Source organism: Streptomyces sp. HUAS TT11, from assembly GCF_051553595.1.
GTDB lineage: Bacteria > Actinomycetota > Actinomycetes > Streptomycetales > Streptomycetaceae > Streptomyces.
Map to the genome: position 1 here is coordinate 3310388 of NZ_CP196184.1, position 56620 is coordinate 3367007.

At 71.5% G+C, this 56620-nt stretch carries 50 protein-coding genes (2 of these 50 cut by a window edge); 22 read left to right on the forward strand and 28 right to left on the reverse strand.

The features are described from left to right. The 5 genes in view from ACSHXN_RS14760 to ACSHXN_RS14780 are tightly spaced (at most 13 nt apart) and all read right to left on the reverse strand, a layout consistent with a single transcriptional unit that may run on beyond the window. A protein-coding gene (locus ACSHXN_RS14760; protein WP_438303230.1) for a styrene monooxygenase/indole monooxygenase family protein crosses the window boundary here: on the reverse strand, positions 1-687 show its 5' portion. It extends 549 nt beyond the left edge of the window; only the first 687 of its 1236 coding nucleotides appear in the window; its start codon is at positions 685-687; its stop codon lies beyond the left edge, outside the window. A gap of 13 nt (positions 688-700) precedes the next feature. Then, positions 701-1348, reverse strand: a complete 648-nt coding sequence (locus tag ACSHXN_RS14765) for a GTP-binding protein (RefSeq protein WP_355133392.1) — start codon at positions 1346-1348, stop codon at positions 701-703. After that, on the reverse strand, positions 1329-1733 hold the full coding sequence (locus tag ACSHXN_RS14770) for a DUF742 domain-containing protein (RefSeq protein ID WP_355133390.1): 405 nt from the start codon (positions 1731-1733) through the stop codon (positions 1329-1331). Before ACSHXN_RS14770 ends, ACSHXN_RS14765 begins: the two co-directional genes overlap by 20 nt. Then, entirely contained in the window at positions 1730-2233 is a 504-nt protein-coding gene (locus ACSHXN_RS14775) for a roadblock/LC7 domain-containing protein (RefSeq protein ID WP_355133388.1), read from the reverse strand. The genes ACSHXN_RS14770 and ACSHXN_RS14775 overlap by 4 nt, the downstream gene beginning before the upstream one ends. After that, a complete protein-coding gene (locus tag ACSHXN_RS14780) occupies positions 2230-5148 on the reverse strand; it encodes a sensor histidine kinase (RefSeq protein WP_356106880.1) in 2919 nt (972 codons plus the stop codon). Before ACSHXN_RS14780 ends, ACSHXN_RS14775 begins: the two co-directional genes overlap by 4 nt. A gap of 130 nt (positions 5149-5278) precedes the next feature. Here ACSHXN_RS14780 and ACSHXN_RS14785 point away from each other — a divergent pair, with 130 nt between their 5' ends. Continuing rightward, entirely contained in the window at positions 5279-5485 is a 207-nt protein-coding gene (locus ACSHXN_RS14785; RefSeq protein ID WP_356106877.1) for a hypothetical protein, read from the forward strand. A 22-nt stretch (positions 5486-5507) separates the two neighbouring features. Then, positions 5508-6296 (forward strand): protein phosphatase 2C domain-containing protein, encoded by a 789-nt coding sequence (locus ACSHXN_RS14790; protein WP_355133384.1) that lies wholly within the window; start codon positions 5508-5510, stop codon positions 6294-6296. A gap of 18 nt (positions 6297-6314) precedes the next feature. Here the strand turns inward: ACSHXN_RS14790 and ACSHXN_RS14795 are convergent, their stop codons facing one another. Next, on the reverse strand, positions 6315-6821 hold the full coding sequence (locus ACSHXN_RS14795; protein WP_355133382.1) for a MarR family winged helix-turn-helix transcriptional regulator: 507 nt from the start codon (positions 6819-6821) through the stop codon (positions 6315-6317). A 278-nt stretch (positions 6822-7099) separates the two neighbouring features. On the opposite strand from ACSHXN_RS14795, the gene ACSHXN_RS14800 reads away from it, so the two are divergent. Further along, complete coding sequence (locus ACSHXN_RS14800; protein WP_355133380.1) at positions 7100-7918, forward strand: lysozyme; 819 nt, start codon at positions 7100-7102, stop codon at positions 7916-7918. A gap of 99 nt (positions 7919-8017) precedes the next feature. On the opposite strand, the gene lon is transcribed toward ACSHXN_RS14800, so the two are convergent. Then, entirely contained in the window at positions 8018-10435 is a 2418-nt protein-coding gene (gene lon, locus ACSHXN_RS14805; RefSeq protein ID WP_355133378.1) for an endopeptidase La, read from the reverse strand. Between the two features lie 330 nt (positions 10436-10765). Between lon and ACSHXN_RS14810 the strand changes: the two genes are divergently transcribed. Then, a complete protein-coding gene (locus tag ACSHXN_RS14810; RefSeq protein ID WP_438306465.1) occupies positions 10766-11545 on the forward strand; it encodes a GNAT family N-acetyltransferase in 780 nt (259 codons plus the stop codon). On the opposite strand, the gene ACSHXN_RS14815 is transcribed toward ACSHXN_RS14810, so the two are convergent. Next, a complete protein-coding gene (locus tag ACSHXN_RS14815) occupies positions 11518-12354 on the reverse strand; it encodes a rhomboid-like protein (RefSeq protein WP_356106868.1) in 837 nt (278 codons plus the stop codon). The genes ACSHXN_RS14810 and ACSHXN_RS14815 overlap by 28 nt on opposite strands. 253 nt (positions 12355-12607) lie before the next feature. Here ACSHXN_RS14815 and ACSHXN_RS14820 point away from each other — a divergent pair, with 253 nt between their 5' ends. From ACSHXN_RS14820 to ACSHXN_RS14835, 4 genes are all read left to right on the forward strand, one after another. Beyond that, the gene (locus ACSHXN_RS14820; protein ID WP_438303231.1) at positions 12608-13294 is read left to right on the forward strand and encodes a spermidine synthase; all 687 of its coding nucleotides are present in this window, start codon (positions 12608-12610) and stop codon (positions 13292-13294) included. 112 nt (positions 13295-13406) lie between these two features. After that, a complete protein-coding gene (locus ACSHXN_RS14825; RefSeq protein ID WP_355133372.1) occupies positions 13407-14144 on the forward strand; it encodes a response regulator transcription factor in 738 nt (245 codons plus the stop codon). Then, entirely contained in the window at positions 14141-15247 is a 1107-nt protein-coding gene (locus ACSHXN_RS14830) for a HAMP domain-containing sensor histidine kinase (protein ID WP_355133370.1), read from the forward strand. The genes ACSHXN_RS14825 and ACSHXN_RS14830 overlap by 4 nt, the downstream gene beginning before the upstream one ends. Before the next feature lie 282 nt (positions 15248-15529). Next, positions 15530-19330 carry a multifunctional oxoglutarate decarboxylase/oxoglutarate dehydrogenase thiamine pyrophosphate-binding subunit/dihydrolipoyllysine-residue succinyltransferase subunit gene (locus ACSHXN_RS14835; RefSeq protein WP_383356230.1) on the forward strand — a complete coding sequence of 1267 codons (3801 nt, stop codon included), beginning with the start codon at positions 15530-15532 and terminating at the stop codon, positions 19328-19330. A gap of 186 nt (positions 19331-19516) precedes the next feature. On the opposite strand, the gene fxsT is transcribed toward ACSHXN_RS14835, so the two are convergent. The 8 genes from fxsT to ACSHXN_RS14875 form a co-directional block, all read right to left on the reverse strand. Continuing rightward, a complete protein-coding gene (gene fxsT, locus ACSHXN_RS14840; protein ID WP_355133366.1) occupies positions 19517-22489 on the reverse strand; it encodes an FxSxx-COOH system tetratricopeptide repeat protein in 2973 nt (990 codons plus the stop codon). 140 nt (positions 22490-22629) lie between these two features. Continuing rightward, the gene (locus ACSHXN_RS14845; RefSeq protein WP_356107072.1) at positions 22630-24159 is read right to left on the reverse strand and encodes an aKG-HExxH-type peptide beta-hydroxylase; all 1530 of its coding nucleotides are present in this window, start codon (positions 24157-24159) and stop codon (positions 22630-22632) included. Further along, positions 24159-25319, reverse strand: coding sequence for an FxsB family cyclophane-forming radical SAM/SPASM peptide maturase (locus ACSHXN_RS14850; RefSeq protein WP_356293684.1), 1161 nt, complete (start codon positions 25317-25319; stop codon positions 24159-24161). The genes ACSHXN_RS14845 and ACSHXN_RS14850 overlap by 1 nt, the downstream gene beginning before the upstream one ends. A gap of 242 nt (positions 25320-25561) precedes the next feature. Next, positions 25562-25771 (reverse strand): FxSxx-COOH cyclophane-containing RiPP peptide, encoded by a 210-nt coding sequence (gene fxsA, locus ACSHXN_RS14855; protein WP_355133362.1) that lies wholly within the window; start codon positions 25769-25771, stop codon positions 25562-25564. A 26-nt stretch (positions 25772-25797) separates the two neighbouring features. Next, positions 25798-29178: an SAV_2336 N-terminal domain-related protein gene (locus tag ACSHXN_RS14860; protein WP_355133360.1), complete on the reverse strand. Its 3381-nt coding sequence runs from the start codon at positions 29176-29178 to the stop codon at positions 25798-25800. 5 nt (positions 29179-29183) lie between these two features. Beyond that, a complete protein-coding gene (locus ACSHXN_RS14865; RefSeq protein WP_355133358.1) occupies positions 29184-30212 on the reverse strand; it encodes an AAA family ATPase in 1029 nt (342 codons plus the stop codon). Positions 30213-30320: 108 nt separating this feature from the next. Then, positions 30321-32531 carry a trypsin-like peptidase domain-containing protein gene (locus tag ACSHXN_RS14870; protein ID WP_355133356.1) on the reverse strand — a complete coding sequence of 737 codons (2211 nt, stop codon included), beginning with the start codon at positions 32529-32531 and terminating at the stop codon, positions 30321-30323. After that, positions 32528-33028 carry a CU044_2847 family protein gene (locus ACSHXN_RS14875; protein WP_355133354.1) on the reverse strand — a complete coding sequence of 167 codons (501 nt, stop codon included), beginning with the start codon at positions 33026-33028 and terminating at the stop codon, positions 32528-32530. The genes ACSHXN_RS14870 and ACSHXN_RS14875 overlap by 4 nt, the downstream gene beginning before the upstream one ends. Positions 33029-33196: 168 nt before the next feature. Here ACSHXN_RS14875 and ACSHXN_RS14880 point away from each other — a divergent pair, with 168 nt between their 5' ends. From ACSHXN_RS14880 to ACSHXN_RS14890, 3 genes are all read left to right on the forward strand, one after another. Further along, complete coding sequence (locus ACSHXN_RS14880) at positions 33197-33376, forward strand: DUF6104 family protein (RefSeq protein ID WP_200419274.1); 180 nt, start codon at positions 33197-33199, stop codon at positions 33374-33376. Positions 33377-34100: 724 nt separating this feature from the next. Continuing rightward, positions 34101-35030 carry a DUF4097 family beta strand repeat-containing protein gene (locus ACSHXN_RS14885; RefSeq protein ID WP_355133352.1) on the forward strand — a complete coding sequence of 310 codons (930 nt, stop codon included), beginning with the start codon at positions 34101-34103 and terminating at the stop codon, positions 35028-35030. A 1-nt stretch (position 35031) separates the two neighbouring features. Further along, on the forward strand, positions 35032-36060 hold the full coding sequence (locus ACSHXN_RS14890; protein WP_355133351.1) for a helix-turn-helix transcriptional regulator: 1029 nt from the start codon (positions 35032-35034) through the stop codon (positions 36058-36060). Positions 36061-36146: 86 nt separating this feature from the next. Here ACSHXN_RS14890 and ACSHXN_RS14895 read toward each other — a convergent pair whose 3' ends face one another. The 4 genes from ACSHXN_RS14895 to ACSHXN_RS14910 form a co-directional block, all read right to left on the reverse strand. Further along, entirely contained in the window at positions 36147-36710 is a 564-nt protein-coding gene (locus ACSHXN_RS14895; RefSeq protein WP_355133349.1) for a Clp protease N-terminal domain-containing protein, read from the reverse strand. Further along, positions 36710-36919 (reverse strand): helix-turn-helix domain-containing protein, encoded by a 210-nt coding sequence (locus ACSHXN_RS14900; protein ID WP_010984411.1) that lies wholly within the window; start codon positions 36917-36919, stop codon positions 36710-36712. The genes ACSHXN_RS14895 and ACSHXN_RS14900 overlap by 1 nt, the downstream gene beginning before the upstream one ends. 140 nt (positions 36920-37059) lie before the next feature. After that, positions 37060-38025, reverse strand: a complete 966-nt coding sequence (locus tag ACSHXN_RS14905) for a zinc-binding dehydrogenase (protein ID WP_356106843.1) — start codon at positions 38023-38025, stop codon at positions 37060-37062. A gap of 159 nt (positions 38026-38184) precedes the next feature. After that, entirely contained in the window at positions 38185-39408 is a 1224-nt protein-coding gene (locus ACSHXN_RS14910) for an NAD(P)-dependent malic enzyme (protein ID WP_355133345.1), read from the reverse strand. A 538-nt stretch (positions 39409-39946) separates the two neighbouring features. Between ACSHXN_RS14910 and ACSHXN_RS14915 the strand changes: the two genes are divergently transcribed. Genes ACSHXN_RS14915 through ACSHXN_RS14925 form a run of 3 tightly spaced genes read left to right on the forward strand, consistent with a single transcriptional unit; the run spans position 39947 to position 42665 of the window. Then, on the forward strand, positions 39947-40909 hold the full coding sequence (locus tag ACSHXN_RS14915) for an ABC transporter substrate-binding protein (protein WP_355133343.1): 963 nt from the start codon (positions 39947-39949) through the stop codon (positions 40907-40909). A 29-nt stretch (positions 40910-40938) separates the two neighbouring features. Further along, entirely contained in the window at positions 40939-41868 is a 930-nt protein-coding gene (locus ACSHXN_RS14920) for an amino acid ABC transporter permease (RefSeq protein WP_356106834.1), read from the forward strand. Further along, the gene (locus ACSHXN_RS14925; RefSeq protein WP_355133339.1) at positions 41865-42665 is read left to right on the forward strand and encodes an amino acid ABC transporter ATP-binding protein; all 801 of its coding nucleotides are present in this window, start codon (positions 41865-41867) and stop codon (positions 42663-42665) included. Before ACSHXN_RS14920 ends, ACSHXN_RS14925 begins: the two co-directional genes overlap by 4 nt. A gap of 158 nt (positions 42666-42823) precedes the next feature. Here ACSHXN_RS14925 and ACSHXN_RS14930 read toward each other — a convergent pair whose 3' ends face one another. Then, on the reverse strand, positions 42824-43588 hold the full coding sequence (locus ACSHXN_RS14930; RefSeq protein WP_356106831.1) for a class I SAM-dependent methyltransferase: 765 nt from the start codon (positions 43586-43588) through the stop codon (positions 42824-42826). Positions 43589-43687: 99 nt separating this feature from the next. Here ACSHXN_RS14930 and ACSHXN_RS14935 point away from each other — a divergent pair, with 99 nt between their 5' ends. After that, entirely contained in the window at positions 43688-44317 is a 630-nt protein-coding gene (locus ACSHXN_RS14935) for a CGNR zinc finger domain-containing protein (RefSeq protein ID WP_355133335.1), read from the forward strand. On the opposite strand, the gene sodX is transcribed toward ACSHXN_RS14935, so the two are convergent. Further along, complete coding sequence (gene sodX, locus ACSHXN_RS14940) at positions 44221-44655, reverse strand: nickel-type superoxide dismutase maturation protease (protein ID WP_355133556.1); 435 nt, start codon at positions 44653-44655, stop codon at positions 44221-44223. The genes ACSHXN_RS14935 and sodX overlap by 97 nt on opposite strands. 145 nt (positions 44656-44800) lie before the next feature. Between sodX and sodN the strand changes: the two genes are divergently transcribed. Next, positions 44801-45196: a superoxide dismutase, Ni gene (gene sodN, locus ACSHXN_RS14945; protein ID WP_355133333.1), complete on the forward strand. Its 396-nt coding sequence runs from the start codon at positions 44801-44803 to the stop codon at positions 45194-45196. A gap of 115 nt (positions 45197-45311) precedes the next feature. Here sodN and ACSHXN_RS14950 read toward each other — a convergent pair whose 3' ends face one another. Beyond that, a complete protein-coding gene (locus ACSHXN_RS14950; protein WP_383356204.1) occupies positions 45312-46061 on the reverse strand; it encodes a nucleotidyltransferase domain-containing protein in 750 nt (249 codons plus the stop codon). A gap of 385 nt (positions 46062-46446) precedes the next feature. On the opposite strand from ACSHXN_RS14950, the gene ACSHXN_RS14955 reads away from it, so the two are divergent. Then, entirely contained in the window at positions 46447-46839 is a 393-nt protein-coding gene (locus tag ACSHXN_RS14955; RefSeq protein ID WP_383356452.1) for a helix-turn-helix transcriptional regulator, read from the forward strand. A 64-nt stretch (positions 46840-46903) separates the two neighbouring features. Here ACSHXN_RS14955 and ACSHXN_RS14960 read toward each other — a convergent pair whose 3' ends face one another. The 4 genes from ACSHXN_RS14960 to ACSHXN_RS14975 form a co-directional block, all read right to left on the reverse strand. Beyond that, a complete protein-coding gene (locus ACSHXN_RS14960; protein WP_355133554.1) occupies positions 46904-47251 on the reverse strand; it encodes a DUF952 domain-containing protein in 348 nt (115 codons plus the stop codon). Positions 47252-47485: 234 nt separating this feature from the next. Beyond that, the gene (locus ACSHXN_RS14965; protein ID WP_438303232.1) at positions 47486-48082 is read right to left on the reverse strand and encodes a GNAT family N-acetyltransferase; all 597 of its coding nucleotides are present in this window, start codon (positions 48080-48082) and stop codon (positions 47486-47488) included. 230 nt (positions 48083-48312) lie between these two features. Continuing rightward, positions 48313-49437 carry a family 2 encapsulin nanocompartment cargo protein polyprenyl transferase gene (locus ACSHXN_RS14970; protein ID WP_438303233.1) on the reverse strand — a complete coding sequence of 375 codons (1125 nt, stop codon included), beginning with the start codon at positions 49435-49437 and terminating at the stop codon, positions 48313-48315. Positions 49438-49582: 145 nt separating this feature from the next. After that, complete coding sequence (locus tag ACSHXN_RS14975; RefSeq protein WP_355133323.1) at positions 49583-50989, reverse strand: family 2B encapsulin nanocompartment shell protein; 1407 nt, start codon at positions 50987-50989, stop codon at positions 49583-49585. Between the two features lie 324 nt (positions 50990-51313). Between ACSHXN_RS14975 and ACSHXN_RS14980 the strand changes: the two genes are divergently transcribed. Both ACSHXN_RS14980 and ACSHXN_RS14985 read left to right on the forward strand, forming a co-directional pair. Beyond that, a complete protein-coding gene (locus ACSHXN_RS14980) occupies positions 51314-51904 on the forward strand; it encodes an N-acetylmuramoyl-L-alanine amidase (RefSeq protein ID WP_355133321.1) in 591 nt (196 codons plus the stop codon). A 57-nt stretch (positions 51905-51961) separates the two neighbouring features. Continuing rightward, complete coding sequence (locus ACSHXN_RS14985) at positions 51962-52885, forward strand: 1-aminocyclopropane-1-carboxylate deaminase/D-cysteine desulfhydrase (RefSeq protein WP_356106814.1); 924 nt, start codon at positions 51962-51964, stop codon at positions 52883-52885. Positions 52886-52907: 22 nt separating this feature from the next. Here the strand turns inward: ACSHXN_RS14985 and ACSHXN_RS14990 are convergent, their stop codons facing one another. After that, positions 52908-54503, reverse strand: coding sequence for a Na+/H+ antiporter (locus tag ACSHXN_RS14990; RefSeq protein WP_355133317.1), 1596 nt, complete (start codon positions 54501-54503; stop codon positions 52908-52910). Positions 54504-54598: 95 nt separating this feature from the next. Here ACSHXN_RS14990 and ACSHXN_RS14995 point away from each other — a divergent pair, with 95 nt between their 5' ends. The 3 genes from ACSHXN_RS14995 to ACSHXN_RS15005 all read left to right on the forward strand — a co-directional run. Next, a complete protein-coding gene (locus tag ACSHXN_RS14995) occupies positions 54599-54859 on the forward strand; it encodes a UBP-type zinc finger domain-containing protein (RefSeq protein ID WP_355133315.1) in 261 nt (86 codons plus the stop codon). A 273-nt stretch (positions 54860-55132) separates the two neighbouring features. Next, positions 55133-55546 (forward strand): anti-sigma regulatory factor, encoded by a 414-nt coding sequence (locus ACSHXN_RS15000; RefSeq protein ID WP_331265293.1) that lies wholly within the window; start codon positions 55133-55135, stop codon positions 55544-55546. Further along, positions 55543-56620, forward strand: the 5' portion of a protein-coding gene (locus tag ACSHXN_RS15005) for an RNA polymerase sigma factor SigF (RefSeq protein WP_355133313.1). It continues 98 nt past the right edge of the window; the window shows 1078 of its 1176 coding nt (coding positions 1-1078); its start codon is at positions 55543-55545; its stop codon lies off the right edge, out of view. The genes ACSHXN_RS15000 and ACSHXN_RS15005 overlap by 4 nt, the downstream gene beginning before the upstream one ends.

A 56620-nucleotide genomic window follows, 5' to 3' on the forward strand; every position in this document is an offset into this window, starting at 1 on the left:
GAAGACGTCCAGCGGGCCACCGGGGATGCCCTCCCAGAAGAGGATGTCCGCACGACCGGAGTTCGTCAGGGTCGGCATGACGAAGAGCTCGCCCACGCCCGGCACGAGGTTGCAGCGGACCGCGTCGTAGTCCGGGTGCTCGGGGCGGGGGCCGAGCCCGTGCACATACGCGACCGCGAGGGCCCGCTGCGGCTCGCTGTACGGTGAACGGGAGGCGTCACGGCCGAACATCGACACCAGCTCGCCCTTGCCGGCCGACACCAGCACCAGGTCGTAGGTGCGCGAGAAGTAGTCGAGGTCGGAGACCGCCGCACCGTGGATGACCAGCTGACCGCCGCGCTGCGCGAAGATCTCCATCCAGCCGGCCATCTTCACACGCTGGTCGACGGACTGGGCGTACCCGTCGAGCCTGCCGACCCAGTCGATCACGCGCTGCGACTCCGGCCCGGCCACGGACACGCCGAGCCCCTCGATCTTCGGGGCCTGGTTCTCCCAGAAGTTCAGCTGCAGGTCGCGCTCGTGCTGCAGGGCCGTGTGGAACATGCACTGCGTCGACATGACCCGGCCGGAGCGGATCTCGTCCGCGGTCCGGTTGGACATCAGAGTGACCTCGTACCCGTGCGACTGGAGGCCGAGGGCAAGCTGGAGTCCGGACTGGCCGGCTCCGACGACGAGTATCTTCCGCATGCGGGTGGTGCTCCTATCGGGGCTGCTCGGGGGTGACGTCGAGCGCGTGGCCGACGAGGGCCAGGAGGGTCTCGATCACCGAGATCCGGCGGCGCGCGTCCATGATCATGACAGGTATGCGATCGGGGATCGTCAGCGCCTCACGGACGTCCTCCGGCTCGAACCGCTCGCTGCCGTCGAAGTGGTTGACCGCCACCATGTAGGGCAGGCCGCTGCTCTCGAAGTAGTCCAGAGCCGGGAAGCAGTCGGCGAGCCGCCGGGTGTCCGCCAGGACCACCGCACCGATCGCACCGCGCACCAGGTCGTCCCACATGAACCAGAACCGCTGCTGGCCCGGCGTGCCGAAGAGGTAGAGCACCAGGTCGTCGTCGAGCGTGATGCGGCCGAAGTCCATCGCCACCGTGGTGGTGAGCTTCTCGGGCGTGTCGGTGAGGTCGTCGGTCTCCTCACTCGCCTCGGTCATCAGCGCCTCCGTCTGCAGAGGTGTGATCTCCGAGACGGTGCTCACCAGCGTGGTCTTGCCGACGCCGAAGCCGCCGGCCACCACGATCTTCGTGGCGATCGGAGCGCGGGTGCGGTCCGTCTGCCAGGCCTGAAGTTGCTCCTCGCCGTCGAGGAGCGGGGAGACGCCCGGGGAGGCGTCAGAGACGACGGAGTCCACTCAGCACCCTTTCCAGCAGAGCGCGGTCAGGCTGTCCGGGGCCGTGACCGGTTCCGTACACACGGATCTTTCCCTGGTCCGCGAGATCGCTGAGGAGCACGCGGACCACCCCCAGCGGCATCCTCAGCAGCGCCGCGATCTCCGCCACCGTACGCATGCGGCGGCAGAGTTCGACGATGGCCCGCATCTCGGGCATCACGCGGGTGGCCAGTGAACCATTGGTCAGTTCACGTCGTTCCTCGGGGGCGTCCAACGCGGCGACGAAGGTCTCGACGAGCAGGACGTGTCCGAAGCGGGTGCGTCCGCCGGTGAGCGAATAGGGCCGCACCCGGGCCGGTTTGCGGTCGCCGCCGCGCACGGGAAGCTTCTTCGGTGTGCTGCTCATCGGGCGCTCCCTGCCGACTCGGCCTCGAAGGACTTGCGCAGCTCGCTGCGGAGTTCGGGGGTCAGGACGTGTCCGGCACGGCCCACGAAGAGCGCCATGTGGTAGGCCACCACGCTCATGTCGCAGTCCGCGGAGCCGTGCACGCCGAGCAGCGAACCGTCGCTGATGGACATCACGAACAGGCTGCCCTCGTCCATCGCGACCATCGTGTGCTTGACGCTGCCGAAGTCCATCAGCTTCGCGGCACCGATGGTGAGGCTGCCGACGCCGGAGACGACGGTGGCGAGGTCGGCCGAGGACCCCTTGGGGCCGGCGGGTTTCCCCTCCCGCGCCGCGCGGGCCTGCTCGTTCCGGCCGGGGTCGGAGGAGAGCAGGAGCAGTCCGTCGGAGGAGACCACCGCGACCGACAGCAGCCCCGGCACCTCCTCGACGAGGTTCGTCAGCAGCCAGTGCAGGTTGCGTGCCTCACTGCTCAGTCCGAAGGTACTGGGCGCGGTCAACTGCTTGCCTCCTCGACGGTGCCCCCCGATGCTTCTACGTCCTGTGCCGTGCCGGGTTCAGCCGTGTGCGTGGGCCGTTGCACCGGCCCCCTCGTCTCGCCGGTCCTCTCGGAGGCCTCCGCCTCGCTGTGGCGGTAGCCCTCCTTGGCGCCGCGGTGGAAACCGCCGAGCCTGCGGCGCAGGGCCTCGGCGTCCACACCGCCGGCACGCTGCCGCTCGGCCGGGGCGGGCGCGGAGATCTTCGGGGTGCGCTTGGGAAGGCCCTTGGCCGTGACCCGGGGAGTCTCGGGATCCTCCCGGGGCTCCTGCGGCGCCGGACCGTGCCGAGGCGCTCCCTCGTCGGTGGCGCGGGCGTGGGCGTCGGGCCCTATGGCGTACGGGTCGGCCGTGGCCTGGGCCGGGATGCCGGCGGTGGGGCCGGAAACCGGTTCGTCCCCCCGGGGCGAGGGGAGCAGCAGCTCCATCGTGGTCTCGGGGCCGGTCTCCGCGAACGGCTCGGGGGCGCTCGAGGCGGGCTTCCACGCGGGCTCGGCCTCCGGTACGGATCCGGCCTTCCGCGCGGGCTCTTCCGCCGCCTCGGCGCCATGCCGCGGCAGGGCCTGCTCGTCCCGTGGGGACTCCGGCGCGAGGGGGCTCTCCGCACGCGCGCGTACGGCCTGTTCCGCCGCGGCGATCAGCGGATCCTCGTCCCCTTCGGGATCCCGGACCGTCATCCGCGTACGGCTGCTGAGGACGTTCGAGTTGGCTTCGGCATCGGCGCCGGGCAGGGACGGGTGGTGCGCGCCCCCCGTCGCGGGGCCCGCGACGGGCACTGCGGCCGCAGGGGTCGCGGCCAGCAGGGGCTTGGGCAGGACGACGACCGCCGCGACACCGCCCTGCTTCTGCTCGCGCAGCCGGACGCGGACGCCGTGCCGGTGGGCGAGACGGGCCACCACGTACAGGCCGAGCCCGAGGCCGCCCTCCCCGCTCTCCTGGTCGTAGGCGTCGTCCGGCTCGAAGTCTGCGAGCCGCTCGTTGAGCCGGCCCATCCGCTCGCCGCTCATGCCGATGCCCTCGTCCTGGACGGAGAGCATCACCTCGCCGCTCTCCAGGAGCCAGCCGGAGACCTCGACGGGGACGTCGGGCGGCGAGAACGAGGTGGCGTTCTCCAGGAGTTCGGCGACCAGGTGCGAGAGGTCGTCGGCGGCGAACCCCGCGATGTGCGCGTGCGGCGGGAGCGCGGCGATCCGGACCCGCTCGTACCGCTCGATCTCGCTGACGGCGGCGCGTACGACGTCGACGAGCGGCACGGGTCCGGCGTGCTGCTGGACGTGCTCGGTGCCGGCCAGGACGAGGAGGTTCTCGCTGTGGCGGCGCATCACCGTGGCGAAGTGGTCGAGCTTGAAGAGCGTGGAGAGCCGCTCGGGGTCCTGCTCGCGCTCCTCCAGCCCCTCGATGACCGTGAGCTGCCGCTCGACCAGGCCGAGGGTGCGCAGGGCGAGATTGACGAAGGTGCCGTGGATGCTGTGCCGGACCTGCTCGAGGTACGCGGAGGCCTCGGTGAGCTCGGTGCGCAGCTTGGAGCGTTCGTCGGCCATGCTCTGGCGCTGGCCGACCAGGTGCTTGCGGTCGGACTCCAGGGTGGTCAGGCGCTCCTGGAGGGCGACGGCGTGCGCGTGCAGGGCGTTGACCGAGCGGACGACCTGGGCGAACTCGTCGTTGCGCCCGGTGAACTTCACCGGTTCCTCGGCCGCCGGGTCTGCGGCCACCCTGGCCGAGCCGATGCGGAGGACCGCCAGGGGCCGGGTGAGGCTGCGGGCCATGGCCGTGGCGACACCGACGGCGACGAGCATGAGCGCGCCGAGCAGCGCGATACGGATCTCCAGCGCGGTGACGGCGTCGTCGCGCAGCTGGGCGAGGTCCTTGCTGCGGTTCTCGTACAGCGAGGACTCGATGCCGCGCATCAGGTCGACTCGGGCGGACAGGGCCGCCTCGACCTTCTTGGCGCTGAGGCCGAGGTCGTCGTCGGAGAGGGTGGGCTGGTCGGTGAGCGCCTTGAGGTACTTCTCGGCGGAGGTGACCTCGGGGCCGGTGACCGTGGAGTCGTAGGAGTTCCGGGCCTTCTCGGTCCCGTTGTCGTGGAAGTCGGCGACGGCCGCGTCGGAGCGGACGGCGGCCTGCTGGGCGGCGGCCGTGAGTGCGTCCCGCTGTTTTATGTCGGCGTCCGAGGAACTCGTCCTGGTGATCGGCAGACCCGTGATCGGGTCGATGACCGTCTCAGTGGTGCGCGGGATGTTCAGGGCCGCGACCAGCAGGCCCCGGGCCGCGGCCGACTGCTGCACGGCGCCGTCGAGCTGGGCGAGCGCGTAGGCGCCGGAGCCTCCGTGGGACGACGTCTTCTCGGCCAGCTGTTCGGCGAGGGTGTGCAGTTCCGTGATGGCTGCGGAGTACGCCCGGTGCGCGTCGAGCGCGCCGCTCTTCCCGACGAGCGCGGCCCGGCGCACGGCGCCCACGTCGTCGAGGTCCTTGCGGAGCGCCGCCGGGATGTCCGGGTCGGCCCGCAGATCCTCGATCTCCCGGTCGACCCGGGTGCTCTGCTGTTCCGCGGGCGCCCCGGACTTGGGACGTCCGGCGGCCACCCACGTGGTGACCCCGTCGCGCTCGTCGGCCAGCGCATGGGCCAGCGTGAGGGCGTCCTGCGTCTGCTCGGCGAGCGTCACCAGATTCTGGGCGTCGTTGAGCCGGCCGGACGCGCCGATGACGCTCGGCGCCCCGGCCGCCGCGATGGCGGCGGCCACCACGGCCACCGCGACGATGAGCCGATTGCGCACATGGGCGGGACGGCCGCTGCCCGTGGAGTCGGACGAAGTGTCCCGTTCGGGGGTCGTCTGCCTGCCTGTGCGCCGAGGCCGCTTCTTCTGCACCGGTGCTCGCATTCCTGACTCGTTTACCCATGGGCTCGGGTGACGGCCCGTCAGCTGGGGCGTCGACCCGGTACGACGGCTTCCGACCCTCCCAGTGCCGGTGGACAGAGGTCCTGCTTCGCCTGACCCGCCACCCGAAGGAGTGAACATCGGCGACGAGTTGGCGGGCAAGTTCCTCACGCCCGTGCACAGGATCTGCCCGGCGGGCCGGTTGGACGTCGGCGGCTCACTTTGGCAATATTCGCCACCGCGCTTCACCGGAGTCGATCATTACATGCCAAACCAGGCGCCTGACCTGGTCGGTCGCACCGATTCGGCAACCGTTGCCAGCCTCTTGTGGACCATGTGAAGGGCTCGTGCAGACTGGCCGAATGCGTACCGACCTCATTTCCGAGCCCGGCGATCCGGCCCGCTCCAACGAGGACTTCGCCGCACTCGCGCTACCGGCTTCCGGTCAGGGCGGTGCACTGGTCGTACTCGACGGGGTCACTCCTCCACAGGGTGACGACGGCTGTCTTCATTCCGTCCCCTGGTTCTGCTCACGACTCGGCGGAGCACTGACCGAACTGTCCGTTTCCCGCCGGGATCTGACGCTGACCGAGATCCTTTCGCAGGCGATCCTGCGCACCGCCGACGCCCACGCGGCCACCTGTGACCTTTCTCACCCGCGCACCCCTCAGGCAACCGTGGTCCTCGCCCGCTGGTCCGCGTCCGCGGTGGAGTATCTGGTCCTCTCCGACTCGGCGCTTCTGGCCGAGACGACCGACGGCACGGTCACCGCCCTTCTGGACGACCGGCTGGCCCGGGTCCCGCGCGGCAGTCTGGCGACGGAGGCAATCGCGGACGCCACGGTCCGCAACAAGGAGGGGGGCTTCTTCACCGCGGCGGCGGACCCGTCGGTGGCGGTCCGCGCGGTCACCGGCGAACTGCCGCGCGCGGCGGTGCGCACGCTCACGGCCCTCACCGACGGAGCGACCCGCTGGACGGAGAAGTTCCGCCGGGGCGACTGGCCGGATCTGCTGGCACTGGTGCGCAAGGAGGGGGCCGCGGCGCTCGTGGAGGGGGTACGCGCGCTGGAGGCCGGCGATCGCGAGGAGCGGGCGTATCTGGGCCGCAGCAAGACGCACGACGACGCGACGGTGGTGCACGTGGAGCTGTGAGGGCCGCCGGCCCGCGGCCTACTTCTCCATGCTCCGGTTCAACTGGTTGAGCAGACGGGCCAGTTCCGCCACCTCGCGCCGGTCCCAGTGGGACAGCTCCCGAACGTAGCGCGCGCGGCGGGCGTCGCGCACGTTGCCGACCCGGCCGCGTCCCTCCTCGGTGAGGTGGACCAGCCACGCCCGGCCGTCCGCCGGGTCCGGCTCGCGGGCGACCAGGCCCAGTTCCTCCAGGGCCCGCAGCTGTCGGGACATGGTGGCCTTGCCCACGCCGATATAGGCCGCGAGCTCCGTCGCGCGCTGCCGGCCGTACTCCTCCAGGCGGACCAGGAGGCCGTACGCCGCGGGCTCGAGGTCCGGGTGCACCTCGCGGGCCATCTCGCCCTGGTTGGCCCGGGCCCGCCGCAGGAACACCGTGAGTTCGCGCTCCAGTGAGAGGAACTCCCGGTCCGCTCCGGTGTGGTCCACACCGCTTCCCGACGCGCCGGGTTCGACCGGACGTCCCTCGCCGTTTCCGCGCTCGTGCACGTCAGCTCCCCTGCCCCGGTTTCCCGTTCCTGAAAGTTTCTGCCAAACGTCGCCATTGCCGCAGCTCCGCCAGTATTTCGCAGGCGTAGACCAACGGCGTCCTCCGCCCCCCTTCCCAGCCCGGTGCCCGCATGCGTAGCTTCCTTACCAGATCCTTCCTGGCATGCCCACGCCATCACCGACGGGCCGACGACGCCCCGCGGCCCCGCACTCCCCGGCACGGCGCATGTCCGAGCGCATCCCCCACCGAGCTCCACCGAGCCTTTCGGAGGCACGTCATGCTCGTGCACAGATCCGGATCGGTCCGGCGCCCGCGCCGCCTGTTCGCGGCCGGACTCCTGCTCGCCGCGTTCTCCCTGATGTTCACCCAGCCGGCCGAGGCCGGCACACCCGCCCGTGGCACCGCGCACATGGGTATGGGCGTCCTGGCGCACGACGGCGGGGGCAGCGCCTCCCGCAGCGCCGCCGCCGTCCAGACCGAAGGCGTGGACGTCTCCGGCTACCAGGGCAATGTCGCCTGGTCGACGCTGTGGAGCAGCGGCGTCCGCTGGGCCTATACGAAGGCGACGGAAGGGACGTACTACACGAACCCCTACTTCGCCCAGCAGTACAACGGTTCGTACGGCGTCGGCATGATCCGCGGCGCCTACCACTTCGCCACTCCGGACACCACGAGCGGCGCCACCCAGGCCAACTACTTCGTCGACCACGGCGGCGGCTGGTCACGGGACGGCAAGACGCTGCCGGGCACGCTCGACATCGAGTGGAACCCGTACGGCGACGCCTGCTACGGCAAGTCGGCGAGCGCCATGGTCGGCTGGATCGCCGACTTCCTGAACACCTACAAGGCGCGCACCGGCCGGGACGCCGTCATCTACACGGCCACCAGCTGGTGGACGCAGTGCACCGGCAACTACGGCGGCTTCGCCGCCGCCAACCCGCTGTGGATCGCGCGGTACGCCTCCGCCCCGGGCACGCTCCCGGCCGGCTGGGGCTACTACACGATGTGGCAGTACACCTCGACCGGCCCGACGGTCGGGGACCACGACAGGTTCAACGGGGCCCTGGACCGGGTGCAGGCGCTCGCCAACGGCTGAGTTCACCTGCGGCACGGCGAAGGCCCGGACTCCCTCACGGGACCCGGGCCTTCGCGTCGTCCGGTGGCGTCCGTCACGCCGCCACCGGAGTCCGCGGCGTCACGCCGCCACCGGTACCTCCGGCGCCGCGCTGCTGGTGGCCGGCGCGAGCGCCAGCTCCAGCACCTGGCGGACGTCGGTGACGGCATGGACGTCCAGCTTCTCCAGCACCTCGGCCGGGACGTCGTCCAGGTCGGGCTCGTTGCGCTTGGGGATGACGACGGTGCTCACCCCGGCCCGGTGTGCGGCGAGCAGCTTCTGCTTCACCCCGCCGATGGGCAGCACACGGCCGGTAAGCGAGACCTCGCCCGTCATCGCCACGTCCGTACGCACCAGGCGGCCGGACAGCAGCGAGGCGAGTGCGGTCGTCATCGTGACGCCCGCGCTCGGGCCGTCCTTGGGGACCGCGCCCGCCGGGAAGTGAATGTGCACGCCCCGGTCCTTCAGATCGCCGACCGGCAGTTCCAGTTCGGCGCCGTGGGAGCGCAGGAAGCTCAGCGCGATCTGCGCCGACTCCTTCATCACGTCGCCGAGCTGACCGGTCAGGGTCAGGCCCGCCGCGCCCGTCTCCGGGTCGGCCAGCGACGCCTCCACGTACAGGACGTCGCCGCCGGCGCCGGTGACCGCGAGTCCGGTCGCCACACCGGGGACGGCAGTCCGCCGCTCGGCCGGGTCCTGGGCGGACTCGGGCACGTGGTGCGGACGCCCGATCAGGGCGCGCAGGTCCTCGTCCCGGACGGTGAGCGGAAGTTCCGTCTCGTCCAGTTCGTGCTGGGCCGCGACCTTGCGCAGCAGACGGGCGATCGAGCGCTCCAGGTTCCGGACGCCCGCCTCCCTGGTGTACTCGCCGGCGAGCTTGCGCAGGGCGCCCTCGTCGAGCGTGACCTCGTCCCTGTGCAGACCCGCACGCTCCAGCTGGCGCGGGAGCAGGTGGTCGCGGGCGATGACGACCTTCTCGTCCTCGGTGTAGCCGTCGAGGCGGACCAGCTCCATACGGTCGAGCAGGGCCTCCGGGATGGCTTCCAGGACATTGGCCGTCGCGAGGAACACCACGTCGGACAGGTCGAGTTCGACCTCGAGGTAGTGGTCGCGGAAGGTGTGGTTCTGCGCCGGGTCCAGGACCTCGAGCAGGGCTGCGGCCGGGTCGCCCCGGAAGTCCGAGCCCACCTTGTCGATCTCGTCGAGCAGGACGACCGGGTTCATCGAACCGGCCTCCTTGACGGCGCGGACGATCCGGCCCGGCAGGGCGCCCACGTACGTGCGCCGGTGACCGCGGATCTCCGCCTCGTCACGCACGCCGCCGAGCGCGACCCGCACGAACTTGCGCCCCATGGCGTGCGCCACCGACTCGCCGAGGCTCGTCTTGCCCACACCCGGCGGGCCGACGAGGGCGAGAACGGCACCTCCGCGCCGTCCGCCGACGACTCCCAGACCCCGGTCGGCGCGCCGCTTGCGCACCGCCAGGTACTCGGTGATGCGCTCCTTCACGTCCTCCAGGCCCGCGTGCTCGGCGTCCAGGACGGCCTTGGCGCCGCGGATGTCGTACTCGTCCTCGGTGCGCTCGTTCCACGGCAGTTCGAGCACGGTGTCCAGCCAGGTCCGGATCCACGACCCCTCGGGCGACTGGTCGCTCGACCGCTCCAGCTTGTCGACCTCCTTCAGAGCGGCCTCACGGACCTTCTCCGGCAGGTCGGCGGCCTCGACACGGGCCCGGTAGTCGTCGGTCTCCTCGCCTTCCCCGGCCTCCCCGTTGAGCTCGCGCAGCTCCTTGCGCACGGCCTCCAGCTGGCGGCGCAGCAGGAACTCGCGCTGCTGCTTGTCGACGCCCTCCTGGACGTCCTTGGCGATGGACTCCGCGACATCCTGTTCGGCGAGGTGGTCGCGCAGTTGCTGCACGGCGAGCTTCAGCCGGGCGACCGGGTCGACGGTCTCCAGCAGCTCCACCTTCTGTTCGACGGTCAGGAAGGGCGAGTAGCCCGAGTTGTCGGCGAGCGCGGAGACGTCGTCGATCGCCTCGACACGGTCCACGACCTGCCAGGCGCCCCGCTTCTTCAGCCAGGTCGTGGCGAGAGCCTTGTATTCCTTGATCAGTTCGGTCGCGTGTCCCGGCAGCGGGTCGGGCGCGTTCTCGTCGATCCGCGTCCCCTCGACCCACAGCGCCCCACCCGGGCCGGTGGTTCCGGCGCCGATCCGCACGCGGCCGCGGCCGCGGATCAGTGCGCCCGGGTCACCGTCGGCCAGCCGGCCCACCTGCTCGACGGTGCCGAGCACACCGGTGTTCGCGTACGTCCCGTCGATGCGCGGCACCAGCAGAACCGTGGGCTTCCCGGGCTCGGACCGGGCGGCGGCCTGCGCGGCCTCCACGGCCGCGCGTACCTCGGAATCGCTCAGGTCCAGCGGAACCACCATCCCGGGCAGCACGACCTCACCGTCGAGCGGCAACACGGGCAGGGTGAGCGGTGTGGACGTCGAAGCCATGATCTCCCCTTCGGCAGTCAAGTTGAGCTATGCGGACTCAATGCTCCGGAGGATTCGATTGTTCCCACGGCGGCGTTCGCTGTGAGCGATCACGTCTGCCGACTCCGTGAACGGCACGTCAGAGCGGTGCCGCGCACCGCTCACGGCTCCGGTCGTGCGCTGTCCGCGGCGGGGTCCCTCCCCTGCAACGCCCGGGGGGCGGCGGGGCTTCCCGGCCCACGGGACCCGCACGGCCGGGCCGCCCGGTCCACCGCGGACGGTCGCGAGGCGGAAAGCAGTTGCCCCGGCACCGGCGGCCGGCCTTACGGTCTCCCCGTGACGGACACGGAGATGCTGCTCGCCAAGTACGACGACCAGATGCGCGGCGCCCCGCCCACCCTCGCGGCGGGCGTCGTCCACGAGCACGACGGACCGCTGCTGCGGATCGTCGGTCAGCATCGGGGCCTGGTCACCGGGCCGCGCGACCTCGGGGTGCGCGGGACGGAGCTGGACCGGCTGATCGCCCGGCAACGCGACTACTTCGCCGGACGCGGCGAGGCGCTGGAGTGGAAGACGCGCGGGCACGACACCCCGGCCGACGTCGTCGACCGGCTGCGCGCCGCGGGATTCGTGCCCGAGGACCGGGAGACGGTGCTCATCGGACGCACCGAGGAGCTGGCGGTACGGCAGCCCGCCCTCCCGCGGGGCGTCGCACTGCGGCGGGTCACGGCCGATGCGGACATGCGGCGCATCGCCGCGATGGAGTCGGCCGTCTGGGGCGGGGACTGGAGCTGGCTCGCGGACGATCTGATCGGGCGGGTCGCCGCCGACCCCGGTGAGATCGCGATCCACGTGGCGGAGGCGGACGGGGAGGTCGTCTCGGCGGCCTGGCTCGTGTTCCGCGGCGGAACGGAGTTCGCCGGCCTGTGGGGCGGCTCGACGCTGGCCGACTGGCGGGGCCAGGGCATCTACCGGTCCCTCGTCGCGGTCCGCGCCCGCCTCGCCGCCGACCGGGGCGTGCGCTACCTCCATGTGGACGCGTCCGACGACAGCGCCCCCATCCTGCTCCGTCTGGGCTTCCGCGCGGTGACCACGACGACGCCCTACGTGTGGACGCCGCCCGGATCCTGACCGCCTACGCCGGGGACGACGACGGTGCCCACCCGACCGCCGCCTCCGGGAGACCGGTCCCGGTCCCGTCGGCGTACGGCCGGCCAGGTCGCGATGCCGACGGCCAGCGCCAGCAGATGACCCCAGTCGCTCAGCGGGTCCGCATACGCGGCCAGATCGTGGAGCACCACCGTGATGGACATGACCAGCACCGTCCGTCGCGGCCACGGCCCGAGCAGTCCCGCCAGCGCGCCGAGGCTCGCGGCGACACCGAAGCTGATGCCGTAGTCGAGCCGGTGCAGGGAGCTGTCGGGCAGGCCGCCCGCGAGTACCGACAGACCGACCGGGATCTCGGTCGCGAGCGTGGCGAGCACATGGCCGAGCAGAAAGACGGCCGCCGTGCACATTCCGCCGATGCGCCGCTCCAGTGCCGTCAGCACCACGAGGAAGACGAGCGCGTACGACGACGTCAGCCCGCCCGCGATCCACAGCGCGCTGGCCACGAGCACCGGCACCGGCGCCCGCATCAGATGGGCGACGTCGGTGCTGGAGTGCTGATAAAGGGAGTGGACGAGCGACGGGTCGGCGTACTCGGCGAACAGCGACGTCCCCAGCAGGACGGCGGCGTATCCGAAGGTGAACGGCGTGCCCGTCGGCGTCGGCAGGAGCAGCCGGGGGCGCGGGCCCGCGGTGGGCACGGCACCCGGCGCGGGCGTGGTCACGGCGCCGCGCGGCCGCGCCGTGCGCTGGCGCGGCATGCCCTCCAGAAGCGGCGCGCCCGCCCCCGGGGCCGTGACCGGGCCGTCGGCCGGCGAGACCGTGGGTTCCAAGGTGCGGACTCCTTCCGTCACACACCACCCTTGGCGCCCCACGGGTCACTGTCCATGACCGACGCCGCCCGCGACGCGATTCACAGCGACTTCCCAGGCGATTCGCGCATCCGGGGCGACCGCGCAGAGGGCCGTTCGGCCGCGGCGGAGTCGCGTCCGGTCCCCCGCGACGACCCGCCGGTCCACCGCTTCCGGCGTGCCGCTCCCCGAAAATCCGTCGTCCGCGCCGCCTCCCGTCACCAGAATGTGGCTCATGCCTCATTCGTACGACACCCACGACATCCCGGAAGTCCTGGACCGGCGCGAGGGCCCCCACGGCGAGGTCGTGCTGCGGCGCCACGGCGAGCTGCTGCAGATCATCGCCAACGGCTGCTTCCTCATGGACACCTCCGACGGGCGCTCGGAACGGCTGCTCGTCGACGCCGCGTACGGCGCGCTCGACGGCCGCACCGAACCGAGCATGCTGATCGGAGGGCTCGGCGTCGGCTTCTCGCTCGCACACGCCGCGGCGGACCCGCGCTGGGGAGCGATCACCGTCGTCGAACGGGAGCGCGCCGTCATCGACTGGCATCTCGACGGCCCGCTGTCCGCGCTGACCGAGAAGGCGCTCGCCGACCCGCGCACCCGCATCGTCGAGGCCGACCTGCTTGCTTACGTCAATGAGACATCGGACACGTACGACGCCCTGTGCCTCGACATCGACAACGGCCCCGACTGGACGGTCACGGAGGACAATCACGGCCTGTACTCGTCCGCCGGACTGGCAGGCTGCGCACGGCTGTTGAGGCCCGGCGGGGTGCTCGCGGTATGGTCGGCGCAACCCTCACCGGAATTTGAAGGATCCCTCTGGAATGCCGGGTTCCAGCGGGTGCGTACCGAAGAGGTCCAGGTTGCCCGGGGCGTTCCCGACGCCGTGCATCTCGCTGTCAGACCTGGATAGCCGACCGGCGGTAACTCCCCGTACGCTGCATCCCTGACGCGGATCATTCAAGCGTCAAACGCAGTCATGGGATCACCCCACGGATTCCGGAAAGCAACCCCAGGGGCGGGCGATGGAGCAAACACACACCTCGCACAACGGCACGACGGCGAACCCGGGCGCTCAGCGGCGGGTTCTGGTGGTCGAGGACGACCCTACGATCGTCGACGCCATCGCCGTCCGCTTGCGCGCCGAGGGATTCCTCGTGCAAACGGCCGGCGACGGCCCGTCGGCGGTCGACACGGCCGAGGCATGGCAGCCCGACCTGCTGATCCTCGACATCATGCTGCCGGGCTTCGACGGCCTGGAGGTCTGCCGTCGGGTGCAGGCGCAGCGCCCGGTCCCGGTCCTGATGCTCACCGCGCGCGACGACGAGACGGACATGCTGGTCGGGCTCGGCGTCGGCGCCGACGACTACATGACCAAGCCGTTCTCGATGCGTGAGCTGGCGGCGCGCGTGCACGTGCTGCTGCGCCGGGTCGAGCGGGCCGCGCTGGCGGCCACCACACCGCGCAGCGGCATCCTGCGCCTCGGCGAACTGGAGATCGACCACGCCCAGCGGCGGGTCCGGGTGCGCAGCGAGGACGTCCACCTCACGCCCACCGAGTTCGACCTGCTCGTGTGCCTGGCGAACACGCCGCGCGCCGTCCTCTCGCGCGAGCAGCTGCTCGCCGAGGTGTGGGACTGGGCCGACGCGTCCGGCACCCGCACCGTGGACAGCCACATCAAGGCCCTGCGCCGGAAGATCGGCGCGGAGCGCATCCGTACCGTCCACGGTGTCGGCTACGCGCTGGAGACCCCCACGCCATGAGCGGCGGGCCGGCGTCACGGAGAGGCCCCGGGGAGCCCTGGGGCGGCGTACGTCCGTTCTCGATCAAGACCAAGCTGGGCGCGCTGGTCGTGATCTCGGTACTGATCACCACGGGTCTGCTGATGATCGCGGTGCGCACCGAGACCGAACTGCGTTTCATCACGGTGTTCTCGATGATCGCCACACTGCTGATCACCCAGTTCGTGGCCCATTCGCTCACCGCCCCGCTGGACGAGATGAACACCGTGGCCCGGTCCATCTCCCACGGGGACTACACCCGCCGGGTGCGCGACACCCGCCGGGACGAGCTCGGTGACCTGGCCCACACGATCAACCTGATGGCCGACGAGCTGGACTCCCAGGACCGTCAGCGCAAGGAACTCGTGGCGAATGTCTCGCACGAGCTGCGCACGCCCATCGCGGGTCTGCGCGCGGTCCTGGAGAACATCGTGGACGGCATATCGGCCGCCGATCCGGAGACGATGCGCACGGCGCTGAGGCAGACGGAGCGGCTCGGGCGCCTGGTGGAGACGCTGCTGGACCTCTCCCGTCTGGACAACGGCGTGGTCCCGCTGAAGAAGCGCCGCTTCGAGGTCTGGCCGTATCTGTCCGGCGTCCTCAAGGAGGCCCAGATGCTCTCCTCCGCGCGCGCCGGCATCGGCTCGGGCTCCGGCAGCCACACCAGGACGGACGTCCATCTGCACCTCGACGTCTCCCCGCCGGAGCTGACCGCGCACGCCGACCCGGAGCGCATCCACCAGGTCGTCGCCAACCTGATCGACAACGCGGTCAAGCACAGCCCGCCGCACGGCCGGGTCACGGTGAAGGCCCGGCGCGGACCGCAGCCCGAGTCGCTCGAGCTCGAGGTCCTGGACGAAGGCCCCGGCATACCGCGGTCGGAGTGGCACCGGGTCTTCGAGCGCTTCAACCGGGGCGCGGTGAGCCGGCCGCACGGGCCGGGCAGCGACGGCGGGACGGGCCTGGGCCTGGCCATCGCGCGCTGGGCGGTGGATCTGCACGGCGGCCGGATCGGCGTGGCCGAATCCTCTCGGGGCTGCCGGATCCAGATCACCCTTCCGGGAGAGACCCCTTCCCCAAGTTGACGTAAAGTTCGAGACGGAGCGCCAAGATCCATGTCCGTCTCCGTTGATGGACACGTGTGATCAGGCACAGGCCCGCGCAGGTCCCGCGCCGGGCCCCGGTCGTCGCACCCCTTTCTCACCGGAACCCCGCTTGTTTCCCGCCAATTGCAGCGCCGAAACACGCTTTCCGATGTGACTTACGCGACGATGAACCGGCTCGACCTGACCTTCACGGCCGGGGAGGCGTAGCCTTTATTCCCGCTGTCCAATCACCTTGTGAAGCGGAAGAGGGCGGTTGCCGCCGTGTCGCCACAGTCCCCCAGTAACTCGAGCATCTCGACCGACGACCAAGCCGGGAAGAACCCCGCTGCTGCGTTCGGTCCCAACGAGTGGCTCGTCGACGAGATCTATCAGCAGTACCTCCAGGACCCGAATTCGGTAGACCGTGCCTGGTGGGACTTCTTCGCCGACTACAAGCCGGGGGCGGCCGCCTCCACGGCTACGGCGGGTACCGCGGCCGCGGGGGCCGCGGGCACCACCACGGCCCCCCAGGCCGCGCCTGCCGCCCCGGCTGCCGCGCCCGCCGCGCCGCAGGCCCCGGCAGCTCCGGCCGCCGCGCCCGCGCAGCCGGCCGTTGCGCCCGCCCCGGCGAAGCCGGCGGCTCCCGCCGCCGCGAAGCCCGCCCCGGCGGCGGCCGTCGCGCCGAAGAAGGCCGAGCCCGTGGCCCAGGCGCCCGAGGGTCCCGAGCTGGTGACCCTGCGCGGCCCCTCCGCCGCCGTCGCGAAGAACATGAACGCCTCGCTGGAGATGCCCACGGCCACGTCCGTGCGCGCGGTCCCGGTGAAGCTGCTCTTCGACAACCGCATCGTCATCAACAACCACCTCAAGCGCGCCCGGGGCGGGAAGATCTCCTTCACGCACCTGATCGGCTACGCGATGGTGCAGGCCATCAAGGCCATGCCGGCGATGAACTGGTCCTTCGCGGAGAAGGACGGCAAGCCGACCCTCGTCAAGCCGGAGCACGTCAACCTCGGCCTCGCCATCGACCTGGTCAAGCCGAACGGCGACCGCCAGCTCGTCGTCGCGGCGATCAAGAAGGCCGAGACGCTGAACTTCTTCGAGTTCTGGCAGGCCTACGAGGACATCGTCCGCCGCGCCCGCGACGGCAAGCTGACGATGGAGGACTTCTCCGGCGTCACGGTCTCGCTCACCAACCCCGGCGGCCTCGGCACGGTCCACTCCGTGCCGCGTCTGATGCCCGGCCAGTCGGTGATCATGGGCGTCGGGTCCATGGACTACCCGGCGGAGTTCCAGGGCACCTCCCAGGACACCCTGAACAAGCTCGGCGTCTCCAAGGTCATGACGCTCACGTCGACCTACGACCACCGGGTGATCCAGGGCGCCGCCTCCGGCGAGTTCCTGCGCGTCGTCGCCAACCTGCTGCTGGGCGAGAACGGCTTCTTCGACGAGATCTTCGAGGCCCTGCGCATCCCCTACGAGCCGGTCCGCTGGCTCAAGGACATCGACGCCTCGCACGACGACGACGTCACCAAGGCCGCCCGCGTCTTCGAGCTGATCCACTCCTACCGGGTCCGCGGCCACGTCATGGCCGACACCGACCCGCTGGAGTACCGCCAGCGCAAGCACCCCGACCTGGACATCGTCGAGCACGGCCTCACCCTGTGGGACCTGGAGCGCGAGTTCGCCGTCGGCGGCTTCGCCGGCAAGTCGATGATGAAGCTGCGCGACATCCTCGGCGTGCTGCGCGACTCGTACTGCCGCACCACCGGCATCGAGTACATGCACATCCAGGACCCCAAGCAGCGCAAGTGGATCCAGGACCGTGTGGAGCGCCCGCACACCAAGCCGGAGCGCGAGGAGCAGCTGCGCATCCTGCGCCGTCTGAACGCTGCGGAGGCCTTCGAGACCTTCCTGCAGACCAAGTACGTCGGCCAGAAGCGCTTCTCCCTGGAGGGTGGCGAATCGGTCATCCCGCTGCTCGACGCGGTGATCGACAGCGCGGCCGAGTCCCGTCTGGACGAGGTCGTCATCGGCATGGCCCACCGCGGCCGCCTGAACGTCCTCGCGAACATCGTCGGCAAGTCCTACGCCCAGATCTTCCGCGAGTTCGAGGGCAACCTCGACCCGAAGTCGATGCACGGCTCCGGCGACGTGAAGTACCACCTGGGCGCCCACGGCACCTTCACCGGCCTGGACGGCGAGCAGATCAAGGTCTCCCTCGCCGCCAACCCGTCCCACCTGGAGACGGTCGACCCGGTCATCGAGGGCATCACCCGGGCCAAGCAGGACATCATCAACAAGGGCGGCACGGACTTCACGGTCCTGCCGGTGGCCATCCACGGCGACGCGGCCTTCGCGGGCCAGGGCGTGGTGGCCGAGACCCTGAACATGTCGCAGCTGCGCGGCTACCGCACCGGCGGCACGGTCCACATCGTCATCAACAACCAGGTCGGCTTCACCGCGGCCCCCGAGTCCTCGCGCTCCTCCATGTACGCGACGGACGTGGCCCGCATGATCGAGGCCCCGATCTTCCACGTGAACGGCGACGACCCGGAGGCCGTCGTGCGCGTCGCGCGTCTGGCCTTCGAGTTCCGCCAGGCGTTCAACAAGGACGTGGTGATCGACCTCATCTGCTACCGCCGCCGCGGGCACAACGAGTCGGACAACCCGGCCTTCACCCAGCCGCTGATGTACGACCTGATCGACAAGAAGCGCTCGGTGCGCAAGCTGTACACCGAGTCTCTGATCGGCCGGGGCGACATCACGCTGGAAGAGGCCGAGCAGGCGCTGCAGGACTACCAGGGCCAGCTGGAGAAGGTCTTCACCGAGGTCCGCGAGGCCACCTCGCAGCCGGCCGCGGCCCCGTCGCAGGAGCCGCAGGACGGTTTCCCGGTGCAGGTCGACACGGCCGTGTCCGCCGAGGTCGTCAAGCGCATCGCCGAGTCCCAGGTCAACATCCCCGACCACTTCACCGTCCACCCGCGTCTGCTGCCGCAGCTGCAGCGCCGGGCGGCCATGGTCGAGGACGGCACGATCGACTGGGGCATGGGCGAGACCCTGGCCATCGGCTCGCTGCTCCTCGAGGGCACCCCGGTCCGCCTCTCCGGCCAGGACTCCCGCCGCGGCACCTTCGGCCAGCGCCACGCGGTGCTGATCGACCGCGCGACGGGCGAGGACTACACCCCGCTGCAGTACCTGTCGGAGGACCAGGCGCGCTACAACGTCTACGACTCCCTCCTGTCCGAGTACGCGGTCATGGGCTTCGAGTACGGCTACTCGCTCGCCCGCCCGAACGCGCTCGTGATGTGGGAGGCGCAGTTCGGCGACTTCGTCAACGGCGCGCAGAGCGTCGTCGACGAGTACATCTCGGCCGCGGAGCAGAAGTGGGGCCAGACGTCGGGCGTCACGCTCCTGCTCCCCCACGGCTACGAAGGCCAGGGCCCGGACCACTCCTCGGCCCGTCCGGAGCGGTTCCTGCAGCTCTGCGCCCAGAACAACATGACGGTCGCGATGCCGACCCTGCCGTCGAACTACTTCCACCTCCTGCGGTGGCAGGTGCACAACCCGCACCACAAGCCGCTGGTGGTCTTCACCCCGAAGTCGATGCTGCGTCTCAAGGCCGCCGCGTCGAAGGCGGAGGAGTTCACGTCGGGCCACTTCCGCCCGGTCATCGGCGACAGCTCGGTCGACCCGGCCGCGGTCCGCAAGGTCGTCTTCACCTCCGGCAAGGTCTACTACGACCTCGAGGCGGAGCGTAAGAAGCGCGGTGTGACGGACACGGCGATCATCCGCCTCGAGCGCCTGTACCCGCTGCCGGGTGCCGAGCTCCAGGCCGAGATCAAGAAGTACCCGAACACCGAGAAGTACCTGTGGGTCCAGGAGGAGCCGGCGAACCAGGGCGCCTGGCCGTTCATCGCCCTGAACCTCATCGACCACCTCGACCTGGCGGTCGGCGCGGACATCCCGGCCGGCGAGCGCCTGCGCCGCATCTCGCGCCCGCACAGCTCGTCTCCCGCCGTGGGCTCGGCCAAGCGCCACCAGGCCGAGCAGGAGCAGCTGGTGAGCGAGGTCTTCGAGGCGTGAGCCACTGAGCGCGCCGCGGCATGACGAAGGGCCCGGTCCCGGGGATCACTCCCCGGGACCGGGCCCTTCGTCATGCCGCACCGGATGCGGGCCTCAGGTAGTCCAGGGCTCGAAGTCCAGGTGGCCCTGGAGGACCGGGCTCTTCCCCGGCACACGGGATCGTGCGTACCGGAGGGTGCACCGGATTCAGGTGATCTGCGGTTCGAAATCCCAGAACGGGCGGTTGCGCCTACGGGCCGAGACGGTGTGGACGTGCTGCGGGCCGAGCGTCGCGACCAGGTCCGACAACGCTTCCTGCTCCAGCTTCTCGGCCTGCTGGCGGTCGCGCAGCGAACGGAGATCGGCCGCCTGGGCGATACGGGCGGAGAGGGTCAGCGGATGTGTCCGGCCGAGCACCTCCGTGGCCCGGGCGGCGGTCGCCTTGCTCAGTTCGGCCGCCGCCTCGGGGTCCCCGACAAGGCTGCGCAGGGCCGAGGCGTTGATGGCGCAGCCAAGGGTCCAGGGATGGCTCTCCCCCACGGCCGCGGTCATGTCCGTCCACGCCTGCTCGCCGAGGGTGTAGGCGTGGTCCCGCTCCCCCACACTGCGCAGGACGAGAGCGTGGTTGGCGCGGGCTCCCACGACGAAGGGATGGCCTTCGGCGAGCATCACCTCGTAGCGGGCGACGGTGGTCTCGCTGAGTTCGCGGGCCTGGTCGATGTCGCCGTGTTCGCGGATGAAGCAGCTCTGACTCGTGGCGTAGCGGAGCGTGTCCGGGTTCGTCTCGCCCAGCACGCGCTCCGACCGCTCCAGCACATCGGCGAAGAGCCTCCCCGCCGGCTCGTGGTCCCCACTGCGGTAGTGGCAGAAGGCGAGGTTGTGCCGGCCCTTCAACGTGTAGGGGTTGTTCTCGCCCAGCACCAGGAGCAGCTCACGCACGTTCTTCGCCTGCACCGACTCGGCGTCCGCGTAGCGGCCCAGGAGGCGAAGGTCGAGGGCGTAGGACGTCTCCGAATAGAGGGTCCACGGATGCCGGGCCCTCAGCAGCGCCCGCCGTGCTTCCATCGTCCGGCGGTCCACCTCCAGGGCCTCTTCGAAACGACCGAGCAGGACGAGTGTGACAGCGACGTTGTTCTGAGCGTTGAGGGTGCGGGAGTCCTGCTCGCCCAGCAGCTCGCGGTACGCGGTCAGAAGCCACTGGGACAGTTCGAGTGCCTCGTCGTAGCGCCCCAGGCCGCGCAGGTCGGCGCCGAGGCCGCCCGCCGCACGGAGGTGGTCCAGGTCCTGCGGCCCGCGCTCCTCGCGCAGATGCTCGACCGCGATGCGCTCGATCGCTTCCGTGCGACCGTATTCACCGACGCTGCGCAGCAGGTTGGCGTAGTGATAGGTCAGTTCCCAGATCCGTGGGTGCGTCTCCCCCAGCAGGGAGCGCCAGGCCTCCAGGGCCCGCTCCCCGAGTTTGATGCCCGCGGCGTACTCGCCCGAGAAGAACATGTAGCGAAGGCAGTTGAAGACCAGACGCTGAATGTTGGGGTCGGTGCTGTTGAGCACGTCCGCGTACTTCAGGTGCGGGACGATCTCCGCGTACACCGGCCACAGCTCCGGGTCCGTCGGCCGGCGGGGATCCGCTGAAGCCAGCGCCTGGCGTACCACCTCGATGAACTCCTTGTGGTCCTCCGCCGGCATGTCCTTGCCGACGATCTGGTGCACCATGCGGTGCAGATACAGCGACTCACCGGAAGCCGCCGCGTCGTCGGAGGTCGTGTCGTGGGACTCCAGGCGGACCACAGAGTACTGGCGCAGTTGGTTGATTGCCTTGTTCCACAGGAGCGGGTCGTTGAGCAGCCCGGCCACCTGTTCGGGGAGTTCGTCGTGCGGCATCTCCTTGAGGAGACGTACGGGGATGAAGCCGGGTGCGAAGAACGTGCACAGGCGGAGCAGATCCACGGACTCCGGGACCGTCTCCCGCAGCTTGTTCAGCAGTATCGACCACGCCGTCTGGAAGGCGAGCGGGAAGTCCGCGGACACCTTGACCACGTCCTGGTCGATGCCGCCCTCCAAGAGGGCGATGTAGTCGTCGACCGACAGATCGGAGTCGTTGAGCCAGCCGGCCGTCTGGTCCAGCAGGAGCGGGAGGTCCTCCAGCGCCTCGGCGAGCTGGTCTGCATCGGCCTCGCTGAGTCGCGGCGCGCGACGGCGGATGAACGCCACGGACTCGTAGCGCTCGTACACGGGCACCTCCAGCAGCCTGCTGTTGTGCTCGGTCCACTCCGGGTTGCGTGTAGTGATCAGCACATGTCCCGGGCCGGTCGGCACGAGGTCCCAGATCTGGTCCGGCTCGTCCGCGCCGTCCAGGACCAGCAACCAGCGGGCGTACGGATCGCCTCGCCGCAACGAGTCGCGGACGGCCCGCAGACGCTCGCCGTACTCCTGACCCGTGGCGAGGCCCAGCTTCGGGGCCAGTTCGGCGAGATAGCGGCGGTAGCTGACTCTCTTCTCCGCGTTGACCCACCACACCACGTCGTACTCGGAGCCGAACCGGTACACGTACTCGGCGGCGAGCTGGGTCTTCCCCACGCCCGACATGCCGTGCAGCGCCACCACACCCGCGCCGGCATCGGCGCTCTGCAACAGGTGGTAGGCGTCGTTGAGCAGCGACTCCCGGCCGGTGAAGCGCGTGTTGCGCCGGGGGACACCACCCCAGATCTCGGGCATGGCCGCGGGGAAGCGCGGCCCGCGCCGGGCGCCGTTCGCCGAGTCGGGCAGCGGATCGGCAGAGACGTCCAGACGGTCCAGCAGGCGACGCTCCGCCTCGTCGGGACCCATGTTGGTCAGGTCGGCTGCGGCGAGTACGGCGGCGGCCGTGGGCACGGGGCTCGTGGTGACCGAGACGGCCGCGAACCGGGAAGGGTCGGGGGCCACCACGGTCCGGAGGGCCGCGTTCCACTCCTCGTAGGTGCGTGGGCCCAGCTGGAAGTACCACTCGCTGACGACGACGAGGATGCGGCCCTCGGCGAGCTTCAGGTCGCGCAGGCAGTCCTCGAGGGGGATCTCGGCCGGGGAGTCCCAGCGCAGATAGACGACGCGGAAACCGCGACGCTCGAGTCGGTCACCGATCCAGGCCGCCCAGGCCCGGTTGAACCCGGCGAAGCTGATCGTGACCGTACGAGCTCCAGACATGCAGCGGCCTCCCCGTGCGTCATAGTAGGACCTGGGTGCGGCGCCGCATAGGCACAAACGGATTCACGTCGTACTCGCGCTCCGCGGTGGGCATCCCTTCCCGCAAGCGCAGCGATCATCACCCCTTCCGGCAACGTAATTCATGCGTCCGGCGCATCAGATCCATCCCGTGCGACGCGTTCGTGCCTCTGCTGCCACAGCGTGCGTGCAGCTCGCACATAGGCGGCCGCTCGTGCCGCATGACCGCGCGGAGCGGGGCACTCGGACAGGCGCTCGTACGCCACGACCATCTCGTCCACGAACCGCCGCCCGCAGCGGGTGAGATGAGGCGACGCGACCAGTGACGGAAGGGCCGCGGCCACCTGTTCCCGGTAACGCGCGTACAGGCCCCACGACGTCTCCCTGTCGACCCTTCCGGGAGCGCTCTCTGCACAACGCCGGAAGTAGTCGGCGAGCGCCAAGTGGGAGTAAGTGCCCTGAAGCAGACCGTCGTACGGGCGGGCGTCCGGTCGCCAGGGCGCAAAATACCGCTCGTCCGGACCCGCGTGATGCAAGGTCACCATCTCGCTCACGGCGGCGAGTTTGGCGTGCTGCAACTCATGGACCAGGGTGGCGGCAAAGGTCGACGGAGTCGGCGGGATGCTGCTCAGCACGGCCCCGAACGCCTCACGTCTGGTGGCACTGCAACTTCCCTGGTCGCTGCCGGGGGGCGACGCCGGTGGCATCGCCAGTGGGACGAGGCACCGCAGCAGCACGACGGCTTCCGCGACCCGCTGATCTCCTCCGAGCCGCAGGGCCTCGGCCGTTCCCGCCCACGCCTGCACCCACTGCTTGCGCTCGGCGTCGGTCAGTGTCGTCGGACCGCTCAGCTCCTGGTGGCGCGGTCCGTTCTGCACCGCGCGGTACAGGTCGAGATCATCCAACGGCATGACCCCGGCACCCTCCACCAGCCCCGGCAACGCATACGCAGGCGTCCACGCGCGTGACCCCGACCACGCGCCGACCCCCGTCTCGGGGTACACCACGATGTCCGTGGCACCGGACTGACGTACGGTCAGGCGTCCGTCCCTGCACAGGACGTCCACCACCGTGTCGCCCCCTTCCACCGTGTGCAGCGCCCCGAGCGACGGCAGCGTGAGGACCCCGTTCCGGGCCGTCAGCCGTACGGCGAAGGAGAGACCGGCGCGCGCCGCGGCCGCGGCGGCGACGGTGCTGAAGTGGGCCAGGTCCCGCGCCAGCTCCCACGCGCGCTCCTGGGCCGAGGCACCGCTCTGCGCGTTCAGACCGCTCAGGCAGCGCTTGGCCCAGGGGCCGAGGAGCGGGTACAGAAGCCGGTCCCGGGCCGGCGAGCGGGGAAGGCCGGCCGAGTCGTGCGGAGGTCTCGCCGGGCCCGGGGGATGTTTCACTCCGCTCCCGGCGGCCGTCCGCTGCCCGTTTCCTGCCTGACCCACCCGGTCCGACTCCACCAGCAGTGCCCAGTCTGCACGCACCCGTGCCCGCATCGCGGTCGGGCAGACCGCCTCGTCGGCGCCGTCCACGGCGTCGAGCACCGCACGCAGCACCAGCAGTCGCCGGGTGTCCTGGTCGCGGACCAGATGTGCGAGCGTGTCGGGGCCGCCCTCGGTGCGGCCGAGTTCGGCAAGGGCCTGGTCGGAGACCTCCGGGAGGATCACGGGGTGCTCCCTTCGCATGGGACGGCGGGGACGGACGCCCGGGGTGCCGGTGCCGTGTCGAGGAGCCGCCCCGCCACATGGCGAATGAATCGCTGCAGGTCGGCGCAGTACACGGACGGGTTGGCGAAGCCGTTGCCGGCTCGGTAGCGGTGGGCGTAGTGGCCGCCGCCGCAGACGGTGAGCAGGGGGCAGGCCCGGCACTGCGCCGCGAGTGCGGCCGCGCCCGCCTGCCGGGCCGCCACGCCGGGATGGCGCAGCGCCTCCTCGAAATCGTGGCGGAAGACGTCCAGACCGGTTCGCGCCGCGCCCTCGTACGCCGACTTCAGCGAGTCCACCTGCTCGATGGATCCGTCCGTCTCCACCACCACCGCATCGAACGGTGCGAGGCCGAGGGACTCCGTGGCGGCCGGCAGCCCCAGCAGCAGTGCCAGGCACTCCTCGAAGAGCCGCACCCGGGTCTCCCGTCGCCCGGCGCCCCACCAGCGGTCGAAGACGGTGCACAGCCAGTCCCCGTAGGGCGCGCGTGAGCCATCCGGGTACGGCGGCGGGGTGGACCAGTTGCCGTGCGGCAGCAGCAGGTCCAGGGCCGGCGGGCGCAGGGCGAGCAGGGACTCGTACGTCTGGACCGGGTCCAGCGCCGGGTCCACCACCGTGAGGATGCCGGCGTACGCGTGCGGGAACCGGTCGGCGACCAGGCGGGCGCCGCGCGAGGCGGCGGGCCACGAAGGGCGGCCCGAGTGGTCGACACGCAGCGCGTTGTGGGCCGCGAGGCCCCCGTCGAGGCTGATACCGATGCGGATGCCGCTCCGGGCGAGGGCGGCCGCCCGTCGCTCGGTCAGGAGGGTGGCGTTGGTCTGCACGACGGGGTGGACGGTGCAGCCGGCCGGGACGCGGCTTCGTACGAGGTCGGTGAAGCGGACCAGGGTCTCGGCACCCGCGAGCAGCGGTTCACCGCCGTGCAGGACCAGTGAGACCGCCGTCAGGCCGTGGGCGCGGGCGTGCTCGGCGATGCGGTGCGCGGTGCGGTCCAGGACCTCGGGTGCCGCGGCGGCCGGGCGGTCGCGCCAGGTGCGGTCGGGTCCCTCGTACAGGTAGCAGTAGCGGCAGGCGAGGTTGCAGCGGCCGTGGACCTTCACGATGAACTGCCGGAAGGGCACACGTGCCCGAAGAGTTCCGGCATCCGGCGACACACCAGCACCCCCATGCCGTACGGCTCGCGCTCCGGCGGTACCTCCACCGCGGCACGGCCCCCTACCCGTGTCGGAGCACATGCCTGTACGCGGGTGGGGTCAAACACCTGGCGCCGGGAGTTGACCGATCAGCAATGGAACTCGACCGAAACTGATGGGTCATGGCCGTATTTGACAAACGCTTCTGATGGTTGCCACGGTTCCGCCCCTCAAAACGCGTTGTTGAACCCCCACAGCATCTCGCTGGGCTGCGCCCCCCGCTCCCGCAGTTCGTCCAGCACCTCGCTCAGCACCGGATGGCGAAGCGTCCTCAGCTCGTCCAGGTCCAGCTCCAGCAGATCCGGCAGCGGCTCCGGCACCGGTGCCGTCGGCGCTCCCGCTCCCGGCACCTCGGCTGCCGCCTCGTCCCTCGCCTCCATGGCCCGTCCCTCTCCGCTCGTCCCGCTCACTCCAACTCCGCCAGACGCTGGGCGGTCTGCCGTGCCGTCGGTTCGCCCGAACCCACGTGGTCCTCCGGCAGCCTCGACCACTCCGCCCGAGCGGCCCGGTACGCCTCACGGGCCGCGCGCGGACGAGCGGCCGCCTCGTAGGACATACCCCGCCAGTGCCGTGCCTGCGCCCCCAGTTCGACGGCCTCATGACGCCGGCGGTCCGTTTCCGCGTCCCCCTCCGCCGCCCTGGCCGCGTCCGAGGCCGCCCGGAACGCGTCGACGGCCTCGTCCAGCCGCGCGGGACGCCCAAGGCTCAGGTACGCCTCGAACTGCACCTGACCCGCCTCCAGCCAGCAGCGGGCGGCCAGCAGCGGATCGTCCGCCTCCGCCGCCGCGAGCCCGAAGAGGTGCTCGGCCTCGCGCAGATCGACCCGATCACCGCGGGCCCGGTAGCGGAGCATCAGCGCCCGGCCCAGCAGCAGCAGGCGGTGCCCGAGCTGCGGACTGCCCGCCGGGGTCTCCGCGCGGCAGTCCCGCAGCACCCGGATCGCCCGGGACAGCGGCTCCAGGGACCGGGAACCGGTCTCCAGCGCCGCCCGGCGCAACAGGACCTCGCCCCACTCGGCGAGCACGTCGGCATGCGTGGGCGCGTCCCGCGGCATGCGCTGGGCCGCCTGGGCGAAGTGGTCCGCGGCCCGCAGGAGTTCACGCGGGTCGCCGGTCTCGGCGTAGCGGGCGTCCCTGATGCGTCCGCCGCGCACCAGGAGGGAGGCGCGCAGGCCCTGCTCCCGGGTGAGGCCCAGCGCCTCGTCGACGCGTGCCTGGGCGTCGTCCAGGTCGCCGCCCGACCTGAGCAGTGCGTCCACCAGGTCGAGCAGGACGCGGACCCGGTCACGCGGGCTCTGCGCGGACCCGCCGTCGGCCTCGGGAACGTTGTCCAGTGCGCTGCGCAGCGACTGCGCGCCCTGTTCGGCGTAGAGGCGGGCCTGCTCGGGGTCGGTGGTGGCACCCGACAGGTGCAGCAGGACCCGGCCGTGGGCGAGCGGCAGTTCGGGCGGCCGGCGGCGGCGGTCGGGCCAGGCGTCCGCGAACGCCTCGAGCATGCCCACCGCACCCTGCAGCAGAGCGCTGTCACCGCCGAGCCGCCACTGCGACTCCAGTCCGCCGACGCGCTCCAGGGTGAGCCTGAGCGCCTCCTTCTCGTCCAGCTCGGGCGCCGCGCAGGCCACGGCGTACTCCCGGTCCGCGCGGCGCAGGAGTTCGACTGCGCCGTGCGCGTCACCGCGGCGCCTGCGGTCGGTGGCGGCGGCCCGCAGCACCCGGGCGAGCACGGCCCGTTCACGCAGGGCGCGGGGATGGCTCACCGCTCGCTCCGCGGCCGTCTCCGCCTCGCGCAGCAGTTCGGCCCCGCCCAGCACCTCCCACAGTCGCAGCGCGCAGTGTGCGTACTCGGCCCACAGTTCGGGGTCGGTGCCGATGCTCGGCTCGTGCTCCGTGGCCCCTCTCAGCAGCTGCACGGCGTCGATGAGGTCCTGCACCATGCCCTCCTGGTCGAACTGCCCGACCAGCGCCCGGGCGCGGACGACCGCCGAGTGCGTCGGACGTTCCGCGGCCTGGCCCGGGCCGCCCCGCCTGCCGTAGAGGGCCAGATCGCTCGGCAGCGGCATGAAGCGCTCCAGGACACGGGCGGCCACCTCGGCGAAGGGCTGGGGCACGAGGGTCGCGCCGCCGTTGTCCCCGTTCTCCTCCGGGTAGGCGGTACCGGCCGCGTAGGGGCGGCCCGTGCCGCCGTCGCCCAGTTGCGCGAGGGCGAGGGCCGGGAAGTTGGGACCGCCCTTGCCGAAGCGCTGCTCGATGTACTCGGAGCAGTGCTTGAGCACCAGCATGGCCTCGTCCCGGCCGAGCGGCGACAGCAGCGACTCCTGCACTCCGGGCGCGAACTCGTACCACTGGGCGCCGTCGCCGCCGTAGTCCTCCTTGGCACGCGAGAGCAGCCCGCTGAGCAGGACCTCGGCCAGTTCGGACGGCCCGGAGTCGGGCAGCATGGTCCGCTGCACCAACTGCATCACCGGCAGGCACAGCGGTGCCGCGGCGAGGTAGACGGCGAGCCGGCCCGCGGCCGGGGACGCGGTGGAGCGGAAGCGGCTGACCAGTTCCAGCGCGGAGGGACGGCGGCCCGGGCGGGCCGCGGGTGCCGCGGGCTGATCGGCGCGCACCCAGCCGACGGCGCCGGCCACCGGACCCGCGCCCGCCCCGGACAGCAGTCTCGCCCAGGCGCCGAGTGCCACCGGCTCGGGCGGCAGCACCGGCACCGGGAGGGCACCCCGCCGGGCCTCGGGCGACAGGCCCGCGGGGGTGCGGACGCGCAGCGCGGTGGCGCCGCCCAGTGTCTCGCCGCGGGTCAACTCGCCGTAGGTGACGGGCAGCCGGGTGCGGTTCCACATGCGTTGCGGCAGCGGCTGGAGCACCGCGACCGGGGCCTGCCGGGACAGCTGGTGCAGCAGCCGGTGGGCGTGGCCGCTGCGCCACAGCGGTCCCGCGCAGTCGCTGACCAGCAGTGTGATGCGGCGTCCCGTCGGATCGCTCAGCCGGTCGGCCGAGTGCAGCGGCGCGGCGTGCGGATCGGGACTGCGGCTCACCGCGGGCTCGCCGTCGGGGCCCTCGTGCAGATGGCTGACCTGGATGTCCCAGAAGGCCCCCAGCCGGCCGAAGACCTGCTCCAGTTCGGCGAACATCCGGTCCCAGACCCGCATCGACGACGAGGCGTCCATCACCAGCTGGAGTCGTGCGTCGGCCCGGGTCACCGCCCGGAAGACCGGGAGCACCAGACCACCGGCCCGGGCGCTCCGCTCCGCCGTGGCCGTCTCGTCGAGCACGGACCGCCGGGGCGGGGCGGCACTGCGGTAGCCCTGCAACGGGCGCAATGCGCGCTGGAGTTCGAGCGGGGCGGGAAACACGGGCGCCACGGGAACGCCCACGGGCAGCGCCGCGGCCCGCCCTCGTCCCCGTAAGCGCTCCCCGCCGTGCTGGGGAACCGTGTACAGCGCGACGCGCCGGTCGCCCTCCGGCTCGTGCGGCAACGGCCCGGGAGGTGCCGGGTCCGCGGAGGCCGCGTCGGTGACCGGCACGGCGCCCGGCTGCCGCTCGCCGCGCCCGGCCTCTCGCGGCCCGGAGCGGTCCGGCGGCGGGGACACGGCCTCACCGGACCCCGCCGGGCGCGCCCAGCGCGCCAGCCACAGGACATCGCACAGTTGCTCGCCGTCGGGATCAAGTCCCGCGTCCCGCAGCCCGGCCACGAGTTCGGCGATCGGATCACGGGCGGGCGTGACGGGGCCCCCGCCGCCGGGACCTTCGCCGGGGCGGACGGGACCGTGGCGCGCCGTCGCGTCGGGCATCGGCGTCACCTCGGCCGGTCGAGTCGCTGGATGAGCAGGTCGGCCAGGCGGTCACGGCTCGGCGGGGCGGCCGCGTCGGTGAGGTAGATCGCGTTCAGCAACTGGTCGGCCGCGACGAGTTCGCTGCGCGACCGCTCCAGGAAACGGGTGATCAGGTCGTCGCCCGCGCGGGCCGCCTCGTCGCCCAGATGGGCGCGTACGAACGTCGCGAGCCTTTTGTGGTCGGGCCGGCCGAGCTGCAGATGGATGCACCGGCGCATCAGCGGAGCCGGGAAGTCGCGCTCCCCGTTGCTGGTCAGGACCACGAAGGGGAACGCACGGCAGCGGACCCTTCCGTCGCGCACCCGCACCTTGGTGCCGTCGGCGGTGAGCACCTCGGCCTCACCGCCGGGCAACCGGTCCGCGATGCGCTCCAGTTCGGGGATGGCGAACTCCCCTTCCTCCAGCACGTTGAGCAGGTCGTTGGGCAGATCGATGTCGCTCTTGTCCAGCTCGTCGATCAGCAGCACACGCGGCACGTCGGAGGGCAGCAGGGCGGTGCCGAGCGGCCCGAGACGGACATAGCTGCCGATGCTCTCCACGGCCCCGGGCGAACCCGCCGCGGAACCGAATCCGCCCTGTGCCGCGATCTGCACGTCCTGGAGCCGGGCGATGGCGTCGTAGTGGTAGAGGCCGTCCTGGAGCGTGGAGCGGCTGACGATGGACCAGCGCAGGACGTTGCCGAGGCCCAGCTCGTAGGCGACGGAGTGCGCCAGGGTGCTCTTGCCCGCCCCCGGGCTGCCGGTGACGAGCAGAGGGCGGCGCAGATACAGCGCCGCATTGATCATCTCCAGTTCCTCGGCACCGGGCCGGTGCAGTTCTGCCAGGTGCCGGTGCGCCCCGAGCCTGCGGTCCTCGGACCCGTCGCCGCCGTTCTCCGAAGCCGCCTCGCGGCCCGTGAAGTCCCGCCACGGCGGAGGTGCGGGCAGCCTCTCGATCCCGTCGTGCGGTTCTCCGGCACCCCGGTAGATGAGCCACTCACTGGATTCGGTCATGATCCGGTCCTCGTCGTCACTCGTCCACGGCAGCCGTCGAACCTGATTCACCGTATCGATCCGCAGGAGCCCTGGTAAGGGCGCGGTACGGCCTTCGGCGCGGGCGCTTCACGGTGCCTCCAGCAGGTCGTCGCTTCCCGGCAGCGGCCGATGCGGATCGTCGTAGAGCAGCGCGATGCCGTCGGCCCAGTACGTCTCCGCACGGCCCGCACGCAGCCCCGCCCGCAACTCGTGCACCAGCTCCGGAAGCCGTTCCGCGCCGCCGGCGCCTGCCACCGTGTCACCCGCCCCTCGATGGAACTCGCCGCACACGGCGTCCCGTTGGCCCCGCCAGCGCCGCCACAGGGCCACACCGAAGCCGCCGTGCACGATGCGTGCGAGCGCCACCCCGTCGTCCTCGAACCGCTGGTCGCCGTAGCGGCACAGGATCGGCACCGCGCCGTGCGGCAGGCCCCGGAGCCGGCTCAGCGCCGGTACGGGTATCCGCAATCCGTCGTCGCAGTCCAGCAGTTCGGGCCGGGCGTCGTGCGCGTGGATCCACCGCCAGCGGGCCTCCCGCTCCCGACGCTCCTCCTCGGCATCGGCCGGATCCTTCTCGGGCGGCCCGTAGTCGTCGAGCAGCCGGTCGCGGTCGGCGCAGCGCACCACGACGGGGCGTTCGGCGCCGAGCGGCGCGTCCGCCGCCCTCAGCTGCCAGGTGTCCACGGCCAGTCCGAGCAGCGTGCGGGGCAGCGCCACCTGGAGCACGGCAGGCCGACCGGGCTGGTCGCACTGGCGGAACGCCTCCGCGAGGGGGTGCGCGAGAGGGCCCGGCAACGCCTCCAGGGACACCCGCTCGGCCTCGTCGAGGCGTACCACCTCGCCGTCGGGCCGGGCCACCGAGATCCGCCAGTCGCAGCGGTCCGGCTCCCAGCCCCGCTGGACGAGTTCCAGCAGGGCGCACGGGCGGGGGACACGGCCGAAGCCGTGCGCCTCCTCGAGTCCTCCGCGCGACGGGTCGTGGTACGGGGACGGGTCGGGCCCGGTCGGCAGGGGGTCCCGGGCCCCGGGCACGAGCTCCGGCGGGTCGTGCCGGCGGCGGGACGGGGGCAGCGGGGCCGGGCCCGTGCGGCGCCGCGGACGGAGGAGTTCGATGCGCCGCTGCGCCAGGCTGCGGCGGTACCGCAGGCCGAGGCCCTCGGAACTCTGCCGCACCCACTCCCACAGGGCCTGCTCCGCCTCCCCGGTACCGGGCGACTCGAAGGGGCGGTCGGCGGCCATGACCTGCATCGCGTAGTCGAGCACGAGTTCCAGCGCGCCGTCCTGGCGTGCCCCCTCGTAAAGGGCGCCGAGGCCGTCGCGCCAGCCGCGCGGAGCCGGCTGGGGGATCGCTCCCGGCAGGTCGGGCAGCGACTCGAGGATGTCGAGCAGACTGCGGGTGCTGGTCGGGGGCGGCAGATCCGCGAGCCGGCCCAGCAACTGGATCCGCTCGTCGGGGCTGAGCGCGCGCCCGGGCCGCGCCTGGAGCTCGCTCTGCACATCGGCCCAGGTGAGGTGGTCGGAGTCGGGGTGCCGCTGCCGGTCCCTGTGGTAACGGTCGTGGGCGTGGAAGACGGCCTGGTAGAGGTCGCCGTGCTCGCTGCGTATCCCGTCCCTGGGGACGGACAGCGCCCGTAACTGCTCGACGCCGGTGGACGTGCCGCCGCTTCCGCGGTCCGATCGCGACTTCAGGACCCCGATGACCTCGCCGCGTACCGGGTCGATGACCGGCCCGCCGGAGACACCCGGCGGAAGATCGTTCTGGCCGAGCCGCATCTGCACGCCGGAGGACCACCCGCCCAAGGTGCCCTGCACCGACAGCGGGCCGTCCAGGGCCTGGAGTCGACCGTCCATCACGGTCCATCCCGCATAGAGCACCCGGCCCTCGCCGTAGTACGCGGCGGGCCGCTCGGAGACATAGACGCAGTCGTGGTCGACCGGCTCGCGCAGTTGGACGAGCGCGAGGTCCGGGGCAGGCCAGTTGCCGCGCGGCGCGCCCTCCGCGTGCTCCGGGATCGTGGCCGCGACGGTCCCGGCGACCGCGGCGCCGCCGCGCCCCGGACCCGTCTCATAGACCACGGTCACCTCGTCCCCCTCCCCGGCCCGTGCCACGTGCGCGCAGGTCAGAACCCAGTTCGGCGCGACGAAGAAGCCGCTGCCGAGGAACGTGCCCGGCTCGTCGATGTCATACCCGACCCCCGCACGATGGATGCGCACGGTCGCGGCCATGACGAGTTCACGCAGCGCACGGCGGGCCGCATCGAGGCCGCTCGATGCGCCCCGGGCGTGCTCGTCCGTCATGCCCCGCCCCCGGCACCGGCGGCCGCGGGACCGCCGTGCGCCCGGGCGCCGCCGGACGCATCCGTGCGCGGGCCGGCGGCCGGGGAGGGCGGTGCGTTCCCCGGCGTGCCGGTCCCCGGGCCGGAGGCGCCGTCGGGCGGATCGGCGGCCGGGGGCCCGCCCTGCCAGGTGAGGGTGACCGTGATGCCCGCCTTGGCCTCGCCGTCGGCCAGCAGTCCGACCACCTTGCCCGCCTTCGCGGTCAGCTCGATCCCGAACTCGACACTGACCTCGTCGGGCCGTACCGCGCGCAGGGGTCCGGCAAGCGAACGCGCCACGCTGGTCACGACGGAATGCAGACTCTCGACCTGCGCCTCCACGCGGTCGGCGAATCCCGTGTCCGTGTACGACAGCTCGCCGGGCGGCACCGCGAGCTCCTCGGCCCCCGATATCCGGGCCCACACCGGCGTTCCGTCCGGCATCTCGATGCGCGCTATCCGCGTCGACTCGTCCGCCATGGCATCCCCCGTTCCCCCGGGCCCCCGTGATCCCGCCTGCCGGTGCGCAGGCTAGCGACACGGCGGTCGTCGCGCGAGAGCCCGGCTCGCCCCGCAGGGCCGCCGCACTCCCGCCTATCCTTTTCTTGTCCTCTCCTACCCCTCTACCGAACCGACGGAGCACCACCGATGTACTTCACCGACCGCGGCATCGAAGAACTCGAGAAACGGCGCGGCGAGGAAGAGATCACCTTCGAGTGGCTCGCCGAGCAGCTTCGTACGTTCGTCGATCTCAACCCTGACTTCGAGGTGCCGGTGGAACGGCTGGCGACCTGGCTCGCACGCCTGGACGACGAGGAAGACGAGTAGCGTCCGCCGACCGGGGGCACCGACCGGTGCCGACACCGCGGCCCGTTCCGGGCCGACCCGTCCGCCGGCCGCCCCGCTCCGAGGACGGCCCGTCCCGCGCCCGGCCCGCTCGGGGGCCCGCCGTCCGGATCCGGGCGGCGCGTCGCCCGCGCCTTCCTGCGCGACGACCTCGCCGATCGCCGGCGTCACGCGGGTCTCCGGCTCGCTGTCGCCGGACTCACCGCCGCCGGACGCGCCGTCGCGGGCTCGCGCCGCCCAGACCTCGATGAGCAGAGGCCCGTCGGCCACGGGCCTCTGCTCATCGGCCGCTCCCGCGCCGCCCTCGCCCCGTTCCCGCGCGGACGTGTCCCGTTCCCGCGCGGACGTGTCCGGTGGAGTTCGGTCATGCCTCGGTGGAGCTCGGCCCTGCCCCGGTGGATGGGAGTGCCCGTCCTCGGGTGGGTGCCGCCCTTGAAGGCGTGCCCGCCCTTGGATACGTGCCGTCCGTGGAGGTGCGCCCGCCCCCGGAGGAGGACCCGCCGTCGGAGGTGTGCCCCCGCACGGGACGGGAGCACCGCCTGAACACGCGCCCGAGTCGGGCCGTTTCGCCGGTTTCCCCCAGGGATTCCCCAGAACGGGTGTCTTGACTTTCCCGGTCCGCGATATATCGTGAATGACACAAGACGCGATATGGCGTGTCGTTCGCCGCGTGCGCCGTGCCCGCACGGCCGAGGAGGTCTGCACCATGTCCGAGTGGTCCGTCGCAGAGCCGAGGAAGCTCACCTTCGACGCCCCCGTGACGGCACTCCATGTGCGCATCGTCAACGGAACGGTGAACGTGGTGGGCACCGACGAAGGTTCCGCCCGCCTGGAGGTCTCGGAGATCGAGGGCCCCCCGCTGACGGTGACGCACAAGGACGGCGCCCTCACCGTGGCGTACGACGACCTTCCCTGGAAGGGCTTCCTCAAGTGGCTGGACTCCAAGGGCTGGCGCCGCAGCGCGGTGGTCTCCCTGACCGTTCCGGCGTCCACCCGCGTGGAGGTGGGCGTCGTCGGGGCCAACGCCATGGTCTCGGGCGTCGACGGCGGCACGGACGTCAAGGGAGTCACGGGCGACACGACACTCGTCGGCATGTCCGGAGCGGTCCGGGCCTCGACGGTGTCGGGAAGCGTGGAGGCCCAGGGGGTCGCCGGGGAGCTGCGGCTGAACTCGGTCTCCGGCGACCTGACCGTCATCGAGGGTGCCTGCCCGCTCGTCAAGGCCGACTCCGTGAGCGGCTCGATCATCCTGGACCTCGACCCCACGAGCGGCCCCACCGACGCCCGTCTGACGAATGTCTCGGGTGAGATCGCCGTCCGGCTCCCCCACCCGGCGGACGCCGAGGTCGAGGCGAACACCGCGAGCGGCACGGTCTCCAACGCCTTCGAGGACCTGCGCGTGACCGGTCAGTGGGGCGCCAAGAAGATCACGGGCCGTCTCGGCGGGGGAAGCGGCCGCCTGAAGGCGACCACGGTCTCCGGCTCCATCGCCCTGCTCCGCCGCCCGCCCTCGACGGACGGACCATGGGACGCCCCCGGCCCACGGGGCGCGTCCGCCGGCAGCGACACCGCCGCCCCGTCCGATCGCTCCCCCCAGGGCACGACCGGCGCACCGACCGAGCAGAAGGGGCTCTGACATGCCTCCCGTCTTCGCCCATGGACGACTGCGCCTCTACCTGCTGAAGCTCCTCGACGAGGCCCCGCGCCACGGATACGAGGTGATAAGGCTGCTGGAGGAGCGCTTCCAGGGGCTCTACGCACCCTCCGCCGGCACCGTCTATCCGCGGCTGGCCAAACTGGAGGCCGAGGGCCTGGTCACGCACACCACCGAAGGCGGCCGAAAGGTGTACGCCATCACGGACGCGGGCCGCGCCGAACTGGCCGACCGCAGCGATGAACTGGCCGACCTGGAGCTGGAGATCCGCGAGTCGGTCGCGGAGCTGGCGGCCGAGATCCGCGCCGACGTGCGGGGGGCGGCGGGCGATCTGCGCCGCGAAATGCGGGCCGCGGTCTCCGAGGCCCGGCGGGGGACCAAGGAGCACACGGGGGCACACCAGGACGGCAGCCCGTCCGAGACGGAGGCATGGCGCGTCGCCAAGGAGGAGATGCGCCGCGTCAAGCAGGAGTGGAAGGAACAGGCCCGGCGCGCCAAGGACGAGAGCCGGCGGGCCCGCGAGGACGCCCAGCAGGCCCGCCGCCAGGCCAAGGAGGCACAGGAGCGGGCGCGCGCCCAGGCCCAGGAGGAAGTGCAGCGCATCGCCCGCCGGGTCCAGGAGCAGGTGCAGGACCACTTCACGCGCGGCGACTGGCCGACCGGCGTCCGGGAAGGACTGACCGAACTGGCCAAGGAGTTCGGCGAGTTCGGCAAGGAGTACGGATTCGGACGCCCGGGTGGGACAGCGGACGCGCCGAAGACAGCGAGCCGGCCGGAGTACTCCAAGACCCCCGAGGACTTCCCCGGCACCTACGAACCCTCCTGGGCGCACGAGGACTTCACGGGCGATCCGGCCCGCGCCCTCGACCGCCTGCTGGACCGCTTCCGCGACGACATCCGTGACGCGGCCCGCGACAACGGAGTGACGGAGGAACAGCTCCGCGACGCGCGCCACCATCTGTCGACGGCCGCGGCCCATATAGGGGCGACGCTGCGGTCACGGAAGAGCTGACGGCGGTCGGCGCGGCGATCCGGCCGCGCCGACCGGGTCACCCGTCCCGCTACGACTCCACGGGGCGGGCGCTGACGTCAAGGGGCTCACCCGGCCTTGGTCTCCCCCCTCCCCCACAGCACGCGCTCGACGGACTCATGCGTCACCCCGTGGTCGGCGAGGACCTCGGCGGGGACGCCGGGGCGAGCGGTGAGGGCGAGGAGCAGATGCTCGTCGCCGATGTGCCGGTCGTCGTGGGCGAGGGCGGTGCGCAGAGACATGGTCAGCAGATCCTTGGCACCGCGGGTGAACGGACGCCGCCCGGACCGCCGGCCGCCACCCTGGCGCCCCGCCGCCAGCACGCCCTCACCGTGCGCCTCCTCGATCCGGGAGACGATCTCCGCCACGTCGACGCCCAGCCCGGCGAGGGCGTCCGTGTCGGCGCGGGACAGTCCGCCACGACGGCGCGCCTCGGCAAGGTCCCGTACCACTGCGTCGCGCCGCCCGGTGAGCCCGAGTGCGGCCAGGGCGAACGCGGCCCGGCTGCCCTCGCGATCGAGAAGGGCGAGCAGCACATGCGGCTCGTCGACCCGTTCCTCACCCGCCCGTTCAGCGTGCTCGATCGCCCCGATCACCACCGCACGAGCATCCTTGGTGAACCGCTCGAACATCACTGCCTCCCGTACTTCTTGTGCACGGCCTGCCTGCTGACTCCGAGTTCCGCGGCGATCTCCTGCCACGACCACCCCTGGTTGCGCGCGCTGCGCACCTGCACCGCCTCCAACTGCTCGAGCAGCCTGCGCAGCGCGGACACGGCCCGCAGTCCGATCCGCGGATCGCGGTCACCCGCGCGCTCGGCGAGATCCGTTGCTTCGGTCATGATGTCAACTTAGATTGACACCACCCCGCATGTCAACCCCGGTTGACATGCGGGGTGGTGTGGCCTCGTCGCGGGGCGCACACACGAACGGCGGGCCCGGAAGATTCCGGGCCCGCCGCGGACGGAAGGGTGGGTGTCGGTCAGTTCGCGGTCAGCACGATCTTTCCGAACTGGTTGCCGGACTCCAGCCGTTCGAAGCCCTCACGGGCCCGGTCCAGGGGAAGCACCTCGTCGATGACGGGGCGCACCCCGGTGGCGGCGCAGAAGGAGAGCAGGTCCTCCAGTTCGTCCTTGGAGCCCATGGTGGAGCCGACGACCTTCAGCTCCAGGAAGAAGATGCGGGTGAGTTCCGCGTGGGAGGGGCGGTCACCGCTGGTGGCACCCGAGATGACGACGGTGCCCCCGGGACGCAGGGACTTGACGGAGTGGGACCAGGTGGCGGCGCCGACGGTCTCGATGACGGCGTCCACCCGCTGCGGCAGCCGCGCCCCGGACTCCAGCGCCTCCACGGCGCCCAGTTCCAGAGCCCGCTTGCGCTTGGCCTCGTCACGGCTGGTGGCGAACATCCGCAGACCGGCCGCCTTGCCCAGCACGATCGCCGCGGTGGCGACTCCCCCGCCCGCACCCTGGACGAGGACGGAGTCGCCGGGGCGGACCCCCGCGTTGGTGAACAGCATGCGGTACGCCGTCAGCCACGCGGTGGGCAGGCAGGCGGCCTCCTCGAAGGAGAGCTCCCTGGGCTTCGGCAGCAGGTTCCACGTGGGGACGGAGACCTGCTCGGCGAAGGTGCCCTGGTAGCGCTCGGTGAGGATCGAGCGGGGCTCGTCCGGGCCGACACCGTGGCCCGTCTGGCCGATGACGGAGTGCAGGACGACCTCGTTGCCGTTCTCGTCCACACCGGCCGCGTCGCAGCCGAGGATCATCGGGAGCTTGTCCTCGGAGAGGCCGACGCCCCGCAGGGACCAGAGGTCGTGGTGGTTGAGGGAGGCGGCCTTGACGTTCACGGTCGTCCAGCCGGGCGTGCGCCCGGGGGCCGGGCGCTCCCCCAACTCGAGGCCCGTGAGGGGGTGGTCGCGGTCGATGCGGGCGGCGTAGGCAGCGAACATGACCTTGACGATAGGCTCCGGGATGGGCCTACGGAACCGGGGCTCGCTGTGACGCGTGTCCCGCTCGGCGGGTGCCGGAAGCGGCCCGCAGTGCGGCCGGCCCGGAGGACCGTGTCCACGGGGTGGGCGGGTCCTGGTGCACCCGCCCACCCCGTGGAGCTATCGGCGCGCGACTCCCTCGGCCCGCGCCGCGGCCGCGACCGCCGCCGTCACCGCCGGGGCCACGCGCTCGTCGAAGGGCGACGGGATCACATAGTCGGCCCTCACGTCGTCACCGACGACCGCCGCCAGCGCCTCGGCCGCGGCGATCTTCATCCCCTCCGTGATGCGGGACGCCCGCACCTGGAGGGCTCCGGCGAAGATGCCGGGGAACGCCAGCACGTTGTTGATCTGGTTCGGGAAGTCGGACCGCCCCGTCGCCACGACGGACGCGTACTTGTGCGCCACGTCCGGGTGCACCTCGGGGTTCGGGTTGGCCATCGCGAACACGAAGGCACCCTCGGCCATCGAGGCCACGGCCTCCTCCGGGACCGTGCCGCCGGAGACGCCGATGAAGACGTCGGCGCCCTCGAGGGCCCGCTCCAGCGAACCGGTCAGTCCGGCCTTGTTCGTGAATCCGGCGAGCTCCCGCTTGACCGGGGTCAGATCGTCCCGGTCCGGGGACACCACGCCCTTGCGGTCGGCGACCGCCACATCCCCGATCCCCGCCTCGATCAGCATCTTCGCGATGGCCACACCGGCCGCGCCCGCGCCCGAGATGACGGCGCGCAGCTCGCCTACGGAGCGCCCGGTCAGCTTCGCCGCGTTCCGCAGGGCCGCGAGCGTCACCACGGCCGTGCCGTGCTGGTCGTCGTGGAAGACCGGGATGTCCAGCCGCTCCTGGAGCTTGCGCTCGATCTCGAAGCAGCGCGGCGCCGAGATGTCCTCCAGGTTCACGCCCCCGAAGGAGGGCGCCAGCCGCGCCACGGTCTCGACGATCTCGTCCACGCCCGTGCAGTCGAGGGCGATCGGGACCGCGTCCACACCGCCGAACTGCTTGAACAGGATCGCCTTGCCCTCCATCACGGGGAGGGAGGCCTCGGGGCCGATGTCGCCGAGGCCGAGGACCGCCGTGCCGTCGGTCACCACGGCGACGACGGACGACTTCCATGTGTAGTCGTGGACCAGCTCCGGCTGCTCCGCGATGGCGGTGCACACCCGGGCCACGCCGGGCGTGTACGCGAGGGACAGGTCGTCCTTGTCGCGGACCGGGACGGTGGCCTGCACGGCCATCTTGCCCCCGCGGTGCAGCGCGAAAGCCGGATCGAACGAATCGTGGGGCTCGGCCCCGCCGTCCTGGTCCGTATTGCCGTCGCTGCGCGAATTGACGATCTCCGCTGCCACTGTGTCGTACCCCTTAGATGTTCATGGTGTGAGGGTGACCACTCCTGATTGAGGGGTGGGCGGGACCGCGTGCGACCCAGGTGGACTGATGCGTACAGGTACACACGCGACGGGCGCGCCGCACACGCGCCCTGAGCCCCGGATGAGGGGTGTAGGGAACCTTCTTACCGGACGCACGGTGTCCCGGACGAGTCCGTACCACCAAGGTCACACGCCGGTGAGATGACTCATGCCGGAATTTGTGGACAAGTTCATAAAACGCCTCCTCAAGATCGCACACGCAGAGGTGCGATCAACCGCAACCCGGGTCGCGCCGAAGATCTTCCGGCCGGAAGGAGGGATTCCCGGACGAGGTCCGGCCGTGATCGGCCGTTCCGGACGGTCGGGGGTTCACCCGTTATCCGATTTTGACATGGCGAGTCGCCTGAATACGCGAGACCGAATGGCAAGATGCCTCAATCACGCGAGGTCGCGACACCCAAAGGTGTGTGTTCTCGTCGACCCATCGGCACAACCCATCTCGCCGGAGGAAGCCACCATGACCGCAAGCTCGACCCGTCGTACGACCGCCACGCGCTCGCGGATAGCCGCGGTCGGCGCCCTCGCGGTCGCGGGCACCCTGCTGGTCGCCGGCTGCGGTGACCAGACGGACAAGAAGAGCGACAGCAGCTCCAGCACGGGCACGTCCTCGGCGCCGCTCGCGGCCAAGCTCCCGAAGGACATCAAGGACGCCGGCGTCATCAAGGTGGGCTCCGACATCGCGTATCCGCCGGTCGAGTACATGGAGGGCGGCAAGGCCGTCGGTATCGACCCCGACGTCGCGGACGCGCTCGGCAAGCAGCTGGGCGTGAAGTTCGAGTTCCAGAACGGCAAGTTCGCCCAGCTCATCGTGGGCCTGCAGGCCAAGCGGTTCAACGTGGTGATGTCCGCGATGAACGACACCAAGGACCGCCAGAACGGCATCGACTCGGACACCGGCAAGAAGGTCGGCAACGGCATCGACTTCGTCGACTACTTCACCGCGGGCACCTCGATCCTGGTCCAGAAGGGCAACCCGAAGGGCATCAAGTCCCTCGACGACCTGTGCGGCAAGGTCGTGGCCCTCCAGCAGGGCACCACGTCGGAGGGCATCGCCAAGGCGCAGAGCACGAAGTGTACGAAGGACGGCAAGCCGGCCATCAAGCTCCAGACCTTCGACACCGACCCCGAGGCGCTGCTCCGCCTCAAGCAGGGTGCGTCCGTCGCCGACCTGAACGACTTCCCCGTCGCGGCGTACAACGCGAAGACCTCCGGCGGCGGCAACGACTTCGAGGTTGTCGGCGAGCAGATCGAGGCCGGCCCCTACGGCATCGGCGTCAGCAAGGAGAACACCCAGCTGCGCGACGCGCTCCAGGCGGCCATGGCCGCGATCATCAAGGACGGCGAGTACCAGAAGATCCTCGAGAAGTGGAACGTCACGGACGGTGCGGTGACCGAGGCAAAGATCAACGGCGGCTCCTGAGCGTCACGCAACACTGAAGGGCAGTCACCGTGACTGACACTGTCGACAAGACTCCGGCGCCGACGGTGCCGCCGGAGCAGATCAAGGCCATTCCGGTGCGCCACTACGGGCGCTGGGTGGCGGGTGCGGCGGTCATCGCCATCCTGGTACTGATCGGGATGGCCTTCTCCAACGCCAAGATCAACTATGGCGTGATCCCGGACTACCTCACCGACGGCACGATCCTGTCCGGCGTGTGGCACACGCTGTACATCTCCGTGCTCGCCATGGTGCTGGGTCTCGTCCTGGGCGTGGTCCTCGCGGTGATGCGGATGTCGTCGAACCCGGTCACCAGTACCGTGGCCTGGTTCTACGTGTGGTTCTTCCGCGGCACTCCGGTCCTGGTCCAGCTGCTGCTCTGGTACAACATCTCGCTCGTGTTCCCCATCCTCAACCTGGGGTTCTACAAGGACGAGATGAACCAGGTGATGACCCCGTTCCTGGCGGCCCTGCTGGGCCTCGGCCTGAACGAGGCCGCTTATATGTCCGAGATCGTCCGGGCCGGCATCCAGTCGGTCGACGAGGGGCAGACGGAGGCGTCGCACGCTCTGGGCATGACCCAGGGCAGGACGCTGCGGCGTGTGGTCCTCCCGCAGGCCATGCGGGTGATCGTGCCGCCGACGGGCAACGAGTTCATCAACATGCTGAAGACATCGTCGCTGGCCTACGCGGTCCAGTTCAACGAACTCATCAAGCGGGCGCAGGACATCTCCAGTACCTCGCTCGCGGTCGTGGAGATGTTCTTCGTGGCCTCGATCTGGTACCTGATCCTCACCACGGTCTTCAGCATCGCCCAGTACTACATCGAACGCCGATACGCCCGCGGTTCGTCGCGCAACCTGCCGCCGACACCGCTCCAGCGCCTGCGGAAGAACCTCCGCCTGTTCGGTTCGTTCCGCCGCCCGGAGGTGGCCCGATGAGCAGTCTCGGCAAGGACATCGCCCCGGGCACGAGCGGCCACCCGATGGTCAGGGCCGAGGGGGTGCACAAGTCCTTCGGTCTTGCGCACATCCTCAAGGGCATCGACCTGGAGGTGAACCCGCGTGAGGTGTTCTGCCTGATCGGCCCGTCCGGCTCCGGCAAGTCCACTTTCCTGCGGTGCATCAACCACCTGGAGAAGATCAGCGCGGGCCGGCTGTACGTCGACAATGAACTGGTCGGCTACCGGCAGCGGGGCGACAAGCTCTACGAGCTCAAGGAGAGCGAGGTCGCGGCCCAGCGGCGGAACATCGGCATGGTGTTCCAGCGCTTCAACCTGTTCCCGCACATGACGGCGCTGGAGAACGTGATGGAAGCGCCGGTCCAGGTCAGGCGCGAGGCCAAGGCCGTGGCGCGGGAGCGCGCGGAACGGCTGCTGGACCGGGTGGGCCTCGGGGACCGGAAGGGGCACTACCCCGCCCAGCTCTCCGGCGGCCAGCAGCAGCGCGTCGCCATCGCCCGCGCGCTGGCGATGGAGCCGAAGCTGATGCTCTTCGACGAGCCGACCTCGGCCCTCGACCCGGAGCTCGTCGGCGAGGTGCTCGATGTGATGCGGGACCTCGCCGAGGACGGGATGACGATGATCGTCGTCACGCACGAGATGGGCTTCGCCCGCGAGGTGGGCGACTCGCTGGTCTTCATGGACGACGGTGTGGTGGTCGAGGCGGGCCATCCCCGCGAGGTGCTGACGAACCCGCAGCACGACCGGACCAAGTCCTTCCTGTCGAAGGTCCTGTAGAGCAACGGCAATGGGCCCCACGTCCGTCGGGACGTGGGGCCCACTCGTGTTGCGCGGCGGGGACCGACGGGACCGGGTCCCTCGGCGGTCGGGGAACTGCACGCTCTCGCCGCCGAGTCGCCCGCCCTGCGCCTGCCTCCGCGCGAGCAACGCCGGGCCTACTTCAGCGCGAGCAGCAGGGTGTCCGACGGCGAGCGCCACACCGGGCGGGCCTCGGCGAACCCCTTCTCGCGCAGCACGCGCGCGTGCCAGGCGGCGGATGGCGTCTCTCCGTCGGCGTGGGCACCGTAGATCTCGAAGCGGCGCGCGGTCGGCGCGGCCAGGGCGGGGTCCTTCGCTGCCAGTTGCCACCACTCCGCCCAGTCGAGGGCCCCCTCCCGCATGGCCCGGTCCATGCGGGCGTGCCGCTGGGTCCGCTCCGCCGCGTTGATACGGGGGGTGGTGTCGTCGATCATGTGGTCGGCGTTCATGAAGACACCGCCGTAGCGGACGAGTTCCGCCACCCGACCGTAGAGGGTCTCGAGGGGGCCGGTGCGCAGCCAGTGGAGGGCCGTGGCGGTGAGGACCGCGTCGTACGCGCCGTACGGCAGCAGCGCGGGCCAGGCGGGGTCCTTGAGGTCGGCCTCGACGAAGGTGACGCGGCCGTCTCCCTCGAAGGTGCCGCGGGCGATGGCGAGCAACGCGGGGTCGAGGTCGACGCCGGTGCTGGTGGCCCCGGGGAACCGGGCGAGCAGCCGGGCGGTGATGGTGCCCGTGCCGCACGCGAGGTCGAGCACGCGGGGCTCGGTGCCGACGAACGCCTCCACCATGTCGAGCATGATCCGGAAGCGCTCCTCACGGTCGGGCATGTACCACTCCTGCTGGCGGTCCCAGCTCTGCTGCCAGGCCTGCCAGTCGGTCGCCGTCGTCCCCGTGTCCGCCATCGTCGCCCTCCACCACGTCCGCCACGTAATACCCTGGAAACACGATCATCTGTTACCCGACCGCCCCACGACCATAGAGCGCCTCCGTAAGGACTACAAGTGGAACTGGCCTATTACTCGGACTACGCCGTACGTCTCGTGAACAGCGAGGAGCCGGCCCGGGGCAAGGACGCGCTCACCTCGGTGGATGCCGTTCGCGACCTCTTCGGGGTCAACCAGTCGGCGGCCCGCCGCGCCACCGACGCGGACGTGACCCGGTTCCGCTCGGTCAGGGCCCGGCTCCGCGCGGTCTTCGAGGCGGCGGACTCCGGCGACGAGACACTCGCGGTGGACCTGCTGAACTCGCTGCTCCTGGAGTTCCCGGTGAGCCCGCAGATCTCCGGGCACGACTACCGGGACGACGACGGCCGCCCGCTGTGGCACATGCACCTGGCGGACCACCCGTCGAACGCCACCGCGGGCTATGCGGCGATCGCCGCGATGGGGCTCGCCTTCCACCTCACCGCGTACGGCGTGGACCGCCTGGGCCTGTGCGAGGCGGCCCCCTGCCGCAACGCGTACCTCGACACCTCGACGAACCGCTCCCGGCGGTACTGCTCGGACCGCTGTGCCACGCGCGCGAACGTGGCCGCCTACCGCGCCCGGAAGCGCCTGGAGGCCGACCGGTCCGAGAGCACCGGCCGGGCCGCGGAGAGCGCCCAGCGCGCCAGCGCGAAGGGCGAGCGCTGACCCGCCTTGAGCGGCCGGTACCGCAGCCGCACCCTCCCGAGGACGAGCTCCTCGGGAACGGCGCCGTAGTCGGTGCTGTCCCCGCCCGCGTACGGATTGTCCCCGAGCACCCACCAGCCGCCCTCGCGAAGCTGCGCGGCGCGCTTGACGACCAACAGGTCCTGCTGGAAGGGGTGCCGCAGGACGATCACGTCACCTGGCCGGACACGTGCTCCGTACTGGACGAGGAGCCGGTCCCCGTGATGCAGCGTGGGCACCATGGACGGTCCCGTCACCTCGGCCACCCCGAACGGCAGCAAGGTCCTCGTGCGTTCGATCTCCTGCGACAGCTCCGGCATCACCGGCACCTCCCCGGTCCGATCCTCCACCAGTCCCAGTCTGACCCCGGACTTTTGACGTAAGCCCACGGGGGCACTCGCGAAAACCCGTCCCCTACGGAGTAATGTCCCACCTGAGAAGACGATCACGAGGAAGGACAGCTTCATGCTCTCCCGCCTGTTTGCCCCCAAGGTCAAGGTCAGCGCCCACTGCGACCTGCCCTGTGGCGTCTACGACCCGGCCCAGGCTCGCATCGAGGCGGAGTCGGTGAAGGCCGTACAGGAGAAAATGGCCGCCAACGACGACCCGCACTTCCAGGCTCGCGCCACCGTCATCAAGGAGCAGCGCGCCGAGCTCGCCAAGCACCACGTCTCGGTGCTGTGGAGCGACTACTTCAAGGCCCCGCACTTCGAGAAGTACCCGGAGCTGCACCAGCTGGTCAACGACACCCTGAAGGCCCTCTCGGCCGCCAAGGCGTCGAAGGACCCGGCGACCGGCCAGAAGGCGCTGGACTACATCGCCCAGATCGACAAGATCTTCTGGGAGACCAAGAAGGCCTGATCACCGGTCCTTCTGACCGAAGACCGGCGGGCGGTGCACCCTCGCAGGTCCGCGGTGCGTTCGAGGGCCCGGCCGATTCGTCGGCCGGGCCTTTCGCGTTCTCGCCGGGCCGGGCTCAGTCCCGCTTCTCCCCGCCGTGCCACGTCCGGTGGTACCCCTCCCGCAAGGGCCCGCCCACCAGAGCGAGGACCTCGAACGCCGCCTCCGCCAGGGGGGCCGGGTCCGCGTGTTCGGCGACGGTGAGCCGGGCCTCGACCAGGGCACGGCCGAGCACGGGATCGGCGGCCGTCAGACGGCGCGGGAGCCACTTCCCGCCGCCCCTCCAGGCGCGGCGACGGTCCGCAAGCAGTCCGGCCGCAGAGCTCAGCACCTGCTCGGCGACGGCCAGTTGCTCGTGGCGGTTGTCGAGATCGGCCAGATCGTCCAGCAGGTCGGTGAGCCGGTAGCGCGCGTCGTCGCGTTCCTCCGCGGTCAGCGGATCGGGCCCCGCTGCCAGCTGGGCACACGCCTCGGCCCGCAGTGCAGCGGCGTGGCCGTGCGGATCGTGCAGCAGGACGGACTCCGCGTAGACGAACTGCATCGTCCCCCGGCGGCTCGCCCGGTCCGCCGCGAAGATCTCCGCGAGGCCCGCGCGCGTGTGGGCGAACACCTCCGCGAGGCGCCCCTCGTGGCGGAGTGTCTCGCGGTGTGAGACGTCCCCGTCCGCGAGCAGCACGGCGATGTCGAGGTCGCTCGTCGCACTCGCCCGGCCGCCGGCCGTCGAGCCACCGAGCACGGCGGCGACGGCCTGCGGCCGGCGTTCCAGGACCAGGCGGCGCGCCCCCTCGACGGCCGCCGTGAGCATGTGCGCAGGGTGCGGATCCATGGCCGCATCGTCCCAGGGCCGGGAACCCGTACGCCCCCGGTTTCCTCATGGAACGGCCGTTTCCGGCCCGCGGAACCGCCGTGAAACCACGCCGAAGGCGGCCGCCCGCACGCTCTGCTCCACGGCCGCGACACCCCACGCGATCACCGCGACCGGAGTGCGGAAGGCCTACGGCGAGCACGTCGTCCCCGGCGGGCCCGGTCCGGGCGCAGAGCGGGGTCACGGGGCAGTTCGCGGCCGTCGACATGAAGCTCCCCGGTGGATCTTGCCTGGCTCCTGGCGCGTCCGGTGCCGGTGCCTGCGGAGCCCGGTTGTCAGTGCCGCGTGCCATGCTGAGGCAGTGGACATCGACGACCTGGTCCGGCTGCGACGGGCGCGCGACCGGATGGACCGTGAGTACGCGCAACCGCTGGACGTGCCCGCGCTCGCGCGCACCGCGCTGATGTCACCGGGGCACTTCCAGCGCAGCTTCCGCGCGGCCTACGGGGAGACCCCGTACAGCTATCTCATGACCCGGCGCATCGAGCGCGCCAAAGCGCTGCTGCGGCGCGGCGATCTGACCGTCACGGAGGTGTGCCTCGCCGTGGGATGCACCTCGCTGGGATCGTTCAGCACGCGGTTCACGGAGCTGGTGGGCGAGTCGCCCAGCGCCTACCGGTCGCGGTCGCACGAGCAGCTCGCGGCGATACCGCCCTGTGTGGCCAAGGGGCTGACGCGTCCCCGCCGCAGCCGCCCGAGTGCGGCGCCGGCCGTCGCCGCGGGCGCCGCTCCGGCCTGACGCCCCGGGACTTTCCGCGCCCCGATCGCCCGGCGGCCGCACCGCGCGCCGCCCCCGGCCGCGCTCAGGCCTCCCTCGTCTCCCCGTTGCCCCAGGCCTCCACGTCCACCACGGCGGACACCGGTATCGGCCCGTACACATGCGGGAACTCCTCGCCGCCGGGCCGCATCGACTCGTAGCGCACGGGGGCGGTCAGACGCTGCGGATCGATGACGAGAAGGACCAGTTCGCCGGACGCGGCGTGCTCCCCGTAGAGCCGGTGCGCCACCTGCGGGACCTGGTGGCGCAGTGAGCAGTGGATGAACCCCTCCTCCTGGAGGGTGCGGCCGCGGGTCGACATCTCGTAGCTGCCGCTCGCGCGGGCGGCCTCCCACAAGGAGCGCTCGGTGAGGTGCAGAAGTGGTTCGTGCATGGCGCCGACCCTAGGCGACGCCCGGTACGGCGCGTCGGCCCGAGGCGGCACGTACGCCGCGCACTGCGGGTTCCGGCAGGGACCGGGGCGCCAGACGGGGACGAACGCGCCGAGCGTCTTGTGCCGCCGTACCACCGTGGCGACGTGCTGCCCGCACGCGGGGCAGACCTTGTCCTCGCTGCCCATGCCCTCAGGGTAGGGCCGCCACCGCGCCTGTGCTCCCCGCGCTCGGGATCAGCGCGGATCGCGCCACATCGGCCACATCCGGAGGCCGTCCGGAAGGTCCAGGGTGGGCCCCTCGAAGGCGAACCCGAGCCGTTCGTACAGCCTGGTGCTGCGAACGCTGCTCGCCTCCAGATAGGCCGGCAGTCCGTCGCGGTCGCAGCGGTCGAGGACGTGCCGGATGAGCTCGGTGCCCAGGCCCTCGCCCTGGCTCCCCGGTGCCACGCCGATCATCCACAGGTACTCGTGGCCGCGGTCCGCGGGGTGCGACTCGGCCATGAGCCGCGCTATGAGTTCGACCCGCTCGTTCTCCGGGTCGACCGCCTCGCGCAACCGCACGGCGTCGTCCCCGTCCTCCTCGCCGGAGTGGTCACCGGCGGGCACGGACAGCCACAGCGCGCACGCCGTGCCGTCCTCGGTCACGTCGATGTGCCCCTCGGCGAGCACGATGTCGGTGAACGCGGCCATCAGCCTGTGGTGCGTCGTACGCCGGTGCTCCTCGTCCGGAAAGACCCAGCTGCTGACCGGATCGTCCCGGAACGCCTCGTCCAGCAGCCGGACGACCAGTTCCCTGTCGTCCTGGCCCGCCGCCCGGATCGCCACACCCATCTGCCTGCCCCTTGTATCAACCAGCGGTGAGCTTACGGGAGTTGAGGATATCGAGCGCCGCGGGGCGGCACCGTCGAGGGGCACGCCGACGACGGGGAGGAGCTCCGGGAAAGAGGCCCGGGCCCCGCACAACTTGGGGATGTGCGGGGCCCGTCCCGTCCGGAGCCACCGGTGCCGCGCGGGGTCAGGAGCCGCGCGGCACCAGGGCTCCGGGGTCCTGCGGCCGGTGGTCAGGTGCTGCGCCGGGTCACGAACTCGGCCAGTGCCAGCAGACCGCCCGCGGCCTCGGGATCGGGAACCGCACGGGACAGCTCGTGCATCGCCCGGCCCATCCGGTCGGCCGCCTGCTGCTGCGCCCAGTCACGGCCGCCCGCCTGCTCGACGGCGAGGACCGTGCGCTCCAACTCCCCCTCCCGGTAAGGCCCCCGGTACAGCTCGGCCAGGTCGGCCGCCGCCGGGGTGCCGGAGGCGAGCGCGGCGACCACGGGCAGCGATTTCTTGCGGGCCATGAGGTCCGCCCCGGCCGGCTTGCCGGTGCGGCCCGGGTCGCCCCAGATCCCGATCACGTCGTCGATGAGCTGGAAGGCGAGCCCCGCCTCCCGGCCGAAGGCGTCCAGCGCCTCGACGTCCTCGTCGTCCGCCCCGGCGTACAGCGCGCCGACCGCGCACGCGCAGCCGAGCAGGGCGCCCGTCTTCGCCTCGGCCATGTCGAGCACCTCGTCGAGGGTGACCTCGTCGGGGTCGCTGCGCTCCATGGCCGTGTCGGCGTGCTGGCCCGCGCACAGCTCCACCACACAGGCCGCGAGCCGGGCGGCCGCGGCCGCCGCCGCGGGATGCCGGTCCTCGGCCAGCACCCGCAGGGCCAGCGCCTGCAGCGCGTCCCCGGCCAAAATGGCGTCGGCGTCGCCGAACACCGTCCAGACGGTGGGGCGGTGTCTGCGGGTGGCGTCCCTGTCCATCACGTCGTCGTGCAGCAGCGTGAAGTTGTGGACGAGTTCGACGGCTGCGGCGGCCCCCACGGCCACGGCCTCACGACCGCCGAGGGCGCGGACCGCGGTGAGCACGAGCGCGGGCCGTATCGCCTTGCCCGCATTGCCGTTGGCAGGTGTGCCGTCCGCGTGCTCCCAGCCGAAGTGGTAGCGCGCGATGCGGCGCATCGCACCGGGCAGCGAGTCGACGGCCCGGCGCACCTCCGGGTCGACCACGTCGCGTGCGCGCTCCAGGATCGCCGCGGCCTCGTGCCCCTCGGACGGTGCCGCCTGGCGCGGGACCGGGCGGGACGTGCCCGGCGGTCCCGCCGGGCCGCGCCGTCCGAGGGTCGGGGTCTGCTTCGGTTCCGTCAGGAACTCGCCCATGGAACCTCCCCCGTCAGGACCTCAGCCATGGAACCGCCTCGTAGTGTCTGCGGACGTGACGCCTCCGCTGCCGCCCGGCCGGTGGTACCCCGAGGGTGTACCCGCCCCGACGGGCGGGAACACGGACTGCCGGGTGTGGGTGGCGTCACCTCCAGCGGCCGATCTCGACGTTCTCCAGGACGCCCAGGGCGTCGGGTACGAGAACGGCGGCCGAGTAGTAGCCCGTCACCAGATAGCTGATGATCGCCTGCTCGTTGATGCCCATGAAACGCACCGACAGGCTCGGCTCGATCTCGTCGGGGATTCCCGACTGCCTGAGGCCGACCACTCCTTGGTCCTCCTCACCGGTGCGCATGGCGATGATCGAGGTCGTACGGGCGTCGCTCACCGGGATCTTGTTGCACGGGAAGATCGGTACTCCCCGCCAGGTGGGGATGCGGTTGCCCCCGAGGTCGACGGTCTCGGGCACGAGCCCCCGCTTGTTGAGCTCCCTGCCGAACGCGGAGATCGCACGCGGGTGGGCGAGGAGCAGCTTGGTGCCGCGCCGCCTGCTGAGCAGCTCGTCCAGGTCGTCGGGGCTCGGCACGCCGTCGTGCGGCTGCAGCCGCTGGTCGTACTCGCAGTTGTGGAGCAGACCGAAGTCGCGGTTGTTGATCAGCTCGTGCTCCTGGCGCTCCTTGAGCGCCTCGACCGTGAGCCGCAACTGGTGCTCGGTCTGGTTCATGGGCTGGTTGTAGAGGTCCGCCACGCGGGTGTGGATGCGCAGGACGGTCTGGGCGATGCTCAGTTCGTACTCGCGGGGTGCGGCCTCGTAGTCGACGAAGGTGTGCGGGATGTCCGGTTCGCCGCTGTGGCCCGCGGCGAGGTCGATCTCCTTCTCGCCGTACTTGTTGGTGCGCTGCTCGGGGATCGAACGCTGCTGCCGGAGGTGTTCGCGCAGCGATCCGGTGCGCTCGGCGATCTGCTCGACGTCCCGGCGTGGCAGCGCGAGCACCGTGCAGGCGGTGACCGCGCGAGCCGTGTACTCCCAGATGGCGTCCGGGTCGAGCAGTGCCTGCTCGCCGAAGTACGCGCCGTCGGCGAGCACCCCGAGCACGGCGTCGTCCCCGTAGGGTCCCGTACCGAGCTTCTCGACCCTGCCGTGCGCGAGGAGGAACACCTCGTCCGCCTGACTGCCGAACTCGGCGAGCACGTCCCCCGGCGCGAACCTCCGCTGCTGGCACCGCCGGGCGAGTTCACCGAGCACCTCCAGGTCCTCGTACTCGCGCAGCGCGGGCAGTTCGCCCAGCTCGGCCGGGATGACCGCGACCTGGTCGCCGGTCTTCACGAACGTCACGCGGCCGTCGCCCACCGAGTAGGCCAGACGGCGGTTCACACGGTACGCACCACCCTGCACGTCCACCCACGGCAGCATGCGCAGCAGCCATCGTGAGCTGATCTCCTGCATCTGTGGTGCGGACTTGGTGGTGGTGGCCAGGTTCCGCGCGGCCGTGGTGCCGAGACTCTGCTGCGGCTTGCCGCCCTCAGCGCGGACCTCTTCGCCTACCGACATAGAGAATGCCCCTCCCGATCATGCCGTGATCTGCGGGAACAAGCCTTCAGCACGGAGCGTGTCCGTACCATTACCCAAACGAGCGGGAATGGATCATCATCGGCCTGGGCACACTGGGGAACCGCTGCGCGGCAGGTCCCGCGCCGGTGCGGGTCCGGGTGCGAACTCCCTGGTCGGGCGGCCCTGTCGCCGTCCTGCCGGGTGCTGACCGGATCGGCTCGCACACCGTGCGAACGGCTGGCGCGAGCAGGGCCGCCGCCGGTACAAGCGGCACTACGAGGCGGACGCGTCCGGCGCCCGTCACGCAGCGCGAAGGAGGCGGCCATGGCCCCACCCATGACCGCGGGCACGCTCCTCGACCGGCTCAGGGCGGCGGGCGTCACCGTCGTCGAGGTCGGCGACTGGGAGCACCACAACCGCAATCTCCAAGGCCCCTGGGGCCCGGTCCACGGGGTCGTGATCCACCACACCGCGATCCCGGACGCCGGACGGGCCGTGTCCGTCTGCCGCGACGGGAGGGCCGGGCTGCCGGGACCGCTGTGCCACGGTGTGATCACCAAGGACGGTGCGGTGCACCTGGTGGGCCACGGCCGCGCCAATCACGCCGGGCTCGGCGACGACGACGTACTGCGCGCGGTCGTCGCCGAGAAGGCGCTGCCCCGGGCGAACGAGGCGAACACCGACGGCAACCGCCACTTCTACGGCTTCGAGTGCGAGAACCTCGGCGACGGCAAGGACCCCTGGCCCACGGCGCAGCTCGACGCGATCGAGAAGGCGGCCGCGGCGATCTGCCGCCACCACGGCTGGTCGGAACGCTCCGTGATCGGCCATCTGGAGTGGCAGCCGGGCAAGGTCGACCCGAGGGGCTTTTCGATGACCTGGCTCAGGGGCCGGATCCGCGACCGCCTGAAGTGACCCGGGCCGGCGCACACCGGGCGGCGCCACCTGCGTCAGGTGTCCGACAATGGCGGGGTGACCAGCCCCGATGTGCCGCATCCCGAAGCGCTCGAGGCGGCGGCTCTGCGCCCGTCGCTGCCGTCGCCCCTCCAGGAGGTCGCGGACGAGCGCTTCGCGCGGCACGGTGTCCGCCTGCTGCTGAAGCGGGACGACCTGATCCATCCGGATCTCGTGGGCAACAAGTGGCGCAAGCTCGCTCCGAACCTCCGGGCGGCGGCCGGCCGGGACCTGCTCACCTTCGGCGGCGCCTACTCCAACCATCTGCGGGCGACGGCCGCCGCGGGCCGCCTGCTGGGGACGGACACCATCGGGGTGGTCCGCGGCCAGGAACTGGCCGACCGCCCGCTGAACCCCTCCCTCGCCCGGTGCGTGGCCGACGGCATGCGGCTGCACTTCGTCGACAGGTCGACGTACCGCCGCAAGGCGGAGCCGGAGACCCTGGCGGGCATCCTGCGGGAGACGGGTGCGCAGGACGCCTACGTGGTGCCGGAGGGCGGCAGCAACCACCTCGCCGTCCACGGCTGCGTGGCACTCGGCGGGGAACTGCGCGGCCGGGCCGACGTGGTCGCGGTCGCCTGCGGCACCGGCGGCACACTGGCCGGTCTGGCCGCCGGTCTCGCCCCCGGCCAGCGGGCCCTGGGGATACCGGTGCTCAAGGGCGACTTCCTGGCCGCGGACGTAGAGGCTCTGCAGAGGAGCGCCTTCGGCGCCCGCCGCGGCACCTGGACCCTGGACACCCGCTTCCATTTCGGCGGGTACGCCCGCGTACCCGCCGAACTCGAGACCTTTGCCGACGACTTCGGGACCCGCCACGGCCTGCCGGTGGAACGTCTCTATGTCGCCAAGCTGCTGTACGGACTTGTCGCTCTGGCCGAGGGGGGCGCGTTCACGCGCGGGACGACGCTGGCCGCCGTGATCACGGGCAGGCCCTTCGCCTAGACGCGGTGGCCGGCGCACCGGCTCACGTGGTCTCCCGGTAGGCCGCCGCCTCCTCCAGGTCCAGCCGTCGCAGCAGCGTGCGGAGCATCTCGTCGTCGATGTAGCGGTGGTTGCGGAGCCGCACGAAGACCTCCCGCTCCGCGCCGATCATCTGACGCGACAGCCGGCGATAGGTGTCGTCGTGTGTTTCGCCGGTGACCGGGTTCACCGAACCGAGCCGCTCCCAGACGGCGTTGCGCCGGCGTTCCAGGACCATGCGCAGCCGGTCCGCGAGCGGCGGCGGCAGGGCGTTGCGCTCGTCGTCGAGAAGGGCCTCGAGATGGGTCTCGGCCGCCCGGGAGGCCTGCGCCTGGGCATTGGCCTCCGCGAGGGTCTCCGCCTGCACGTCACGCCCCGGCAGGCGCAGCCACCGGATCAGCGGGGGCAGGCTCAGCCCCTGCACCACCAGTGTGCCGATCACCGTGGTGAAGGTCAGGAAGAGGATCAGATTGCGCGAGGGGAAGGCGCTGCCGTCGTGCATCGTCCGGGGGATCGAGAAGGCGATGGCGAGCGAGACCACCCCCCGCATCCCGGCCCAGCCGATGACGAACGACCCCTTCCACGTCTGGCCCTCCTCGCGCTCCCGGATGCGTCTGAACAGCGCGCGCGGCACATGGGTCACCGGGTACACCCACACGAACCGCGACAGGACGACCACCAGGAACACGGCCACCGCGTACCAGGCCGCGCGCAGGCCCTCGTACGCGCCGAGACCTCTCAGCACGACCGGCAGTTGCAGTCCGATGAGCGCGAACACCGCCGACTCGAGGACGAACGCGACCATCTTCCACACCGCCTCCTCCTGGAGCCGGGTCGCGAAGTCGACCTGCCAGTTGTGGTAACCGAGGTAGAGGGCGACGACGACCACGGCGAGCACCCCGGACGCATGGACCCACTCCGCGGCGCCGTAGGCGACGAACGGGATCAGCAAGGAGAGGGTGTTCTGCAGCAGCGCCTCCTTCAGATGGGTGCGCAGCCAGTGGATCGGCATCATCAGCAGCAGACCGACCGCCACACCTCCGAACGCCGCCACCAGGAACTCCCGCGTCCCGTCCGCCCAGGTCGCGCCCTCGCCGACCGCGGCGGCGAGGGCCACCTTGTACGCGGTGATCGCGGTGGCGTCGTTCACCAGCGACTCGCCCTGCAGGATCGTGGTGATCCGCGACGGCAGCCCCACCCGCCGCGCGACCGCCGTCGCCGCGACCGCGTCCGGCGGCGCGATCACGGCGCCCAGCACCAGTGCGGCGGTCAGCGGCATGCCCGGCACGATCAGATACACCGCCCAGCCCACCGCGAGCGTCGCGAACAGCACGTAGCCGACGGACAGCAGCGCCACGGGCCGCATCTGCGCCCTCAGGTCCAGATACGAGCTGTCGGTGGCCGCCGTGTACAGCAGCGGGGGAAGCACCAGCGGCAGCACGATCTCGGGATCGAGGGTGTAACCGGGCACGCCCGGCAGGTACGAGACCACGAGACCCGCCGCGACGAGCAGCAGCGGCGCGGGCACCGGGGTGCGCCGCGCCAATCCGGCCACAGTGGCGCTCCCCGCCACCAACAACAGCAACGGCAACACGTTCATCGTCCTCGCCCGCCCTCGTCGTCCCCACGGTTTCCCGGCCCTGCCTGCCCGGATCTCCGCGCGGCTTCGCGCGGACCCGTCGTAACCTGGCCATCATGAAACAGTGCACGCACGCCAACGCGCTGCCGCACCCCGAGCCCGAGCCCCGGAGCGCGACATGCCTGGAGTGCCTCGCCGCCGGTACGCACCCGGTGCAGCTGCGGCTGTGCCTTCAGTGCGGGCACGTCGGCTGCTGCGACTCCTCGCCCCTGCGGCACGCGACGTCGCACCACAGCGAGAGCGGCCATCCCGTGATGCGCACCTTCGAGCCGGGCGAGGACTGGCGCTGGTGCTTCGTCGACCATGTACTCGTCTGACCGGAGGATCCCTGCTCGTGTGACTCTGGATCAGGACGGTTCGGCGGTCTGACGTCTGGGTACGTCAAACCGGCGCACGCTCTTCCCGATTGGGCCCGCAGACCTCTAGCCACTGTGCGTATTCATGTGTTTACTATGAGTGACAGCTGGGGTCGGGGTCCCGAGGACAGGAAAGCCGGTGGCGCGATAGCGTCACCGCTGAACCACATAGGGCGTTACCCCGAGGGGCGACCCTCGGCCCCCGAAAATGCTTGTACCACCTTGGAGGTGAGGGTGTCCCAGATCGCAGGCGACCCCGCGACCCAGGACTTCGTGGAAGTCCGGCTTCCGGCAGCGGGTGCCTACCTGTCGGTGCTGCGCACGGCCACGGCCGGTCTCGCGGCCCGTTTGGACTTCACCCTCGACGAGATCGAGGACCTGCGCATCGCCGTCGACGAGGCCTGCGCGATCCTGCTGCAGCAGGCCGTGCCGGGCTCGGTGCTCAGCTGCGTCTTCCGGCTCATCGACGATTCGCTCGAGGTGACCGTCTCGGCTCCCACGACGGACGGTCACGCCCCCTCGCGGGACACCTTCGCCTGGACCGTTCTGTCGGCCCTGGCCGGCAAGGTCTCCTCCGCGGTCGCCGACGACAAGACCGTGTCCATCAGCCTCTACAAACAGCGCGGCGCGGGACCCGGGCCGGCGTGACGAACGGGGACGGGCCGGTGCGGGACGAAGAGCGCGGCACACGAGAGCTCTCCGCCGGGAACGACGTCGGCCCGAGCGGGTCGCGGCGCATGGCGGAAGGCGTGGACGGCATCCCCGAGCAGGCCCGTCCGCACCCGGAGGACGAGGCTTCGGCGCTCGCGGCACCCCAGGCGGGTTCGGCCGCGGCGGACGAGGCGCTCCCCGTCCGGGGCGGCGGCCGGCGGGCGAGCGGCGGCGCCACGCGGAGCACGTCGTCCGGAGTGAGCGGGGCCTCCCCGGCTCATGAAGGCCCCTCCGCTCGAGCCGAGTCGGGACCGGGGGAGGAGCCGACGGCTTGGGGAAGGGTGACGGGCGGGACGATGAGCGAGCACGAGCGAAACGCCGAGCAGAGCGTGCCGGGTGGCGCCCAGCACGACCCACAGGACCGCACCGGAGCGCGGGCCATGTTCGTCGAGCTGCGCAAGCTGAAGGAGGGCAGCGCCGAGTACGCGGAGCTGCGCAATCAGCTGGTCCGGATGCATCTGCCGCTCGTCGAGCACCTCGCGCGCCGCTTCCGCAACCGGGGCGAGCCCCTGGACGACCTCACCCAGGTCGCCACGATCGGGCTGATCAAGTCGGTCGACCGCTTCGACCCGGACCGCGGAGTCGAGTTCTCCACCTACGCGACCCCGACGGTCGTCGGCGAGATCAAGCGCCACTTCCGCGACAAGGGGTGGGCGGTGCGGGTGCCGAGGCGCCTGCAGGAGCTGCGCCTGGCCCTGACGACGGCCACGGCCGAACTCTCCCAGCAGCACGGCCGCTCCCCCACCGTGCACGAGCTGGCCCAGAAGCTGGCCATCTCGGAGGAGGAGGTCCTGGAGGGCCTCGAGTCCGCCAACGCGTACTCGACGCTGTCCCTGGACGTCCCGGACACCGACGACGAGTCCCCCGCGGTCGCGGACACGCTCGGCGCGGAGGACGAGGCACTGGAGGGTGTCGAGTACCGGGAGTCGCTGAAGCCGCTGCTCGAGGATCTTCCGCCGCGGGAGAAGCGCATCCTGCTGCTCCGCTTCTTCGGGAACATGACGCAGTCGC

Bases quoted from the DNA above. Each gene is read 5' to 3' on its own strand.
- ACSHXN_RS14770 (WP_355133390.1), bottom strand. From the start codon at position 1,733: ATGAGCAGCACACCGAAGAAGCTTCCCGTGCGCGGCGGCGACCGCAAA.
- ACSHXN_RS14780 (WP_356106880.1), bottom strand. From the start codon at position 5,148: ATGCGAGCACCGGTGCAGAAGAAGCGGCCTCGGCGCACAGGCAGGCAG.
- ACSHXN_RS14790 (WP_355133384.1), top strand. From the start codon at position 5,508: ATGCGTACCGACCTCATTTCCGAGCCCGGCGATCCGGCCCGCTCCAAC.
- ACSHXN_RS14800 (WP_355133380.1), top strand. From the start codon at position 7,100: ATGCTCGTGCACAGATCCGGATCGGTCCGGCGCCCGCGCCGCCTGTTC.
- lon (WP_355133378.1), bottom strand. From the start codon at position 10,435: ATGGCTTCGACGTCCACACCGCTCACCCTGCCCGTGTTGCCGCTCGAC.
- ACSHXN_RS14810 (WP_438306465.1), top strand. From the start codon at position 10,766: ATGCTGCTCGCCAAGTACGACGACCAGATGCGCGGCGCCCCGCCCACC.
- ACSHXN_RS14820 (WP_438303231.1), top strand. From the start codon at position 12,608: ATGCCTCATTCGTACGACACCCACGACATCCCGGAAGTCCTGGACCGG.
- ACSHXN_RS14825 (WP_355133372.1), top strand. From the start codon at position 13,407: ATGGAGCAAACACACACCTCGCACAACGGCACGACGGCGAACCCGGGC.
- ACSHXN_RS14830 (WP_355133370.1), top strand. From the start codon at position 14,141: ATGAGCGGCGGGCCGGCGTCACGGAGAGGCCCCGGGGAGCCCTGGGGC.
- fxsT (WP_355133366.1), bottom strand. From the start codon at position 22,489: ATGTCTGGAGCTCGTACGGTCACGATCAGCTTCGCCGGGTTCAACCGG.
- fxsA (WP_355133362.1), bottom strand. From the start codon at position 25,771: ATGGAGGCGAGGGACGAGGCGGCAGCCGAGGTGCCGGGAGCGGGAGCG.
- ACSHXN_RS14860 (WP_355133360.1), bottom strand. From the start codon at position 29,178: ATGCCCGACGCGACGGCGCGCCACGGTCCCGTCCGCCCCGGCGAAGGT.
- ACSHXN_RS14865 (WP_355133358.1), bottom strand. From the start codon at position 30,212: ATGACCGAATCCAGTGAGTGGCTCATCTACCGGGGTGCCGGAGAACCG.
- ACSHXN_RS14870 (WP_355133356.1), bottom strand. From the start codon at position 32,531: ATGACGGACGAGCACGCCCGGGGCGCATCGAGCGGCCTCGATGCGGCC.
- ACSHXN_RS14875 (WP_355133354.1), bottom strand. From the start codon at position 33,028: ATGGCGGACGAGTCGACGCGGATAGCGCGCATCGAGATGCCGGACGGA.
- ACSHXN_RS14880 (WP_200419274.1), top strand. From the start codon at position 33,197: ATGTACTTCACCGACCGCGGCATCGAAGAACTCGAGAAACGGCGCGGC.
- ACSHXN_RS14885 (WP_355133352.1), top strand. From the start codon at position 34,101: ATGTCCGAGTGGTCCGTCGCAGAGCCGAGGAAGCTCACCTTCGACGCC.
- ACSHXN_RS14890 (WP_355133351.1), top strand. From the start codon at position 35,032: ATGCCTCCCGTCTTCGCCCATGGACGACTGCGCCTCTACCTGCTGAAG.
- ACSHXN_RS14895 (WP_355133349.1), bottom strand. From the start codon at position 36,710: ATGTTCGAGCGGTTCACCAAGGATGCTCGTGCGGTGGTGATCGGGGCG.
- ACSHXN_RS14900 (WP_010984411.1), bottom strand. From the start codon at position 36,919: ATGACCGAAGCAACGGATCTCGCCGAGCGCGCGGGTGACCGCGATCCG.
- ACSHXN_RS14905 (WP_356106843.1), bottom strand. From the start codon at position 38,025: ATGTTCGCTGCCTACGCCGCCCGCATCGACCGCGACCACCCCCTCACG.
- ACSHXN_RS14915 (WP_355133343.1), top strand. From the start codon at position 39,947: ATGACCGCAAGCTCGACCCGTCGTACGACCGCCACGCGCTCGCGGATA.
- ACSHXN_RS14925 (WP_355133339.1), top strand. From the start codon at position 41,865: ATGAGCAGTCTCGGCAAGGACATCGCCCCGGGCACGAGCGGCCACCCG.
- ACSHXN_RS14930 (WP_356106831.1), bottom strand. From the start codon at position 43,588: ATGGCGGACACGGGGACGACGGCGACCGACTGGCAGGCCTGGCAGCAG.
- sodX (WP_355133556.1), bottom strand. From the start codon at position 44,655: ATGCCGGAGCTGTCGCAGGAGATCGAACGCACGAGGACCTTGCTGCCG.
- sodN (WP_355133333.1), top strand. From the start codon at position 44,801: ATGCTCTCCCGCCTGTTTGCCCCCAAGGTCAAGGTCAGCGCCCACTGC.
- ACSHXN_RS14950 (WP_383356204.1), bottom strand. From the start codon at position 46,061: ATGGATCCGCACCCTGCGCACATGCTCACGGCGGCCGTCGAGGGGGCG.
- ACSHXN_RS14955 (WP_383356452.1), top strand. From the start codon at position 46,447: ATGGACCGTGAGTACGCGCAACCGCTGGACGTGCCCGCGCTCGCGCGC.
- ACSHXN_RS14960 (WP_355133554.1), bottom strand. From the start codon at position 47,251: ATGCACGAACCACTTCTGCACCTCACCGAGCGCTCCTTGTGGGAGGCC.
- ACSHXN_RS14965 (WP_438303232.1), bottom strand. From the start codon at position 48,082: ATGGGTGTGGCGATCCGGGCGGCGGGCCAGGACGACAGGGAACTGGTC.
- ACSHXN_RS14970 (WP_438303233.1), bottom strand. From the start codon at position 49,437: ATGGGCGAGTTCCTGACGGAACCGAAGCAGACCCCGACCCTCGGACGG.
- ACSHXN_RS14975 (WP_355133323.1), bottom strand. From the start codon at position 50,989: ATGTCGGTAGGCGAAGAGGTCCGCGCTGAGGGCGGCAAGCCGCAGCAG.
- ACSHXN_RS14980 (WP_355133321.1), top strand. From the start codon at position 51,314: ATGGCCCCACCCATGACCGCGGGCACGCTCCTCGACCGGCTCAGGGCG.
- ACSHXN_RS14990 (WP_355133317.1), bottom strand. From the start codon at position 54,503: ATGAACGTGTTGCCGTTGCTGTTGTTGGTGGCGGGGAGCGCCACTGTG.
- ACSHXN_RS14995 (WP_355133315.1), top strand. From the start codon at position 54,599: ATGAAACAGTGCACGCACGCCAACGCGCTGCCGCACCCCGAGCCCGAG.